Origin of the sequence: Erwinia sp. ErVv1, from assembly GCF_900068895.1 — a bacterium.
GTDB lineage: Bacteria > Pseudomonadota > Gammaproteobacteria > Enterobacterales > Enterobacteriaceae > Erwinia.
In genome coordinates this window covers 1-56,278 of sequence record NZ_CDPK01000016.1, presented here as the reverse complement: position 1 = coordinate 56,278, position 56,278 = coordinate 1, and the positions used below count along the sequence as shown (strand labels likewise).

Sequence of the window (56,278 nt, the reverse complement as noted above, 5' to 3'; positions counted from 1 at the left end):
AGTGGAACAGCTTTAGCATCGGCCTGGCCGGAACCGAGTTAGCTAAAACCACAGAACTAACACATTTACATAAACCAGCGCGTTATTTCATCGAGACGGTAAAGGAGGGGCTTTTTTAGGCCCTCTGGTAACTACTTTGAATTATACCAATCAAAAAATTTAAAAACATAGTCATAAAAAGATCTGGCGCCAATTATTATAAATATCCAGGATAGTAAATCCCGGGGGTGCGAAATCAGGCTGCTTTCACTAAGGTTGGTCTTACTTGAAATCAGGCCCAGAGTTAATATCCATAAGGCAGTTATTAAATTGTATCTTAGGCGTGGAGATCGAAGGCGGGCACTCCTTTTTGATACAGTATCATCCTTATTTACCACGTACATTGCGCTCCATAATTAGGTCCACCGTTTCTACCCCCGCCTTTGCTATTATTACCGTTGTATGGGCTATTATTACAGGAACCCAGTCCGGCTGTAATTCCACCTAAGGTTGCCATCCCAGTCACTCCTGCTGGGCCTGCAGCGATACCTGAAAGAGATCCGAGGATTGCACCTATGCCAATGTTATTTGCACAACTATCAGGTGCTCCACCACGACTCTTATTCCTGTTTGGTCTGATACCTTCATAATTAGAGTTGGCATTAGCACCTGAAATCATGAGGCACTCATCCTATACCAACAGGCGGATAGTCATTACAATACTCCTTCATATGTTTTTGATGAGCATCAATGCTCATCAAAAACATTACTTGCCCGAGGTTATTTTGTCAAAAAAATAATTGCGTATGCTGTCCCAGAAAAACATTGTAAATCAGATGGATGAAAAAACTTGTGGTTAAATTAATAAAAATAGAATTTATACTAGTCGTTGTTAACTGATGCGTTCAACACATGGGGAACTATCAGCATCATTGCGCTGCTGAACTGTTTCCCGGTGATTAGCCTGGTATGATGTTAATTATATGTTCATCAGCGTCATACTATCAGGCGCCACTAACAGGCTCCACTCAAAAAGTGGGCGTACAGGCGCTGGAAGAGTTTGTTTGGGCATGTGACAGCCGGTATCCGCATATAATGGCACCGGAGTGACAATCTGTTCATCACTTACAAGTCATGAACAGATTGTTATCCCCAGACCGGAGGCCGGGTTTAATTAAACTCCTGGCGTATTTTCACTCCATCCTGGTCTAGTGCAGCGGCACCGGGACGAATATGTGGATCGGGATAACCACTTATTTTGATTGGATTACCTGGCATCCGAATTCCGCCAGCTTCGACCAGCATATTTCTGGCCTGTGTTTGAGGTAACTCCATGGCCTCGGATACGCTCAGCAAGGGGGCAACTGGCACGCCTGCCTGGTGAATACGGCTTAACCAGTAATCAGCAGGTTGGGTGTTCAGAACGCTTTCAAGCTTCATTTTCAGTTGAGCTTGATTTTGCACTCGCATCACATTACTGGCAAAACGCGGATCCGCTGGCAGAGCCTCAAGATCCAACGCCTTGCATAAAGCCTGGAATAAGCTGTCATTACCGCAGCAAATCGTGACGGGTTTATCCTGAGTATTGAATACATCAAAAGGTGCCATATAAGGGTGACGATTACCTAACCGCTCCGGTGATTTTCCTGTCGCAATATATGCCATCAAACCGTGCTCGAGGAATGACAACGTGGAATCAAACATCGCGATATCAACATGCGCTCCCCGGCCATTTTTTTCTCGTCCATAAAGCGCGCTGGCAATGCCGCAAAACATATAGACGCCTGCACACAGGTCCGACAGGGATGTTCCTACTCTCACGGGCGGGCCATCGGCAAAACCGGTTTCCATCATAATTCCGCTCATTGCCTGAATGATAGTGTCATAAGCGGGAGCATTTCTCATCGGACCGGTATGCCCAAAACCTGATGATGAGGCGTAAATCAGCCGGGGATTTATTTTTTGCAATGCCTCCCAGGAAAAGCCCAGCTTTTCCATGGTTCCTGGACGGAAGTTTTCGGCAAGGACATCTGCCTTTTGTAGCATATTGATAAATATTGCGCGGTCTTTATCCTCTTTTAAATTAAGTACAACACTCTCCTTGCCACGGTTTACAAAACTATAATAGAGGGATTGACCGTCAACATAAGGACCGTAAGTTCGGGTATCATCACCGTGGCCAGGCTGCTCAACTTTAATCACGCGAGCGCCTAAGTCACACAGGATCTGTGTGCCAAATGGACCGTTCAAAACATGTGTCAGGTCAATAATTAACAGGCCATCAAAAGGCCCTTTAGAAATTGATTCATTCATAATAATGATCTCTTACAGTAAATGCCGGAGCGGCGAATTGCCCGGCATTATCGGAAGGTATTCTATACAGATGCTATTATTATCATCTTTCAAAAATCATGGGTCAGGCAACAAGACGACTGATATAAATCCACATGGGCGCTGTGACAATGAACCCCAACACGCTAACAGCCAGCGATGCGGTCCCTGTGCGGGTATATATATTAAAGCGGCTGGCAATAATAATACCCGAGAATGCAGGCGGTAATGCGCCAGCCAGCACCATCATCTGCAATTGTTGCGCATCAACGTGGACCAGCCACCCAACCAATAGCATCAACAGCGGCATTAAAATCAGTTTTAGCAAGGTGTTGTAAACAATCTCCAGGCTGAATTCGAATTTATGTGCAGCCAGCGTCAAACCCGCCGCAAATACGGCTACGCCAGAATTCGTTTGTGCTATCAAGTTAAAGCAAGGCTCCCACGCATTGGGTATTTTGATACCGAGCAAGACTAATGCTGTAGCCAGTACGGGGGCCCATACCACGGGTTCTTTAAATGCCGAAACAAGAGCACTTTTTCCGCTACTCCCCTTATCGTCGTCTCTTGCAGAGGGATTAAGCAAATAGAGTCCAATAGGAATAGTAATAGCGTTAACGATAATCGAGATAATCGCGACGACCAGGCCCGTTTTTACGGAGTCACCATAAATCGGATCAAGTACTGCAAATCCGAGAAAACCAATGGTAGGAGAACCGGCAATGAGTGCGCAGACAGCCGCTTCTGCACGGGTACGTTTAAAAAAGGTATAGCAGCCGAACCATGAGAAAAAAAAGCAGCCGAGTACAACAATAAACGCGACGATTGTCATCCGGGTATCGGCAAATATCATATCCCTGTCAGCACGCGCAATAGAGACAAATAAGGCAGCGGGCAAGGCGAAATTAAGCACTAATTTATTTAGCGCGCGCGCCTGTTCTTCAGAAAACGTATGGCGCTTACCACTGGCATAACCTAATAGCATCACCACAATGATGGGTAATAAATCACTCAAAAAAAAGCTAAACATGACGATATCCGTAATGTTGCACCACTTTAACAGCGAGAAGTGGTGCGGTAATGAAAAGGCTGAAAAAAGTTTTACTGGATTTGCTTAGGATTAAGCTGGGTAATATGTCCGCTCTCCGTACCCGCCGCAGGATCAATGACTACATTAATGATCGTAGGTTGGCCTGAATTAAGGCTGGTCGTTATGGCCTCCTGAAGTTCAGGCGCCGTCGTAACGTGGTGACCCATTCCACCAAAAGCTTCAGCAATTCTTTCATAACGCGCATGGTGCAGGAGATCCGTCGGAGAAGGGTCCATGCCGCCGCTGAGGTTCACGCCGTCGCCGCGATAAATGCCGCCGTTATTGAAAATGACCACGGTTACCGGCAGCTTATAGCGACAAATCGTTTCAATCTCCATACCACTGAAACCAAATGCGCTGTCTCCCTCAATCGCCAGTACGGGTTTACCAGATGTGACCGCAGCGCCAATAGCGTAGCCCAGTCCAACGCCCATCACACCCCAGGTACCACAGTCAAGACGCCTGCGGGGCTTATACATATTGATGATATTACGAGCATTATCAAGGGTATTTGCCCCCTCGTTCACAACATAGATATCGCGGTTTTCATCAAGCACATCTCGTATGGCACGCAATGCATTGAAATAGTTTAACTGCGGCGTTTCGGTGTAGAGCTTGTCGTGCATTTTTGCCACGTTCTGCTGCCGGTGCTGGTCCAGTGATTCAATCCAGTCACGGGGAGCAACGAAAGGATGTTCCAGAACTTTGCTGACAAATGCCTGCATGCTGGATGCAATATCGCCGACCACCGGGGCCGCAATGGGGCGGTTGCTGTCTATCTCCTGGGGATCAATTTCTAACTGAATATACTGTGTATCCTGAGCCCAGCCTTTTTTACCATGCGATAACAGCCAGTTAAGGCGGGCGCCCACTAACATCACCACATCCGCGTTCGCCAGTACGAAAGATCTGGCGGTGGCAGCCGACTGCGGGTGCGTATCTTCCAGCAATCCTTTTGCCATCGACATGGGTAAAAAAGGAATCTGAGTCGTCTCAATAAAGTCGCGAATAGGCCCATCGGCCTGCGAATATGCTGCGCCTTTACCGAGGATGATCAATGGGCGCTTTGCGCTCGCCAGTAAACTAAGCGCACGATTTACCGAAGAGGGGCAGGGGGGGTATTGCGGCGCAGCATTTTCAACAGCGAAAATCGATTTTGCTGCGGCATCTTTCTCCAGTGGCGCTGCAAGAACCTCGGCGGTTAAATCCAGATAAACGCCGCCCGGACGTCCAGAGACAGCGGCACGGATGGCGCGCGCCAGTGCAATGCCTAAATCTTCGGGCCGGTTAACGCGATAAGACGCTTTAGCATAAGGCTTCGCCGCGTTCATCTGGTCCAGCTCTTCGTAGTCGCCCTGCTGGAGGTCGACGATTGCACGATTGCTTGAACCGCTGATTTGAATCATTGGAAAACCATTTACCGTCGCATGCGCCAGGGCTGTCAAACCATTCAGGAAACCGGGGGCTGACACGGTGAGGCAGATACCCGGTTTTTGAGTGATAAAACCGCTAATCGCAGCGGCATATCCCGCGGACTGTTCATGACGAAAACCAATATAACGGATGCCTTCCGCTTGTGCATGACGGGCCAAATCGGTTACTGGAATGCCGGCGACGCCGTAAATAGTATGGATATTATTTTTCTTCAGTGCTTCGACGATGATATGCATACCATCTGTCAAGCGGGCTTGCTCAGACATATAAACCTCAATGTTTTAACTGGCAGGAGGAGCCTGAGGGCTCCCCGCAATATCAAATGGCTTTATGGGTACGCATAACGTTAATTTCTTCTTCGCTATAACCCAGTTCTTTAAGAATATCGTCTGTATGCTGGCCTAATAATGGTGCAGCTTTAATATCCGGCGTAAATCCAGAGAACTTCATCGGGCAACCCACGGTAAGATATTTACCGCGCTGAGGCTGTTCAACTTCCACAACACTTCCGCTTTCACGCAAAGAGGTATCACGTGCAATTTCTTTCATGCTTAATACTGGAGCGCAGGGCACATCGTACTGGCTTAAATATGCCACGGCTTCATGCTTGTCCATATTTGACAGGTGTTTTTCAATTTCAGCGAAGATATCAAATATATGAGGTTGGCGTGCAGCTGCGGTGCTATAAGCCGCATCATTAATCCATTCAGGTTTATTAACCGCTTTACAGGTGTTTTCCCAGTTCTGTTCCTGTATGGTGAAATAGATATAGGCGTTTGGATCGGTTTCCCACCCTTTACATTTCAGGATCCAGCCAGGCTGGCCGCCACCGCCTGCATTGCCACCACGAGGCACTGCATCGCCGAATTGACCATTCGGGTATTGAGGGTACTCTTCAAGGTAACCGACTTTTTCAAGACGCTGCTGATCGCGCAATTTGACACGGCACAGGTTCAGAACTGCATCCTGCATAGACATGGTAACACGCTGGCCACGGCCCGTTTTTTCCCGGTGTAGCAACGCGGCCAGCAATCCAATCAGCAGATGCATCCCGGTATTGCTGTCTCCTAATGCTGCTGAGCTGACTAACGGCGGGCCGTCCCAAAAACCTGTGGTTGACGCTGCGCCACCTGCGGCCTGAGCGACGTTTTCATACGCTTTAACATTTACGTATGGCGAGCAGTCATTAAAACCCTTAATCGAACCGAAAATTAATCGGGGATTAATTTCCTGAATATACTCCCATGTGAAGCCCATATGATCCATCGCACCCGGATGAAAGTTTTCCACCAGAACATCTGCTTCTCGAATAAGTTTTTCCATCACCTCTTTGCCTTCCGGCGTTTTAGTGTTTAATTCAATGGAACGCTTATTACTGTTGAGCATAGTGAAATAAAGAGCATCGATATCGGGGATATCGCGCAGCTGGTGGCGGGTAACATCCCCAACGCCCGGTCTTTCAATTTTTATAACATCAGCACCAAACCATGCCAGCATTTGCGTACAGGATGGCCCTGATTGAACACCCGTAAAGTCTAAAACTTTTATTCCAGTTAGTGGATGTGACATGTAAACATTACCTTAAATTATAAATATGAATACCCTGAGAGACATAAAGCATTTCACGGCCAGCGATATCCTGATTAAAGAATATTGACAGAAGTTATTTTATTTCAATGCTGGCCCATGGTTAACTTATATCACGCAGTCATCATTTTTAGCGGAAAATAAGTATACTTCCAATGTTAACTTTAAAGTATGAGAGGAAAGATTTATTGTCGTAGTCTTCATCCTACATCTGTAGGATTTAGGAGCCATACTGGTCAGTTATTAATTTAAGTTTTATGGTTTTAAGTGACAGGGGAGTGTCGTTACGTGCTAAACGTTGTCCTTTTCCCTTTCTAAGCTTATTTTATTAACTCTATTTTATTTCTGATGTCTGCGGACTCTCAGCGGGTAATAAACAAATGAATGCGAATTTTGCGCAATGATTCTATATCTGATAGGTCCACTGCTATGATCACGGTAAAAGCAGGCCCAAAAAAGCGAAAAAGACAAGACACGCCGTCGCCGTAAGCCATAAAAAGGTAAAGAGCTTCATCCATGAATGAATTTTTAACCGATTATCATCAAAAAAAGAATAAGCAGGATTAGTGTGATCTAAAAAATACATTTTCTTTTTCTGGCTTAATTTTATAAAGAATCGAATTACCGGGAACGCTCCAAAAAAACCGACCATATGGTAGAAAGAATATGGAGCAGGGAAGTCGTATTTATTCGTATAGGATGAGACTAACTTATAATAATCCTGTCTTTTTACTACATAGATCAAAAACGAAAGGAATATTAAACCACTGCCTGCCAGTCCAAAAAATAACGCTGCGTGTGCTAACATTTGATTATTTATCATAATATTCTATTACTTTATTGATGATTGTTTCTGCGCCCGTGCTTCCCATATACCCACCAATCACCGAACCTACGGCTGCGCATGCAACACCTCCAACTCCGACAGTGGTTATACCTATACCTGTACATACACCCATCATAGCTGCACCGCCATAAACCCCTCGGTCATGAGCCTACCCGCGTAATGTGGACAGGCTCCTAAGCGAGGTTCTGGTTTTCAAACTGTTCCTTACTGAGTCCACTACATGCATTGTGGCGTCGCCAGCGATTGTAATCGCACTCTGTATAATTAAATACCGCCGTGCGCATGATTTACCGACGGGTAAACCTTTCTCCGTGAATGCATGCCACTTTCAGCGAGTGAAAGAAGCTTTCCACACAGGCATTGTCGTAACAGTTGCCTCTTGCGCTTATGCTACCCCGCAGATTATGCCGTTTCAGTAGCGCCTGATAATCCTCTGAGCAGTATTGTCCACCCCGGTCTGTATGAACAATGGCATTTTCCGGATGTATTCGTCGCCACAACGCCATCTCTAGTCCCTCACGGGCCAGTTGTGCCGTCATGCGCGATGACATTGACCAGCCGATAACAGCACGCGACCCGTAACATATGGCACATGGCTTTGATACTGAATTCAACCTGGTGATTGTCAATGAAGACATAGTTCATTTCAGGCGCTTCGCTAATTATCTCGCGGCTTTAGGAGGATGGCCAACTCCCCGGCCTGTTCCGCCAGTTGCCGTTTGAGCCGGGCAATTATCTCTGGATTCAGACGGATCATTTCGTAAGGGTTACAGATACAAAAAAGCCCGCAGGGCTTACGCCTTGCGGGCTTTCAGGACTTCATCGAATGGGTCTGGTCGCTGGCGGAATCTGAATTTTATCCGCAACTTTATGTTTTCAAGTGATTGTTATGAGTTCAACTTTGATTGGTATACCTAAGCGTATACCAATGCCATTACGTCTTTGGCTTTACGATTGGTGATAAGTTAAGAATTTATGAAACTAAATGCACAGGTTATCTTCAAAAAAAAAGATTTTACAAAAAAGTGTTCACCCTGTTCACCTTTGATTTTTATTATGAATAATCATTAGGTTACCTGGTGATCACTTAGACGAGTACTCTTCACCACTCTTCACCCGGGGTGAACACCATTCACCTTCAGACGTAGAAGTATGATGGCAATGTTTGGATTTTCGTCCACTACGGAAGATGGCCGGTTTCATTGCTTGGCTGAAAGGAACCTATCGCCTACGTTGCAAGTCGGCTTTGAGCAAGCAGCGGAAGTAGATAGGAACTATTAAATCTCGCGCCTTCCAGTGAAAGGTGATAACAGAAGTTATGACATCTAACCCTCAAAATTTCCATCAAGATAGTTAGTGGTGTCAGGCTTATAAATTTTTCTTGATATTCACTCAAATGATGATCTAATATGGAATGAATTGAAAAAAAATAATGTAATGAAAATGTCATATCTACCTCAGTGGCTTGTTGATGCATCAACAATTATGACTATTGTCGGCTTTTTAATTACTATTATAGGTTTTATTTTCACCTACATAATATTTAATCAGACAAAAGAAATTAAATTAAAGTTTTTATCAAAAGCGAGGCTCCCTCAACTTAGCGAAGATTTGTCAAAAAGTTCATCGGAAATACTGAGGCATTTGAGGCAAAAAGATATACATCTTGAACTACTTACTTCTGAGTTTTTGAAGTGCGCAGGGCTAATTGAAAACATTTTACTCAAGCTGGATAGCTCCAACAATACAAAAGCTAAATCATTACTTTCAAAGCTTAAATATAGGAAGCTGTTGATAGGGCCATATCGTTATATCCAGATAACTGATGTGAAAGAAGCTTGGAAAATATATGGTGAATTAGGCGGATTAACTACGTCTCTAACACAAATGATTAAAGATTCACATTGGGACTAAAAAATGACCGACGATAAGGTTTCATCGCTTATTACTAAAATAATTCAAAGAACAGTTTTAGGTAAGATTGAGTGGGAGGTTTTAGAACCACCTAAATATTTTGAAGATGGCACCGAAGATATTATTCCTTTGCTTTATGCTGCTTGGTATAAGGAAAAAAACCTCGCTGTATTCTTAAGGAGGTTTAAGTATTACACAGATGAAGATGAGTACCATTGGGATGAAAAAACTTGTTTTGCTTTTCTAAACTCATCTAGGAACAAGATAATTTGGGAAGTCAGCGACCGAAGGCCAATACTTAATGACCTTTTTGCAACTGTAAGTGAAAAGGCAGCTGGTATAGACAGCATTCTTGATCAGTTGCTTGACGATTGAGTGAAAATTAATTTTCTGAGGGTTTTGCGGTGAAGTAAAACTCTCCTTTTATGAAGTGTGGATTATTATGTTAGATCAATTTTTTTTAAAGGCAGCCATAATAGGCTGTCTTCTTATATTAATGTTTTTAACTATTTATAATTTTACTGTTGGCAACTAGCGTCCAGCCTGATCAGGTGATGTGTCCAATAAGAGCGGGAAGTAGACATAGTTGTCCACGAGTAGGGCTGTATTATCACAACTATCAATTCATTAGCTGAATAGTAGCCTTTACAACAGGGGCAGATCAGTTAATCCAACAAAGGAATGCCAAATGATTGATGTAAAAATTGGTATCGCTGCTGTAGCTGCACTAAGTGGTGTCTTTGCACTAAGAACAGCGTTCAAATCGCATAGGCAATTAAGTGTTGATATCGGTCAACTTCAAAAGTATGGCAGAGCTAAAGCCAACATCATCCTGAATAGCGCAACATTACAACAAAAAAAAAGTGCTAAGCAAGAGTATCAAAACAGGTATCTTCCCCTTGGCCATCCTAACCGTAATACAACATATAAGGCCTTTGCTACAATAAAAATCAATCATGCAGATAATTTGTTTAGTTTGAAACCTCAGATCGATGTCATTTTAAGTAACTCTTCTGTGTTTCTAAACAAGCATAGGCGAGCAAGATTGATTGCGCTTAAAAATCTGCTTAGTGATTGTGAAACGTCATATAAGGCACACAATAATAAGTTTGCTTTAGCCCGCTGCTATGATGTGCGTGAAAAATTACAGAATTTATGAAATAAATGTTTATGAATGCGGACAATACTCACAGCAGATAACCCGCTCCCTGGTAATAAAAAAATTGTTGTTAGCAACATCCGCTCCTGGCACAAACCGGCCGAAGCCGGTTTGATCTTTTCGTATGATTTATGCATCGAGGCGCGGCAGCCAGTCGGCCTCGCAGTCTTCGCTCAGTTCAAGACTGGTCTGGATGCCGTTCTTAGTTTTGCGCTTCAGCAATTCAATTTCGTACTCCTTCAGCGTCTGCGGTACCGCCTGGCCGAACGCCGTCAGGCTCATGGGGTGCTGATGCCCCCTGGCCTCCATAAACGACAGGTAGGCGTGATAGAGGTAGCGTCTGGGGTTCACCGGCCGGATATTGGCATTGCCGATAAACAGCCCGGTTGGCGTGCTCAGCGGCGTCAGGTAGCCGCAGAAATCGACCAGCGGGTCGGCGCTGCGCTTGATTTCCAGCGCCTCCTCCGACGACTGCTGCGCCTGCAACAGCTCGCGGGAGTCGTCAGGACGTGTGAAGCGCTGCATCAGGTGGCGCACGATAACCGCCAGCTCACCGGCAATCTTCTCCAGCAGCTTTGGATCACGTTCGTTCGCCGGTATCACGTCCGGGAACGGCAGGATAACCCGGCGACGCGACACGCCGCCGCTGCGGTCGCTGAAGCGCATCGGGTTATTGTTCACCGCTAGTATCACCGCCGGGATGTGGGTTGAGTAAGCGTCGCGGTACTTCGGGTCAATCGCCACGGCGTCGCCGCCGGTAATGGCTTTAATGCCCGCACCGTCGCCGCTCCATTTTTCCTGGTCCGGCAGGATAATCAGCGAATAGCCCACCACGGCGGCTCGCTCGCGGGACGACTCCAGCGTGTCGATGGTCGCCGCCGTGGTGTTGTCCTCTCCGGCCAGCAGGCGGGCAATGGACGCCATCACGCTTTTCCCGCTGCCGCCGGGGCCGGTCACCTCAAGGAACAGCTGCCAGTCATAGCGGTTTGCCAGCACCATAAATAACGCCGCGAGGATGCGCTCCTGCTTCGCCTCATTGCGTCCGGCCGCCCGCGTCAGCCACTGCCAGAAGTATGGCGCATCGTCCGCCAGATTCTCGCCCGCCTTCGGAGTGGTGTAGTCGACGCTGTTGATGGTTCTGAGCCAGTTCTCTTTTTTATGCGGGCCAAAGGTGCCGGTCGCGGTATCAAACACGCCGTTGCGAAAGCCAATCAGCCGGCGGGCCGGTGCGCCCATCTGCGGCACCATCAGCTTGAGCGTGTCCACAATGCCGCCGATACCGGTTGCCGAGAACGGCGCGCGCACCTTCTGAAACAGCGCGGCAATCTCGCGGCTGAGCACGCGGTACGGCAGCACCTGCCACGCGCCGCCCTCATACCGGCACAGGTCCTCCCCCACGACCGGCACGGCCAGCGTGTTGAGGTAGTGCGCGGCCAGCAGCTCTGCCTTCTGACTGGCGCTCATGGCCTTCAGGTCGGCCTCGCTGACCGACTCAAAGGGGCTGAGCGCTTTCGGCTGCGTGAACGCGGTCAGCATCGCCTGAGTGGTCATTTCCCCTTCAGTCTGAAATACGTCGTTCCAGTCGCCGGTGACGGGCGGCAATGCGGGCCTGCCGTTGCAGCGCTTCGCGGCGGCTTCGGCGCGCAGCTGCCCGGTGCCGTTCTCGTCGTTATCGGCGGCAATCAGTATCATCGCGTCAGGGTGTTCCGCATGCAGACGCTCAGCCAGCGCGGGCAGGTTGTTGGCGCTCAGGGCAACGTAAACCGACTGGCCGGTAAGCCGGTGCACGGTCAGGCCGGTGGCGTATCCCTCCGTCAGCCAGAGGATATCGCCGGGTTCGCCCAGGCGGAGGAAGGCCTCCTTCACCTGCCCGCCCGCCAGCGTGCGTTTGGTGCCGTCAGCGTTAATCAGCTGGGCGTTAACCGTTTCGCCGGAAATGCCGGTCAGCGGCACCAGCAGGTCGCCGGGCTGATAGGTGGTGTCGCTGATGCGCTTTGCGGTGGTCAGCGTAAGGGCGCTGACGTCAGCCAGCCCCTTGCCGCTCAGGTAGGCGTTCCCGGCCTGCGCTTTCGCACCGGCAATAAGCCGTGCGGCCTCTTTTGCGGCGTTAAGGCGCGCATGCGCCTTCTCTTCATTGGTTTTATCTGTGGATGTCTGAACCAGCTTAACCGGCAGCGTACCCATCAGCCCGGCCACCCGGCAGGCGGCCTCCTTTATGTTAACGTCCAGCGCCTTTCCAACCAGCGCCAGCCCGTCGCCCCCACCACAGCGGTTACAGACCCACGTGCCGCGCCCGGCCTTGTTGTCAAAGCGGAAGCGGTCTTTGCCGCCGCAGACGGGGCACGGCGTGTGCTGACCGGCGGCGTTAATGCTGATGCCCAGCGCGGGTAGCAGCTGAGGCCAGTGACCGGCGGCGGCGCGCGCGGTGTCGGTGACGATATGTTTCATGCGGCCTCCTTAATGCAGCGTGGTTTTGGACGCGGCCAGGCGGCCACACAGCAGTTCATCCATCATGGTTTCACCCATGCGCGTGAGTCGCGGCGCGGCGACCAGCACGTCGGGCTGTACCATTTCGCTGAGCATGGTGCAGGCCATGTCCATGCCGTTCTCCGGGCCGTACTTCCGCACGTAATAGCCTTCCAGCTCCAGCGCGATGGTCATCTGCACCTCGTCAAGCGAGGCGGAAACGCTGAGGCCGTAGTGTTCACAGGCGCTCAGGTAGCCCTGGGCAACGGCGCGGCGGTAAACGGCGGTGCGAACCTCAACGGGCAGGCAGGATTGATTAGTTGTCACGGGCGGAGACCTCCATATCGGTGAGCATGACGGATTCACAGGTGTTGACCACTTTACCCAGCTGGTCGGTAAGCAGCGCCACCACGGACGCCAGCGCATTGCCATCGGGGCCGCCGTGGCGGTTGCCGGAGCATTCAATAATTTCCAGCATATCGAGCACGGTCACGCCGACGCTGTGGGCATGCTGAAGGCGCAGAAAATCGGCGTGGGGAATGGGATAGCTTGCGTGTTGGTTATGACGGGCTGACAGGGTATTCATGCGGCCACCTCACAGAGCGGCAGGCGACCGGCAAAGGAAAGCACGTAATCGCGGGCCAGCAGGCGGCGGGCGGCGTATTCGGTTTCGGCGGTGGTGCGCAGCATGCAGGGACGGGCGGCGGTATCGGCACGGCGAACGGCGGCAAATAAAAAGGTGAACTGCATGCGTGCAGAAATGAGGGTTGCGGCCATAGTGGCAGACTCCTTGAAGTAGCGGTTTCTGCTACCACCAGAGTTCCTACACTCGGGGGTGGTAGCCCAGACGGGGGTAGGAATACCGGCCTTCAAGGACACCGGCCAGCCCGAGGGCTGCCCCGCCTGAGCCACCATTGTCTTAAAGGCACAACGGCACAAGAACCGCTGCGCTAAAAAATGGCGCACTGAGGCAACGACGTAAAAAAACACGCATGGCGCGTGTCGTGTCGCCTTGAAGTAACTCGGGTTCCTACGCCCGGCTGCCGATTTTGCGGCAGCGGGGAAACTGTATACCGGCGGCTCGCCAGAAAAAAGCCTTTTTTCACACATCGGGCCTTTTTCCTCAGCAATCGGTCAGGACGTGATCGGATTGCGGCGGATTTGATCGGAAGTTCTCGCTTTGCGCGCCTTCACTTCCCTTTGCAGGCTTCGGCTTTTCGGCGAACACGGAAATATGGCCGTGACGGCCGCTGTTAAACGCGGGCAGCGTGGCGGTTTTGCCACCGGCGGCGGAAAGCAGGCTTTCGGCCACGTACACGGCCTCTTCCTGGCTGAGCGGGAAGCTGCGGGTGCCAAGGTTGAGCTTAATCATGCCGCACCTCCGGCACGCTGCGCGATGCGGGCCTGCATCCAGTCGTCAATCTCTGACGCCAGCCAGGCAACGTTCTTGCCGCCGAGAGAAATCTGTGACGGAAACTGCTCCCGGCAAATCAGGTCATAAATGGTGGAGCGTGACAGCCCGCAGATGCTGATAACTTCCGGCAGGCGCATAAAGCGGTCGCGGGGGTATTGCTGGTTATTAATCAACGGCGTGGCCGGAGCGGAAGATGTGGCGGTGGAAAGCATGGTGTTACCTCATTCTGTATCCGGGCGGCGCTGGCCGGTTCCGGTCGTGGTGTGCTGGTAACCCCCTATTGTGAGAATATTTTTGCCCGTGTAAACAAGCCCCTGTCGTGTGATAAATGAACAAAAATGCGCTCTGTTCTACCCTGTTGCACAGTATGAGTCAATATAGGTCAATATAGGGCAGTTGAATAAATCCACCTATTAATTTCGTTTTATTAAAAGGTAAAAACATTCAAATAGGCTCGCCAGAAAAAGGCTGTTTAAAAAATCGGGTGAACAGTGGTGAACACCCGGTGAACAGTTAAACCTGAAGTGTTCACCCCTTTAGTTACTGTATTTATTATCTTTTTTCTTAAGGTGAAGAGTAGTGAACAGTTTTATATAAAACTAAAAGCTCAGTGGGGGTATCAGGCCAATATGTAGCCGTGTTTGCTGAGCGACAGGCAGGCAGCAATGAAATGATTTGTCCGGTGGTGAACGACAGAATAGCGACAACCTTTACAGAGAGAGAAAAGCTATGAGCACCCCGGAAAATAGCGGCACCCTCGCAGCCTTTGAGCAGGCCCGAACCGCACACCTTGAGAAGATGAAAGAGTACAACGCTATCTGTGCCGACATCACCCGCTGCACGAAAGAGCGTGAAGCGGCCATTGAGGCAGGAAAGGAAGCGGAAACGAACTGGCGCATGCGCTTTCGCACCCTGCGCGGCAACCTGACCGCCGAGCTGAAGGCGGAACACAGCCAGCGCATTGCCAGCCGTGAACTGGCCGACGAGTTTACCGGGCTGATAGAAGAGCTGGAGATTGATAAGCAGCTGACGATGATTGGCGGTTGTCATACCGGCCTGTCGTACATCAATTCACACCGGGAAGCCTTTAATGAGTTTGCCGATGCAACATGGCAGTCGGCGCTGCGCAACGTCAGTCCGTCGCTTCTGTGGGCCATCCGCCTGCGCCTTCAGCGTGAGAAGGTCAATCCCCGTGACGACGACACGCGCAGCGATATGCAGGTCGTGGCGGAGCTGATTGGTAATGCGCTGACCCGTGCGGCGGCGGCACTGCCTGAGAAGGTGCTGACGGAAGCGCCGGTGCTGGAAAATATCGGCCTGTGGCGCCCGGCGCTGACCGGCGTCGATATGAAGCTGTATCAGAGTCCGGCGGGCAGGCAAAAACTGACCGAAACGCTGAAGGAAAAACGCGAACGCCTGAAAGAGGGCAATGCCAAATGATGCACTGTCCGCACTGCAAAAGCCCGGCGCATGTTAAATCAAGCCGCTATATGTCCGAACAGGTTAAGGAACGCTATCACCAGTGCACTAATCTCGACTGCTCCTGCTCGTTCAAGACCAGCGAGAGCATCACGAAGGTTATCACCTCGCCTCCGCAGCCCGAACCGGCCCCCGCAGTCACCCCGGAGCCGGTTAAAGAACGCCAGACTATCGGGCGCTACGGTTCATCCTTTCGCACCCTCCATTAACCACCACGGCCGCTTAAACAGCGGCTTTTTTGTATCCACTCTTCGTCCTTTCAGCGCCCTTTTTCTGGCCAGCCGGTTTGTAAAGAGCGATGCACGCATAGAGTGCATGGATTTGCATGCAGAATGCGGCACTACAGATAGTCCTTCAGCCCACGCCCTGCGCGGCTTAGCCCGGTTCATGCAACTGCATAAAAAACGATGCATAAAGCGGGCAGGCGAGGCGGGGGGAGCATTGCGCGCGAGCCAAAGCTTTGGAGATAAGTTAATCAGAAATGAGAGCTTTACATTAGGTTAATTATTTTGAAGTATGTGTCATAACGAAGCCAAAAGAGGAATGAGGAATGGATATTCATATCATTGATTTTATTAAGTATGCAATAAATTCAGGGGGGCGAGAGAGAAGTCTGTTGTTGTGGCTATTAATTAACTATCGTGATGGCCCAAAAAAAATCAACCAGATGTTACAGCAAAAAATCACTAGAAAAGAGTCCATATTAAGTGATCGTTACAATTACTGGCTGAGGATTTACGGCAAGTTTGAAGAAGGCATGAGTGATTCAATGGCTCTCAAAAAAGAAGAGGCGAACATTAGTACGCTTCAAGTTAATAACTTTAGAGGGTTTAATGCACTATCATCAGAAGATAAAGGTGCACTTATAAAATTCCACCCCAAATTAAATATATTTTTTGCTCCTAATGGCGGGGGGAAAACTAGCCTATGCGAGGCGATTGAGTATGCTTGCACGGGAACAGTTAAAGAAGCAGAAAGACGAAAGACATCTTTAAGTAAATATATAAAAAGAAATGGTAAGCTTATACTGGATGCCAAAGCTGATAATGGAAAAGTAATAGCGGCATCAAATGAAAATATTTTTTGCTTCATCGACAGGAATAGACTTCAAGAATTCTCATTGTTAGGTTCTAACGATACTCGTTTCGCTCAAAGAGATGTGTTGGCCTCTTTAGTCGGATTGGAACAACTAGATGGTTTTCTCGATAAGCTCGTACAGCCTCAAAGTTTCGATGTTGAGAAGTTCAAGAGGTTTAATAACATATCAAAAGAAAATGACTTAAAAAGGGATGCCGAATTATCGAAGGTAAGGCATAAGCAATATGATGAGAGAATGAAAGGGGAAATCACAGATATACTTAATGTATTGGAGGCAGGAGCGCTACCCAGAAGATATGCCAGTTCTTTAACAAAAGATTTCATAGATAAATTCGAAAAAAGAAGCGTTTTTTATAAAGAGAAAAAAGAAAAGTATTCCAAGGGAAAACTATCTTATGTCATTAAAGAGCTTGAGATAGTGAGTTTCTTCTCACACTTTAATAAGATATTATACTTTTCAGGAAAAATAAATGAAAACTACTCTGCTTTAAAAGATGAAGTTGATTACCTTGAGCTATTCAGAATGGCAGAGGGAGTATTAGAAAAGAAAGTTTTCAATGAATGCCCATTATGTCGAACAACTCTTGATAAAGTTAACGTAAATCCATTGATCAACGCTAGAAGTTGCCTAAATAAACTTAAAAGTATAGCTTTTCTTCAAAAAAGAAAGGAAAAAGTAAGTGTAATAATATCTAGATATGTTGACTCAATAAAAGAACAAGTGGAGTTATACAAACAGTCCCCTGTTCAAGACGAGAATATAATAAACGACGAAGAATTAAGTATATTAGCCAAAACAAATCATCTTGATAATGTTTCCATAAAGGAGACAATGTCATTAATTGAAGGAAAATTATCTCTTTCATCTAAGATATTCAAGTTCAATGAGCGTTGTAATGTCCATAACAAAGCCGTAGTAGAATCTGATAATGTATTAAAAAGAATTGAAGGGAATCTGGTTGAGCTTAAAAGAAAGAAAGATAGAATATCCGAACATATGGATAATATTCGGGGGTTAAGAAAGTCAATGAAAAATGAATCTATATTAATTGTAGATAGATACAATCAATTACCTTCTGTCATGAGGCATGCCCTAAGTGAACATGAATATAATTTGTTCTTGGATAATCTAAAAAGTGATTATGCCAAACTATATTCAGATGCTTTCAGATTTAAAAAAGATAGGGAACAATCTATAATATCAGGTCTTAATGACGACGTTATTTATTATTACAATGCGATCAACTTTCATGAAGATGAGTCGGAATTAATTCAGAAAGTAGATTTTAACTACGAAGAGTCGCTCAAGCAGTACAGGATTAAACTAACCATTCAAGACGTCCTTCAAGATGCGTTTGTTTGTTTATCGGAAGGTCATCTGAAAGTACTTGGCTTATCAATACTATTAGCTTTAGCTAAGAAGAAAAAACTGAGTTTTATTATTTTTGATGATGTCGTAAATGCTATAGATACTGAACATAGAAGTAATATAGTTAATACTTTCCTTAATGATAATTACATTAAAGGCACTCAACTTGTAATCACGACCCATGACAGATTTTTCTGGGAGATGCTCAGCAATAGATGTAAATATAATAAATTAGATTTCAAAAGTTTTGTATTAGGTTGTGATAAAGGGTCCGTATATGTCCTCGATAAAAAAGTTTCATTTGAAGATAAAATTGAAGAAAGTCTAAAGTTTTATGATGTGAGGCAAGCCTTAATCTATTGTAGGATTTGGTTTGAATCTTTAGCTGCAAAACATTGCGTTGACCTCTCGCTTGGGATTACTGGTAATTTTTCATCTAGAAATTATCAGGATCCAAATTACATTAAAATCACATTGGAAAGTATGTATGTTGCACTTGTTAGAAGCTTAAACGGGAGGGATGAGCAGATAAATATAATAAAGAAAAATCTATTAAATTGGAGTGTGCAAAATCAAGAGCATCATGCTTTTAACGAAAATAGCTATAATATTGTTCATTCCAAAACAAGCCATGAAGTTAAGATGATATATGATGCAATTGTTAGGTTCGAATCTCAATTGAATCCATCCTCAAGGCTTTTAAAGATAAATGAACGTTTGCATTTAATTTGTGAACAAGTTGCGAGGTGTGAAGCTTTGATAACCAATGATAGAGTTCCAGTCATAGTTAAGGATGGCAATAAAGAGAGGCGCGACGAATTAAATGATGAGATGAGGGGGTTAATAAAGTTAAGAGAATTCATAGTTAATGAAATCTTTTGTTAAAGATACGGCCTGCATGGCAGGCCATAATTTCAAAAGGCACAACTATATACAAAACTTCCCCACCAATCTGTCATTTCTATTTTTTGCTTCATATAATTTGCGCGGTTATATGCTCTGCGAACTTCATTCTTATCAGAGTGAGCCAACGCTGACTCAATGACATCTGCATTAAACCCTGCTTCGTTTAAAGCTGTACTTGCGATAGAGCGAAGACCGTGAGCCACTAATTTACCAGCGTACCCAATCCTTTTTATAGCAGCATTTGCAGTTTGACTATTCATTGGTTGCTTAGGATCATTCCTGCTTGGGAAAACGTGTTCCCGATGTGCGCTTATTGGCATCATAATTTCTAGAATTTCTATTGCTTGAGGTGATAAGGGCACAACATGTTCACGCTTAGCCTTCATCCTTTCAGCTGGAATAGTCCAAAGTTTTGCGTCAAGATCGATCTCTACCCATCGAGCGCCAGAAGCCTCCGAAGGGCGCACAAGAGTCAGGAGCTGCCATTCAATCAAGCAGCGAGTGGGAACGGACAGATTCGACATCACCAGCGAACGCATAAGCTTCGGCAATTCCTCCGGTCGCAATGTTGGCATATTCTGCTTCTTAGGCTTTTCAAACGCCATCCCCACACCCGAGGCAGGATTAGCATCAATCAGCCCAGTATTAACCGCGTAAATCATAATCTCATTAATACGCTGTACCAAGCGCCGAACCGTTTCCAGAGCACCCCGGGCCTTAATCGGCTCCAATGCTTCTACCAGCTTTCGGGCTTTGATTTCCTGCACAGGTATCTCGCCGATGGAAGGGAAAACATCTTTCTCAAGAGAACGCCAGATATCCTTAGCGTAATCCGCCGTAATGCTGGCTTGTTTCAAAGCAAACCAGTTAGCTGCCACGGTTGAGAAAATACTGTCTAACGCTATCTGTTGCTGTTCTGTGACCTGCTCGGCCTGCGTCTGAGGGTCAATGCCGTTAGCGAGTAAGGAGAGGTAATCAGCGCGCAGGCGTCTGGCATCTGCCAGCGACAGGGCAGGGAAGGCACCGAGTCCCATCATGGTGCGCTGCTTTGTCGCTGGCCTTTGATAGCGGAAACGCCAAAGCTTCTTTCCTGTGGTTTTCACCACCATAAAAAGTCCGTCGCCATCATGCAGCGTCACATCTTTATCAATGGCTTTAGAACGAAGAACTTCTGTGTTGGTGAGAGGGCGCGTAGTCCTTGCCATACCGGGGTTTCCTGCGTGAATTGGTATACGTTATTGGCATACATCTTACCGTATACCTATACGTATACCAATTATCACCGGATTTGGCTGGATCTCTACGGACTGCTACAGACGTAAAAAAGCCCGCAAGGCTGGTTCCAAGCGGGCTTTCAGGACTTACCCGGACGTATCCGGTACATAATGTGGTGGAGCTGGCGGGAGTTGAACCCGCGTCCAGAATTACTACACCGTCGGCACTACATGCTTAGTCCAGTCTTTACATTCGCCGGTTAGCTGCGAACGGACACGCTACTAACAAACTAGCCTGATTGGATTTAATGCTTCAGCCCCAGGCAGGACATCCACACGATCTCTTTTGGGTTTGACCTCTCTTGATCCCCGTCCTAAGAGCGGAGGCTAGGGAGAGAGGGCTCTGAGCAGGTTATTAAGCTGCTAGTGCGTAGTTTTCGTCGTTTGCAACTATTTTTTTGCGGCTTTTAACGAGGCAAACCGCCCCTCGGCATGCTCCTAGGGCTTCGCAAATCCTGTCGAATCCAGAATCAGCCCCAAGTACTGTATAGCAGTATAACAGAAAACGCCTGCCAGGCAAAGGCTTAACGGTTGGCGTGTTTCATGATACGTGCTTTGTCGGTTTTCCATTCGCGATCTTTAATATCGTCGCGCTTGTCGTGCTCTCGCTTACCTTTGGCTACGCCGATTTTCAGTTTGGCCCAGGCATTTTTCCAGTAGAGCGACAGTGCCACGATGGTATAGCCATCGCGGTTGGCTCTCTCGAACAGGGTCGCCAGCTCGCGCTCTTTCAACAGTAGCTTACGGGTGCGGGTAGGATCGCAGACCACGTGCGAAGAGGCACCAATCAGTGCCTGGAAGGTGGCGCCGAACAGGTAGGCTTCTCCATCGCGCAGCATAATGTAGCTTTCGCTAATATTGGCCTTACCGGCACGGAGTGATTTAACTTCCCATCCCTGTAGCGAAAGCCCCGCTTCGAACTCATCCTCAATGGAGTATTCATGGCGGGCCCGCTTGTTCATGGCAATGGTAGCAGAACCGGGTTTATGTGCTTTTTTCTTTGTCATAGTGCTACTTAGTGTACATGAAGCGGTTAATGATGGCATCCCCTGTAACAACAGGCGCGGAGAAAAGCGTTATTTTAGCAGAACGCTGGCGGCTGAGAATTTTTGTTTGATCCCCGGCGATGGTATTATTCGAATGTTGAAGATTAACAGGAAACGTTATGTCCCAGATTAGTCGTTCCGCGCTGGTCCCCTTCAGTGCTGAGCAAATGTTCCGGCTGGTAAACGATGTTGATGCCTATCCGGAATTTCTACCAGGCTGTACCGGCAGTCGCGTACTTGATGCCAGTCAACAGCAGATGACGGCATCGGTGGACGTTTCCAAGGCCGGGATCAGTAAAACCTTTGTCACGCGCAACACGCTAACAGAGAACCAGAGCATTCATATGCAGCTGGTCGACGGCCCGTTTCGCAAGCTTACCGGCGGCTGGCAGTTTACTTCGCTCAGCGAAGATGCCTGTAAAGTGGAGCTGAATCTGGAGTTTGAATTCTCCAATATGCTGGTAGAGATGGCATTTGGTCGGATATTTAAAGAGCTGGCCAGCAGCATGGTGCAGGCGTTTACCAAACGCGCGAAAGAGGTCTACAGTGGCTGATATCCTGGTTGAAGTGGTTTACGCGCTGCCCGATAAGCAATATCTCTACCAGGTAAGCGTAGAGGAGGGTAGCACCGTCGAGCAGGCCATTCGCGCCTCTGGCATTCTTGAGGTGCGCAGCGATATCGATCCCGCCAGCAATAAACTGGGGATTTACAGCCGCCCGGTCAAACCGGGTGACGAAATTCACTCGGGCGATCGCGTCGAAATTTATCGTCCACTGCTGGCGGACCCGAAAGAGCTGCGCCGTCAGCGGGCAGAGCGGGCAGCAAAAAAATAAGGCGCTATAAGCGCCTTACTATTTCTGCCGGGATGTCATGCCGTGAAGGGTATCTCAACGGCAATCACGATCAGGCTTTTTTGCCAGACAGCGTCGGTTTGTTATCAATGTTCGTCAGCGTACCGTTGGCATCAAAGGTCAGCGTCAGCGTCTGCTGAGTGACCGGCTGATGACCCGGCTCCTGACGGAACACGTAGTACCAGACGTTGCTGCCAAACGGATCGTGCATCATCGGCGTGCCCAGCGTGTAAGCTACCTGCTGTTGCGTCATGCCAGTGTGAATTTTCGAAACGTCATTCGCAACCAGGTAGTTACCCTGGTTGATATCTGGCCGGTAAACCACTCGTTCCAGAGTGGAGCATCCAGCAGTCATCATCAGAAGAACCACCGCCGCAGCAGTCAGCGTTTTACAGCGCATAAGTATCTTTATTCCTTTTCGGGCCAATACCTTGGGCATCTGGCTATTTTATTTGCCTGTCCGCATCCGACCGTCTTTGCCGCACCTGTTCATCATACTCATGTAGATGAAGCGCGGCTGACCGGATGCAGCCTGGCTGTAACAATAACGCCAGATGTCCCGTGCATCAATCACCAGCATCTGGCTGTATCGGTTTATCACTACGATTACAGCGTAAGAAGCCGATGATAATAAACCTTTTCGCAGTTTAAAACCTCTGCGAACCAGGGGTATGACCACAGCGGCGAAAAAAAGTGCGGCAATCAGGCTGCTAAAAGCTCTTTTGCGTTAGCCAGCGTATTCCGGGTTACTTCGCTTCCGCCCAGCAAACGCGCCAGCTCCTGCAGACGCGCGCGCTTGTCCAGCGGCTGCATATGCGTTTCGGTCATTGCACCATCGGTCTCTTTGCTGACGTAGAAATGCTGATTGCCACAGCCCGCCACCTGCGGCAGGTGGGTCACGCACATAACCTGCGTTGATTCACCCAGCTGGCGCAGCATTTTACCGACTACCGCCGCGGTAGGGCCGCTGATACCCACGTCCACCTCATCGAAAATGAGCGCCGGTGTATCCATCTTACGGGCAGTAATCACCTGAATCGCCAGCGCAATACGTGAAAGCTCACCGCCAGAGGCTACTTTAGACAGCGGCTGTAGCGGCTGGCCCGGGTTCGTGGTGACGCGGAAATCAACGCGATCCGCGCCTTCTGCCGTCAGATGCTCCGCTGTAAACTGAACGTCGATGCTAAGCTGGCCGTGGGGCATGGACAAGGCATGCATGCTCTCACTAATAAGGTCGCTAAGCTCCTGAGCGAAGTGCGCCCGGCAAAGGTGCAGGCGCTCTGCGCAGGCCATCGCGGCCTGATGATGGACGGTGACCGCCTGCACCAGCTCCGCCTGATCGCTCTCCTGCTGATCCAGCAGGGTTTGTTCTTCAAGCAGCTGCTGATGAAACGCGGCCAGCTCTTCGGGCGCGATATGATGTTTACGCGCCAGCGCGATCTGACGCGACAGGCGCTGCTCAAGCTCTTGCAGGCGGTTAGGATCCAGGTCCAGCCTTTCGCAGTAGTGGCGGAGTTCATCACTGGCTTCGCTGATTTGGATGGCGGCCTCGTCCAGCAGATTGGCTACGCCGCTTAGCCTGTCATCCATGCCGATCAGTTCGCCGATCAGCTGCTGGGCGGTATAAAGCTGGTTTTGCAGCGTGGTACTTTCGCCATCGGCCAGCAGCATCAGCGCCTGCTGACCGGTGGAGATCAGTTGCCCACTGTTCGCCAGGCGTTTGTACTCTTCGTCAATATTTTCATATTCACCGGCAACGGGGGCAAATTCATTCAGCTCTTTTAGCTGGTACTGCAACAGTTCACGGCGCGACTCCCGCTCCTGCGAAAGCTGCTGATGATGCGCCAGCGTACGGCAGCTTTGATGCCACTGGCGATAGCTGCTGCTCATCTCCTGCATCAGCCCATTTTCGCCGCTGTAGGCATCCAGCAGGGTCTTCTGATGATCGGGTTTTAACAGGAGCTGATGAGCATGCTGTCCGTGGATCTGAATCAGATGCTGGCCCAGATCGCGTAGCTGTGAGAGGGGAACGGCGGTGCCGTTGATAAAGCCGCGTGAGCGGCCATCGCTGCTGATAACCCGGCGCAGCAGGCACTCGCTCCCCTCGTCCAGCTGGTTTTCAGCCAGCCAGCGCAGGGCAGAGGGGGTATCCTTCAGCGAAAAGCGGGCGCAGATGTCGGCCCGCGTGGCACCCTGACGCACCATATCTGCTTCAGCCCGGCCGCCAAGGCAAAGACCCAGCGCATCAATGGCGATGGATTTACCTGCGCCGGTCTCGCCGGTGATAGCGGTCATACCGCGCTGAAAATCGATTTCCAGTTCACGAACAATCGCAAAGTTACTGATGGTCAGTTGTGCCAGCATAGTTAGCGTTCCTGTATGAAAACACAGATATGGTTTTTCATACAGTATATACTGGTTTTTTAACCAGTAAAGAGCTGGCGTCGGTTTTTAAAACAATTTTTTTGACCAGCCCAGCTTGGAACTTAGCGTATTGAAATAATTATAGTTTTGAGGATGAATCAGATTGAGGTGATCCTCATTTCTGCGGATCAGCACGTCCTCGCCCTCCTGAATCGGCAGCGCAATCTGGCTGTCACAGCTGACTTCAAGATCGCTTCGTCGATCCGAAAAGCGCAGGCGGATGGTGCTACTGCTGTTAATCACCAGCGGGCGCGCAGAGAGCGTGTGCGGGAACATCGGTACAATCGCGATGGCATCCAGCGACGGCGTTAGAATCGGCCCACCGGCGGAGAGCGAATAAGCGGTAGACCCGGTAGGCGTGGAGATTATCAGGCCGTCGGAGCGTTGCGAAAACGCAAAGGTTTCGTCGATGTAGACTTCAAACTCAATCATATGGGCGACCTTGCCGGGGTGCAACACCACTTCGTTGATCGCCGTACCAATGCGCGGTTCGCGCCCCTGACGACACACCTGAGCCTCCAGCAGAAAGCGGCTTTCGGTGATGTAGTTGCCCTCCAGCACGTCGGCCAGCTGTTGCTGCGCGTTGTCCGGGTCGAGGTCGGTCAAAAAACCCAGATTACCGCGGTTAATACCGATCACTTTGATATCGTAGCGGGCAAGGACGCGAGCGGCACCCAGCATATTTCCATCGCCGCCCACCACGACCGCCAGGTCAGCATTCTGACCGATCTCCGCCATGGTCCCCGTTTGCACATTCGCCAGGTTCAGCTCGCGGGCAATTTGCTCCTCAATAATCACCGCATAGCCTTTTGCCGTCAGCCAGCGATAGAGCATTTCATGCGTGGTCAGCGCGGTAGGATGGCGCGGATGGCCGACAATACCAATGCAGTGGAAAGGGGTGTTCATGATGCTGGCGTTCCTCATGAGGTAAACTACCTCAGACAATGTGACGGGTTCCCTTGAAACCGCAATTCTGATCCCCATAATAAGCGAACCAGCGAGAAGAATGTGCATAAACGCGGAGAAATTCATGAGTAGTAAAGAACAGAACACACCAAACGAGCAAGTCTCAGACGAAATTGAGATGGAGCAGGCACCACAGCAGGAAGACGGGGCGGCAGAAGGCGTGGATCCCCGTGATGAACGCATTGCCGAACTGGAAGCCCAGCTGGCGCAGGCCCAGGGCGGCGTTCGCGAGGCTCAGGTTCGCGCACAGGCAGAGATTGAAAATATCCGTCGCCGCGTAGAGCTGGACGTCGAAAAAGCGCATAAATTCGCGCTTGAGAAATTTGCCAACGAGCTGCTTCCGGTTATCGACAGCCTTGAACGTGCGCTGGAAGTCTCCGACAAAGAGAATCCTGAACTGACTGCGATGGTTGAAGGGATCGATCTGACGCTGAAGTCTCTGCTGGGTGCCGTACGTAAGTTCGGCGTGGAAGTGGTAGGCGAAGTTAACGTGCCGTTCAATCCTGAAATCCATCAGGCGATGTCGATGATTGAATCGGAAGAAGTGGCGCCTAACCACGTGCTGATGGTGATGCAGCGTGGCTACACGCTGAATGGTCGTCTTCTACGTCCGGCAATGGTTGCGGTGGCAAAAGCCAAAGCGTAACCCCTGCGAAAAAGCCCTCTGAGGGAACGTGTCGGTCTGATCCGTCCGCGCTTCCTTCAGGGGGCTTTTTTTATCTGCCTATTCCGGCAGATGCGGCGTCCAGTCGATGGGACTTTCGCCGTGCTGTTCCAGCCACTGGTTGGCTTTAGAAAAATGCCCGCTGCCAAAGAATCCCCGGTGCGCGGAGAGGGGGGAGGGGTGTGGCGCCTGCAGCACGTGGTGACGCTGCCGATCAATAATGCTGCCTTTCTTCTGCGCGTGCGATCCCCAAAGCAAGAACACTACGTCCTGGCGATGCGCATTAATCAGAGATATCACCTTATCAGTAAAGGTTTCCCAGCCAAAGCGGGCGTGAGAGTGCGCCTGACCTGCCTCAACGGTTAACACCGTATTGAGCAGCAGAACCCCCTGACGCGCCCAGCTTTCGAGAAAACCGTGACCGGGACGCTCAAAGCCAGGGATATCCGTGACCAGCTCTTTATACATATTCACCAGCGAAGGCGGGACCGCCACGCCGGGCAGCACGGAAAAGGCCAGTCCATGAGCCTGATTAGGGCCGTGATAAGGGTCCTGCCCAAGGATCACCACCTTAACATCGCCCAGTTCCGTCAGGCGAAAAGCGTTAAATACGTCTTTTTGCGGAGGGTAAACCACTTTCCCCGCTGCGCGTTCACTGGCGACTTTACGCAGCGTCTCAATGAAATAGGGCTGCTCTTTTTCCTGCGACAGTACGTCGTGCCAGGTCAGTTCATTGACCATTTCTCGCCTCCTTTAGTGTCTCTGTCGTCTAGCTTAACGCGTATCCGCACCGCGGCAAAATTAAAATAATTTTGATAATTTACAAAAAAATATTAAATTCCGCCGGAGGCAAAGTTGCGATAAATCATTAGCTTGAGCATAAGCAGACATCTCAGCTACCGGCTTTATTGATATTGGTCAACATTGCGCCGACAGGAGACTGATATACAGAATGATGGAAGCTGAAATTACTCCTTTAACAACGCGCTGATGTCTGTCAGCGCCGCACTGCCTGGGAGGCAAATCATGATTACTGGAATTCAGATCACCAAAGCAAGCAACGCCACGCTGGTTAACTCATTCTGGCTGCTGGACAGCGACAAAGATGAAGCGCGCTGCGTCTGCGCCAAAGCGGGCTACAGCGAAGATCAGATTGTCCCGGTCACCGACCTGGGTAAAATTGAGTACCGTGAAATCCCGCTTGAAGTTAAGCCTGAAGTCCGCGTAGAGGGCGGTCAGCATCTGAACGTTAACGTCCTTCGCCGTGAAACGCTGGAAGATGCGGTGAAGCATCCTGAAAAGTATCCGCAGCTTACGATTCGTGTATCAGGCTACGCCGTTCGCTTTAACTCGCTGACGCCTGAGCAGCAGCGTGATGTGATTACCCGTACCTTTACTGAAAGTCTGTAACGTCTCCGTAACGGGTAATAAAAAACCGCCTCAGTGAGGCGGTTTTCTTTTTTGCGCTTTATTCTGCGCTGTCGCCATTCACCGTACTGCCTGGCTTACGACGCTTACCAATATTTTTCGCATCGCGATGGCGTTTTTTCACCCGTGGCTTCGTCTCTCCAGCTTACTAAATCAGAAATAATATCTCCACATATAAAAAATGGATTTTTTATGAAATAAAAACGAGAGTTACTTAACAAAAAAACACCCTAAAAAGGCTATAAACTTAATTCGATATTACTTAAATCTAAAAAAGTATCTTTAAATGAGAGAGTTACTCTGTAATGAAAGTTTTTCTGTGGGGGGTGCTAAAGGAGGGAACCTGAATGAAATGATTCAGATGGAAATAGCCAGATATGAGCTTGCAAAGTTTTATGGTTGCAACCCGAAAGATTTAAGTAAAGAATTTATCAAAGGTGCTATTACTGGTGCAGCAGGCGGAATGCTCGGTGGTGCAGTGGTTGTGCCAGTTATAGGAGCGGTTCCCGGTTGGGCAATCGGCGCTATTGCCGGTGGTTCTGTAGCCGGGTTTGCATACGGTGTGACATGCGGGTGGTAATATGGGGTTATTAAAACCCTTCCTGTGGTCAGTTTTATTTTGGCTGATAAGCATGCATGGCGTTTATACGAACAGGCCAACTCATTTATTTGCTAAAGCAATAGTGGTTGCTGTAATAGCAGTATTGTTTAGCTATATTTTGTACAGGCTTTATAATCGAAAATAATTACAGCCCGCTGCATAGGCGGGCATTGTTATCTTTGTTGATTTTTCTTAAAACAAACCTGCTGTTAAACTTCTGTCATTATTGCGACAGATACAGATTAGTCTGGTATTTTCGGAAATCCTTAAAGAGTACAAAGATATCAGTGAGTCGTGCATCGCAATCCCTGAGCACCGATTACAATAATGAAAAATACCATAGAAACTAAAAAGCCTGAGTCCGGTAGAGTAACGAACCCAGGCACTGATGGCCGCATGATAAACCGTGCAACGTTATGAAGTCAGTCCAAAGTGAGGCGGTTTTCTTTTTTGCGCTTTATTCTGCGCTGTCGCCATTCACCGTACCGCTTGGCTTACGACGCTTACCAATATTTTTCGCATCGCGATGGCGTTTTTTCACCCGCGGCTTCGTCTCTTCGCTCTCTTTTTTCTCTTTGCGTTTCGCCATCACCTTCTTCGACGGCTTACCGCTGAGTTTCTCGCTCGGCGGTCGGGTCGTTGGGCGGAGTTCATCAATGGTGCGCGCTTTCAGCGGTTCGTTAATGTAACGGCTAACCTTTCCGAGCAGGAGATTGTCATGTGCCTCAACCAGCGAGATCGCCGTGCCTTTCTTACCTGCGCGGCCCGTGCGGCCAATACGGTGCAGATAGATGTCAGCGGTATGCGGCATATCGAAGTTAAATACGTGGCTGACATCGTCAATATCAATGCCGCGAGCGGCGATGTCCGTCGCCACCATGACGTTAACGCGCCCGTCCACGACGCGTTTGATCGCTTCGTTACGTTTGTACTGCTCAAGCTCACCCTCAAGGTAGCTGGTATTGATACCGGCTTCGCGCAGCCAGCCGCACAGCTCGTGCACGCGCTCGCGCTTGCGTACAAAGACCACGGAGCGGGTAACGTCGGTCTGCTTAAGCAGGTGGATCAGCAGCGCCGTTTTATGCTTGATATCATCGGCACGGTAGTACCACTGCAGAATTTTCTTGCGTTCGCGACGGGCGGGATCGGCCTCAATCTCAACCGGCTCGTTAAGCAGGCGGTCGGAGAAGTCCTTGATCGCATCGCCTTCCAGCGTGGCAGAAAAAAGCAGGGTGTGCTTGCGCCAGCGGGTTTCGGCAGAAATGGTTTCGATATCCTGCGCAAAGCCCATATCCAGCATGCGGTCGGCTTCGTCGAGGATCAGCGTTTCCACCGCACGGCAGTCAAAGTTTTCTTCTTTGATGTATTGCAGCAGGCGACCGGTGGTAGCAACCACCACATCCTGGTTTTCGCTGAACACTTCGGCATGGTTCATATAGGCCACGCCGCCGGTGATGGTGGCAATATCCAGGTGCGTATATTTAGCCAGCTCGCGGGCCTGATCGGCCACCTGCATCGCCAGCTCACGCGTTGGCGTCACCACCAGAATACGCGGGGGACCGGATTGCTTACGGGGAAAATCGAGCAAATGCTGTAGAGCAGGCAGCAAATATGCCGCTGTTTTGCCTGTACCTGTTGGTGCCGAACCCAGAACGTCGCGACCCTCCAGTGCAGGCGGGATCGCAGCGGCCTGGATAGCCGTAGGGCGCGTAAAGCCCTTGTCCTGCAAGGCTCTCAGCAGGCTTTCATCAAGTTCGAGTTCGGAAAAAGTGGTTACAGTCATGTTCTACCTCAGTTTGGGGCGCTGATTATAGACAGATTGGCCGCAATCTTCATCTGTTTGTGTGGCCTTTATGACTTTTCCTTACATCTGCTTTGTCCTATGCTAGCGCCGTTTCCACTTCAGGTCAGTCAAATGTCTCAGCATAAAGCGGTTTTGCGCGCCAATGGATTTACCTTTAAACAATTTTTCGTCGCTCACGATCGTTGCGCAATGAAAGTGGGCACGGATGGCGTGCTTCTGGGTGCCTGGGCCCCGGTTGCAGGCGCGCAGAGGGTACTGGATATCGGTACCGGCAGCGGCCTGATCGCGCTGATGCTGGCACAGCGAACCGGGCAGGGGACGATTATCGATGCGGTTGAACTGGACGAGCAGGCCGCCGGGCAGGCGCAGGAAAATGCGCAGGCCTCACCCTGGGCCGATCGCATTCATATCTGGCAGGATGATATCCGGCGGTGGGCGCAGCAGTGCGAGCATCGCTACAGTCTGATTGTCAGCAATCCACCCTATTTTGTGCCCGGCGTTGACTGTGCCACGCCTGAACGGACAGCCGCCCGCTATACCACCGGTCTTACCCATGATGTACTGCTGGCGTGTGCGGAAACCTTAGTGGCGGAAGAGGGCTTTTTTTGCGTGATCCTGCCCGCGGCCGCAGGCCAGGCGCTGGCCGATTTGGCGCAGCAGCGCGGCTGGCATTTGCGCTTTCGTACCGATATCTCCGATAACGATAATCGCCCGCCCAATCGCGTTATGCTGGCGCTATCGCCCCGCGAGGGCGAGCAGTTGATCGATCGTATGACCATTCGCGGGCCAGACCAGCGCTATTCTGACGCGCACTGTAGCCTGACCCGGGATTTTTACCTTTACCGCTGATCGGGCGTCAGAATGGTAGGGGCGGCCACCGCCAGCGGGTGAGGATAATCCAGCTGGTAATGTAGCCCGCGGCTCTCTTTCCGCGCCATCGCACAGCGCACCATCAGTTCAGCAACCTGTACCAGATTACGCAGTTCAAGCAGGTCACTGGAGACGCGGAAGAGAGCGTAATACTCATCAATTTCCTGCTGAAGCATGCTGATGCGGCGCAGTGCACGCTCCAGGCGCCGGGTGGTGCGAACAATACCCATATAATCCCACATCAACAGCCGCAGCTCATGCCAGTTATGCTGAATAACCACGCGCTCGTCCGCGTCGTCAACGCGACTTTCATCCCAGACTGGCAGATCCCCGACGGGTGGCACGGCTTGTAAATGCTGGTTTATCTCTTCCGCGGCCGACCAGCCGTAGACGAGGCACTCCAGCAGCGAGTTGGAAGCCAGCCGGTTTGCCCCGTGTAGGCCCGTATAGCTGACCTCGCCAATGGCATACAGGCCATCAACGTCCGTGCGTCCATGCCGATCAACCATCACACCGCCACAGGTATAGTGTGCGGCCGGCACAATCGGCACGGCATCACGGGTCAAATCGATGCCCAGCGTGCTGAGCTTCTCAGTAATAGTCGGAAAATGCGCACGAATAAAATCCGCCGGTTTATGGCTGATATCCAGAAACATACAGTCTGCACCCAGCCGCTTCATTTCGTGGTCGATGGCGCGCGCCACGATATCACGCGGGGCCAGCTCGGCGCGCGGATCGAAATCGGGCATAAAGCGCGTTCCATCCGGGCGCTTCAGCACCGCGCCTTCGCCTCGTAATGCTTCACTTAACAGAAAATTTCTTGCCTGAGGATGGAACAGGCAGGTTGGATGAAACTGATTGAATTCAAGATTGGCCACCCGACAGCCCGCCCGCCACGCGATGGCAATACCGTCGCCGGAGGCAACATCCGGGTTAGTCGTATACTGATAGACCCTTGCAGCCCCGCCCGTCGCCAGCACTACGGTGCGGGCGCGCCAGGTTTCAACGTGTTCCCGGTTGCGGTTCCAGATCCAGGCACCCACGATGCGGCGTTTGCCGGGCAGACCAATCCGATCGGACGCGATCAAATCCACGGCATTACAGCGCTCAATAAGCCGGATATTAGGGTGGCGAAGTGCCTGACTCACCAGCGTGTTTTCTACCGATCGCCCTGTGGCATCCGCGCTGTGCAGAATACGGCGGTGGCTGTGACCACCCTCACGCGTCAGGTGATACCGGGCAGTGGGGCTGAGCGGACTCTCTTTATCAAAAGGTACACCGTTATCGATCAGCCACTGAACGCAGTGCCGCGCATTGCTGGCGACAAAAGTGACCGTTTCGCGGTCGCAGAGTCCGCCCCCGGCGATCAGCGTATCCTCGACATGGGAGGCAATACTGTCTGTTTCGTCGAACACTGCCGCTATCCCGCCCTGAGCATAGAGGGTGGACCCCTCGTGAATGCTCTCCTTGCTCAGAACGATAACCTGATGCGTTCGCGCCAGACGCAGCGCCAGTGCCAGCCCGGCGGCACCGCTGCCGATGATTAATACGTCACTGCTGTATTCAGGGGAAGTTGTCATGATGTTTAATATACTAAACAGGCTGTTTGCTGAGCATATCATCGAGTTTCGCTGAAAAAAAAGCCTTTTTGGCACAACACCTGTTCAAAGGGGGGAGGATAAGGGGCCCAGGACGTTGAAAAACGATGTCATTTGGCTATGCAGCCCGTAGGACGACGTTAATATTGCGAACAGCGGCGGATTGCCGAGATTTTAAGGTGAAAAAGGGAGCCTGTTGGGGTACTCTGCGGCGTTAACAGGACTTTGCATCACCAGGCGTAGAAGTAGAGAAAACAGTAGCTGCTTGAACCGGATAGAAATCATAAAAATGCGTACCGGCTCTCTTCTTCGCACAGCGTCATCACACATATAACAGCGTATGGAACTTAACTCATGATCATCACTCTAAGCGGATGCTTGCTCAAAAAATATGAGTTGTTGCGGGTAGTTCGTCAATGCGTTGGAAAAGATTGGGGGAGACATTACCTCAGATGAGCGAGCAGTTAGCAGATCACGTTCTCGTTGAGCGCGTGCAGAAAGGCGATCAGAAGTCATTTAACCTCCTGGTGGTTCGCTACCAGCACAAAGTGGCCAGTCTGGTTTCCCGTTATGTACCCTCGGGAGACGTACCTGACGTTGTTCAGGAATCGTTTATAAAAGCGTATCGCGCGCTGGATTCATTCCGGGGCGACAGCGCATTTTATACCTGGCTTTATAGAATTGCCGTTAACACGGCTAAAAATTACCTGGTTGCTCAGGGGCGTCGTCCACCGGCAAGTGATGTGGATGCAATTGATGCGGAAAACTTTGAAAGTGCAGGCGCACTGAAAGAAATTTCGAACCCTGAGAACTTAATGTTGTCGGAAGAACTGAAGCAGGTAGTTTTTCGTACCATTGAGACACTTCCCGAAGACCTGCGTATGGCAATTACGTTAAGGGAACTGGATGGCCTGAGCTATGAAGAGATAGCCAGCATCATGGAGTGTCCGGTAGGTACGGTGCGGTCCCGGATTTTCCGTGCCCGCGAAGCTATCGACAATAAAATTCAACCGCTTATCCAACGCTAGAAATAGCGGATACAGGAAGGTATAAGGCATGCAGAAAGAACAACTTTCCGCTTTAATGGACGGGGAAACTTTGGATAACGAAGTTTTGTCAGCCTTGTCTAACGACGCCACGCTCCAGAAAAACTGGGAAAGCTATCACCTGATTCGCGATACCCTGCGTGGCGATCTTGCGCCGGTGATGCATTTTGATATCGCCGACCGTGTCGCAGCGGCCATCGAACGTGAGCCGCGCAACAAAACGACGCCGCTTATTCCTGAAGCGCAGCCCAAACCGGAGCGCTACGAGAATATGCCGTTCTGGCACAAAGTGCGCCCCTGGGCGGCACAGATTACTCAGGTTGGTGTGGCTGCCTGTGTTTCACTGGCGGTTATTGTGGGTGTGCAGCATTACAACCAGCCACAGAATGGTCAGACGGGATCGGATGCACCGGTGTTCAACACCCTGCCGATGATGGGTCAGGCCTCGCCGGTAAGCCTGGGTGTACCCTCTGAGAGCGCTGAGATGAGCAGCGCCCCACAGCGCGTACAGGATCAGCGTCGCCGCGTTAACGCGATGCTCCAGGATTATGAACTGCAGCGCCGTCTGCATTCCGGCCAGGCTCAGTTTGAACAAAACCCTGCGCAGCAGGCCGCCGTTCAGGTTCCTGGTAACCAGTCGTTAGGAATTCAGCAGCAGTAATGAAGCAACTTTGGTGCGCCGTCAGCCTTATGGCTGGCAGCCTGATGTACTCCTCAGTCGCCCCGGCGGAAACCACCTCCGGGGCGCTTCTGCAACAAATGGAGCAGGCCAGCCAGTCTCTTAATTACGAACTCGCCTACATCAACGTTTCCAGGCTCGGGATTGAATCCCTGCGCTACCGTCATGCTGTGCTCAACGATAAAGTCTACGCTCAGCTATTACAGATGGATGGCCCCCGGCGCGAAGTTATCCAGCGCGGCAAAGAAGTTAGCTACTTCGAGCCAGGTCTTGAACCCTTCACGCTAACCAGCGACCATATTGTTGATTCCCTTCCCTCACTGGTGTTTGCCGATTTTCAGCAGGTTGCTGAGAATTACGATTTTGTGCCAGTAGGGCGTGCACGCATTGCCGATCAGCTGTGCGAAGTCGTCCGCATCGTGGCGCGAGACGGAACCCGCTACAGCTATATCGTCTGGCTGGACAGCGAAACCAAGCTGCCCCTGCGTATCGATCTCCTTGACCATGATGGTGAAACGCTTGAGCAATATCGTGTTGTCAGCTTCGCGGTGGACGATGGGGTGCGCAGAATGATGCAGGGGCTGGAAAAAGCCAACATGCCCCCTTCGTTCTCAATGCCGGTGGGTGAGAAAGTGACGTTTAACTGGAAGCCCGGCTGGATCCCTGCCGGAATGAAAGAGCTGACGGAAAGCCGTCGACGCATTCCGGCGCTGAATAAGCTGGTGGATTCGCGGCTCTATTCAGACGGCCTGTTCACCTTCTCCATCAACGTGAGCGCGGCCGATAAAAATAGCGTTCCGCAGCTATTGCGCACAGGTCGCCGTACGGTGCAGACTGAAATACGCGATAATACTGAAATTACCCTTGTGGGTGAACTTCCCCCCTCAACGGCTAAGCGTATTACTGACGGCATTGTTTTAGGAGCAGCGCGATGATGAGAGAATGGGCCACGGTCGTTTCGTGGAAGGACGGCATAGCCACGCTTCATTCGGAAATGAAAACCTCCTGTAGTAGCTGTTCAGCCCGCAAGGGCTGCGGAAGCCAGGTACTGAATAAGCTGGGGCCAAAAAATGCGCATGTGATGACGGTTGCAAGCAGCGAGCCGCTTATTGCTGGTCAGCGTATTGAGCTGGGTATTGCTGAAAAAAGCCTGCTGAGCTCAGCCCTGCTGGTCTATATGACGCCGCTGGTCGGCTTGTTCCTGGTGGCCGGCCTGTTTCAAATGCTGTTTCACAGCGATTTGGCCGCAGCGTCGGGCGCACTGCTGGGCGGAACAGGCGGTTTTATTATCGCCAAAGGGATCTCGGTTTATTTGGGTAAATCGGCCTCCTTCCAGCCCGTCATTTTGAGCATCGCATTACCACCCGATGCCCTGCGTGTTGAAACCTAATCCTGCCCCGGTTCATCTTTCACTGGCTCCCTTCAGGGGAAGCCGGTATCGGCTTATCCCCCGTTATCCGATCTCTGCTCCTTTCGTTAACCGCCCGCACAGTCAGACGGTCAATGAAATGCAGCGCTGTCATGCGTACGCCAGTCAGAAGGCAATGCATTAACAGGCAGGGTATATAATTTGATGAACCGCTATGTATGTGAATTCTTTCGTGGCGGGGGCTAACAGTGTAAGATGCGTGCTCATTGATGGCGGGTACATTGCGTGAAGTGTCCAGTGTTATGTTCACCGCAAGAACTAAACCGAACGTTTAAGCGAAAATATTCATATAAATGAAGCATATAAGAAACTTTTCTATCATCGCTCATATCGACCATGGCAAATCCACGCTATCCGATCGTTTAATTCAGATTTGTGGCGGCCTGACCGAACGTGAAATGGCGGCGCAGGTTCTGGATTCTATGGATTTAGAGCGCGAACGCGGCATTACCATCAAGGCGCAGAGCGTAACGCTCGACTATCACGCGCTGGACGGTGAAACTTACCAGCTCAATTTTATCGACACGCCGGGCCACGTGGACTTCTCTTATGAAGTTTCCCGCTCGCTGGCAGCCTGTGAAGGCGCTCTGCTGGTGGTTGACGCCGGGCAGGGTGTGGAAGCACAGACCCTGGCCAACTGCTACACGGCGATGGAAATGGATCTGGAAGTTGTACCGGTACTGAACAAGATCGATCTGCCCGCGGCCGATCCCGATCGCGTCTCGCAGGAAATCGAAGACATCGTGGGGATTGATGCCACCGATGCCGTTCGCTGCTCTGCGAAAACCGGCGTGGGCGTGCCCGACGTGCTGGAACGCCTGGTGCGAGACATTCCGCCACCGGAAGGCGACCCGGATGGGCCGTTACAGGCGCTGATTATCGACTCATGGTTCGATAACTATCTGGGCGTGGTATCGCTGATCCGCGTTAAAAACGGCACCCTGCGCAAGGGTGAAAAAGTAAAAGTCATGAGTACCGGGCAGAGCTACAACGCTGACCGCCTGGGTATTTTTACGCCAAAACGCGTCGATCGCGACGTGCTGAAGTGTGGTGAAGTTGGCTGGCTGGTCTGCGCCATTAAGGACATCCTGGGCGCTCCGGTGGGCGATACGCTGACGCTGGCACGTAATCCCGCCGATAAGTCGCTACCGGGCTTTAAGAAAGTGAAGCCGCAGGTTTACGCCGGGCTGTTTCCCATCAGCTCAGACGACTACGAAGCCTTCCGTGATGCGCTGGGCAAGCTGAGCCTCAATGACGCGTCGTTGTTCTACGAGCCAGAAAGTTCGACGGCACTGGGTTTCGGATTCCGCTGTGGTTTCCTTGGCCTGCTGCATATGGAGATCATTCAGGAGCGTCTGGAGCGTGAATACGATCTCGATCTGATTACTACCGCACCAACCGTCGTGTACGAAGTGATCACCACGTCGGGTGAGACGGTTCATGTAGACAGCCCATCCAAGCTGCCGCCGCTGAATAATATTGAAGAGCTGCGCGAGCCGATTGCGGAATGTCATATGCTGATGCCACAGGAATACCTTGGCAACGTGATTACTCTCTGTATTGAGAAACGCGGCGTACAGACCAATATGGTCTACCACGGTAATCAGGTCGCGCTGACCTATGACATTCCCATGGCGGAAGTGGTGCTCGACTTCTTCGATCGTCTCAAGTCGACGTCGCGCGGTTACGCCTCACTGGATTATAACTTCAAGCGCTTCCAGGCCTCCGACATGGTACGCGTAGACGTGCTGATTAACAGCGAGCGCGTTGATGCGCTGGCGCTGATCACCCACCGTGATAATGCTCCATACCGTGGACGTGACCTGGTGGAGAAAATGAAGGAGCTTATCCCGCGCCAGCAGTTTGATATTGCTATTCAGGCGGCGATTGGTAACCACATTATTGCCCGCTCTACCGTGAAGCAGCTGCGTAAAAACGTCCTGGCTAAATGCTACGGCGGGGATGTGAGCCGTAAGAAAAAGCTGCTGCAAAAACAGAAAGACGGTAAGAAACGCATGAAGCAGGTCGGTAACGTTGAGCTGCCTCAGGAAGCGTTCCTTGCCATTCTCCATGTCGGTAAAGACAGCAAATAGAGCCTGTGGGCTTTGAGGGAAGTGGAATGGCAAATATGTTCGCCCTGATTCTGGCGATTGCAACCTTACTCACCGGCATTGTCTGGTGTATTGATAAGTTTAAGTGGGCACCGGCCCGCCGGGCAAAGCTGGCACAGTCAGGCGCTGCCACGGGCACGCCGGAGCAGATTAAAGCGGCGAAGCAGCCTGGCTGGGTGGAAACCACTGCATCGGTATTTCCGGTGCTGCTGCTGGTGTTCGTGGTGCGTTCATTCATTTACGAACCCTTCCAGATCCCCTCCGGTTCGATGATGCCAACGCTTTTGATCGGGGACTTTATTCTGGTTGAAAAATTCGCTTACGGTATCAAAGACCCGATTACGCAAACTACGCTGATCCCGACCGGGCATCCGAAACGCGGCGATATCGCGGTGTTTAAATACCCCAAGGATCCGAGCCTGGACTATATCAAACGCGTAGTGGGGCTACCTGGCGATCGGGTCAGTTACGATCCGCAGAGCAAAACGGTGAGCATTAATCCGGCCTGCGCAGGCCAGTCCTGTGAAAAAGCGCTGCCGGTGACCTACTCCAACGTTGAGCCGAGCGATTTTATTCAGACCTTCAGCGGCTTTGACGGCAATGAAGTGGGCAATGGTTTTTATCAGATGCCGCAGGGCGAATCCATGCGCGGCGGACTGCGCCTGGCTACCCGCAATGAAACGCTGGGCGACGTCACGCACGCTATTTTGCTGGTCACCCAGGCACCAGGTCAGGCAAGCTCGTACTATCAGCAGCCGGGTCAGCCACAGTCGACGTGGGTGGTACCGCAGGGTATGTATTTCATGATGGGCGACAACCGCGATAACAGCGCAGACAGCCGCTACTGGGGCTTTGTTCCCGAGCGCAATCTGGTTGGTAAAGCGACCACCATCTGGATGAGCTTTAAGAAGCAGGAAGGTGAATGGCCTACTGGCGTTCGCCTGAGCCGCATTGGCGGTATTCACTGATGCCTACCTTTGGGTAGCATTACTTAGGCGGGTGAGTGCCTGTTGGCATTCACCCTGCACACGAAACAGTCCCGTGTTGGCGCGTCCAGCCCTGTTCCGTGTGCAGAATAATTGACGCATTCAGATACTGGTAACACATGAATCCCATCGTAATTAACAGGCTCCAGCGTAAGTTGGGCTACACTTTTACCCATCAGGAACTGTTACAGCAGGCACTCACGCACCGTAGCGCCAGCAGTAAACATAACGAAAGACTGGAGTTTCTGGGCGACTCAATCCTTAGCTATGTGATTGCTAATGCGCTCTATCAGCGTTTTCCACGCGTTGATGAAGGGGACATGAGCCGCATGCGCGCCACGCTGGTGCGCGGCAACACGCTGGCTGAAATGGCCCGTGAGTTTGATCTCGGTGAATGCCTCCGTCTCGGTCCCGGTGAATTGAAAAGCGGTGGCTACCGCCGTGAATCAATTCTGGCCGATACCGTAGAGGCGTTAATCGGCGGTGTTTTTCTGGACAGCGATATCCAGTCCGTTGAGAAACTGATCCTCAGCTGGTATGCCAGCCGTCTGGATGAGATAAGCCCGGGTGACAAACAGAAAGATCCCAAAACGCGTCTGCAGGAGTATCTGCAGGGTCGCCATCTGCCGCTGCCCTCCTATCTGGTGGTGCAGGTGCGTGGCGAAGCGCATGACCAGGAATTTACTATTCACTGCCAGGTAAGCGGCATGGCGGAACCGGTTGTAGGAACCGGATCCAGCCGTCGCAAAGCTGAGCAGGCAGCGGCCGAACAGGCCCTGATTAAGCTAGGACTTGAATGAGCGAACAAACCACCCATTGCGGCTTTATTGCTATCGTAGGCCGCCCAAACGTCGGGAAATCCACTTTACTGAACCAGCTTCTGGGGCAGAAGATTTCTATTACCTCGCGTAAGCCGCAAACCACGCGTCACCGCATTATGGGGATCCACACCGAAGACGGCTATCAGGCCATCTATGTGGATACACCCGGCCTGCATATGGAAGAGAAGCGGGCGATCAACCGTCTGATGAACCGTGCGGCAAGCAGCTCAATCGGTGACGTCGAACTGGTTATCTTTGTTGTGGAAGGGACGCGCTGGACGGCTGACGATGAAATGGTGGTCAACAAGCTGAAAGATGGCAAAGTGCCGGTTCTGCTTGCCATCAACAAAGTTGACAACATTACTGACAAAAGCATCCTGCTGCCGCACATGCAGTTTCTCAGTCAGCAGATGAACTTTATGGACGTGGTGCCGATCTCCGCTGAAAGCGGTAAAAATGTCGACACCATTGCCAGTATTGTGCGTAAGCGCCTGCCGGAAGCTATCCATCACTTCCCGGAAGACTACATCACTGACCGTTCGCAGCGCTTTATGGCCTCCGAAATGATCCGTGAAAAGCTGATGCGCTTTCTGGGCGCGGAGCTGCCCTATTCGGTGACGGTTGAAATCGAACAGTTCGTGACCAATGCGCGGGGCGGCTATGATATCCACGGTCTGATTCTGGTTGAACGTGAAGGCCAGAAGAAAATGGTTATTGGCAACAAAGGCGCCAAAATCAAAACGATTGGTATTGAAGCCCGTAAGGATATGGAAGAGATGTTCGAGGTGAAGGTCCATCTTGAACTGTGGGTTAAAGTGAAGTCGGGCTGGGCGGATGACGAACGTGCTCTACGCAGCCTGGGCTACACTGACGATCTCTGATCCTGATGGAAGGCTGGCAGCGCGCGTTTGTACTGCATGGACGCCCATGGAGCGAAACCAGCCTGATGCTCGACCTCTTTTCTGAAAATTACGGACGCATCCGCGTTGTTGCCAAAGGCGCACGCGGAAAGCGCTCCAGCCTGAAAGGCGCGCTGCAACCTTTCACTCCACTGCTGGTGCGGTGGGGGGGACGCGGAGAGGTAAAAACGCTGCGCGGGGCTGAACCTATCTCTCTGGCTTTACCCCTGTCTGGCATTACCCTTTACTGCGGCCTCTACGTTAATGAACTGCTCTCACGCGTACTGGAGCAGGAAACCGCCTTCACCGAGCTTTTTTTCGACTATCTCTACTGCCTGCAGGCGCTGGCAGCAGCCAGTGGCTCACCTGAACCCGCGCTGCGCCGGTTCGAGCTGGCAATGCTGGGCCACCTGGGCTACGGCGTCGACTTTCTGCACTGCGCCGGGAGTGGCGAAGAGGTGGCTGAGGGCATGACCTACAGCTACCGTGAAGAGAAAGGCTTTATTGCCAGCCTGGTGATAAACCATAATACCTTTACCGGACGTCAGCTGCGGGCGCTTTACGAGCGAACCTTTCCCGATGCGGATACGCTGCGCGCCGCCAAGCGCTTTACGCGCATTGCGCTAAAGCCTTATCTTGGGGGAAAGCCGCTGAAAAGCCAGGAGCTTTTCCGTCAGTTTATTCCCAAAAAGCGCGCCGACCCGCTTACTGATGCTGAATAAGCACGCGCTTATACCGGCAGGCGCAATGAACAATTTACTCTGCAAATACTGTGAAAAATTGAGGTCCGCTATGGCTGAATTATTGTTAGGCGTTAATATCGATCACGTTGCAACTGTGCGTAATGCGCGCGGTACTCACTACCCGGATCCGGTGCAGGCGGCTTTTGTTTCTGAACAGGCGGGGGCGGATGGCATCACCGTACATCTGCGGGAAGACCGTCGTCATATCACCGATCGTGACGTGCGCATCCTGCGGCAAACTATTCAGACGCGCATGAATCTTGAAATGGCCGTTACCGACGAGATGATCGATATTGCCTGCGAAATCAAGCCGCATTTCTGCTGTCTGGTGCCTGAAAAGCGTGAGGAAGTCACCACCGAGGGCGGTCTGGACGTGGCCGGTCAGCTGGAAAAGATCACCGTTGCCGTCTCGCGCCTGAAAGAAGCGGGGATCCTGGTATCGCTGTTTATCGATCCCGATCATCAGCAAATTGATGCCGCTATGGCTACCGGGGCACCCTTTATCGAAATTCATACCGGTGCCTATGCTGAAGCCAGTGAGGGACGGCTGCGTGATGCGGAATTCAAACGCATTAAAGATGCGGCGGTCTATGCTGACGGCAAAGGGCTGAAAGTGAATGCCGGGCATGGGCTGACTTACCACAACGTTCAGCCGATTGCCGCGCTGCCACAGATGCACGAGCTTAATATCGGTCACGCCATCATTGGTCGGGCGGTGATGAGCGGGCTGGCGGAAGCGGTTAAAGAGATGAAAAATCTGCTGCGGGAAGCGCGTCGCTAATGGCGATTCTTGGCCTTGGCAGCGATATTGTGGAAATTGCCCGTATTGAAGGGGTAATTTCCCGTTCCGGCGACCGGCTGGCGAAGCGGGTGCTGAGTGAAAATGAATGGCAGCAGTATCTGGCCCATCAGCAGCCGGTGCGATTTCTTGCCAAACGCTTCGCGGTGAAAGAAGCGGCAGCCAAAGCCTTTGGCACCGGCATTCGCGGCGGCCTGGCGTTTAATCAGTTTGAAGTTTATAACGATGAGCTGGGAAAGCCGGGCCTGCGCTTTTTTCAGCAGGCGGCTGACGTGGCGAAGAGGCTGGGCGTGGTTCATGTTCATGTCACGCTGGCTGATGAGCGTCATTACGCCTGCGCCACGGTAATTATTGAGAATTAAGCAGGCAGGATCCTGTCTGCACAATCCCTCGATCAGCTGGCGTGATGCAGCACCACAAATTTTTCCCACAGCCGTTCGCGGCTTTCGATACGGTCCGGGTCGGTCACAACGGTGTTGTCGATCGGGCAGACCTGCTGGCAGGTTGGGGTATCGTAATGCCCTATGCACTCGGTACAGCGATCGGCATCAATCTGGTAAATCGCATCGCCCATGGAGATGGCCTGATTAGGGCATTCAGGCTCGCACATGTCGCAGTTAATACAGTGCCGGGTAATTAGCAAAGCCATATAACGTTCATTTCCATAACCCGTTTCACGGGCAATCGTTTGACTGACGGCAATAATTTACCATATTGCCAGCTCGGCAGGCGAGTGCTGACTGACCCGACCCTGACTAAGGTCAGGTAATCAGGGATACCAGAGCGATGATTTTGCAATACCCGCCACGTACTGCATTTTTGTCACATCCTGCACGGCAATACGAATGGGGGCATGATCTTCATTCACCGGTAAAAGGTGGAAAAAACCATCTCGTTTGAACAGAAACGTTTTGACCATCACTTCGCCATTATTCGTCACTACCAGCACCTCGTCACCGGGATGAAAATTCTGGTTAGGTTCGACGATAACAAACTCACCCTCCTTAATACGCGGCATCATTGAATCACCCACGCACTTAAGCGCGTAAACGTCATGATCGCTGGAGGGCCAGCGTAGAAAACCATCTCCGTTCCCGACCGGATACTGCATATCGCTCCAGTAGCCGCCATGTCCCAGCTGAGTATTCCCCAGTACCGGCACTTTTTGCAGCGCAAATGAGTGAAGGTCGCCTTCAATCTGAATCAGGTTACTGCTTTGTACCGATCTCAGGTCGCGTTCGATAAGATCAACGGGGGATACCTGAAAGTAATCTGCCAGGTATTTCAGCGTCGTATACTTGGGATCCTTGACCTCACCGGTCAGCAACCGATGCAGCGTTGACTGCTGTAAATTTACTCTTTTTGACAGCTCAGTTACGCTTATAATCCCGCTTTCATCCATTAAGTGTTTGATATTTCGGTTAAGAATATCGAGATCAAAAATCATCGTGTTATCTCTCGTTAAATTTTCCTGTTGGGTAATGCATTTTTGCATTAAAATTGCTTTTCTAATCGTTTGTGGGTTGATGACTAATGCATTTTAGTATAGATTGCCAACATTGTCACCATCGATAAGCCGGATTAAAGCATGTCTGGCGAGCCTGCGGTCAGTTCGGGCGTACGTTCGGACCCTTAGGGGCAACGCGTCGTAACAGAACAGATGTCAGGAAGGTGGAGGGCAGAAGGCAGGGGAAATATCACCCGGGACAGGATTACGTAAGAGGGGGGTTATATGCGAGATATACAAAAGGTACTGGAAAGATGGGGTGGATGGGCTGCGGCAGAGGGCACACAGCTGGACTGGTCACCTGTAGCGGCAGGTTTTAAAAGCCTGTTACCGACAGAGAGTAAGTCCCGTCTGTCCTGCTGTGATAATGACGGGATGATTATTGACTCCGCCATTGCCACATTAAAAAGGGTGGGGCGCGATGAAGAGGTTGATCTGGTTGTTCTACACTATATGTATAATGTGTCGAAATCGGGTATTGCCCGTAAGCTGAAATGTTCTGAAGGGAAAATCCGTAACCAGTTGATGATAGCCGAGACGTTTATTGATGCCTGCATTATTATGACGGACGCGAAACTCGAAATGGACGCATGGGTTTAAAATTTTCAATAATAAGTCTTTTCGTAACGAATTATCCCTGATAATCTGATAAAAATTGAAATTAACTGATTAAATCTGAGCGATTTCACTGGATGAACCACAGTTATTTCCTTTAGCCCTTAAGGGGTTTAGTTTGTAATGAAATCCTGTTCTTTGAGCCCACGGGTTGTGGGAGTGTTTTACGGGCGATGATTTATTAATATTTGAAAAAAATCATACTAAGTGCTTTTCGTAACGAAATTAACGAGGTACTGTATTAGCATGCAAGTAAAGATGCTGTCGCTGTAAAAAAACCTGCCTTCATGGCAGGTTTTTTTATGGGTAAAACAAAATGTTATTTGATTCGTTATGTAATCAACTGCGTATTTTTTTTTGGTTGAGAAATAAAAAATAAAAGCTTTTCGTAACGAAATTCATCCTCTACTATAGCATCATGAAATAAATAAGCCGGTGATGATTGGTTGGGTTATTAAGTGAGTTCCATGCGGATAGCATGTGCTGTATATAAATGATGTTTATGATGTGCATCTAATTAAATTCAAAAAAATCCCAGTAAAGCTTTTCGTAACGAATTCTACACTGTAGTGTGAAAGCATACAGATTGAATAAGAACAGATGCGACTGGCGGATTTCCCGGTGCAAGAGACATTGCTGTAAGGCGTGTTACTTCACCCTCGATTAATAACTCCTTTTATCAATATTTATTTAATAACAGGAGGGTAATTGCTTTGATAACACTACTCAGCAATCTGACTCGTTAAGTCAGGTGTCAATATCCCTCCAACGGAAAGGAATATACGGGTTAGATTGCCTCAATAATTCATCAAGGCGGATAATTCCGCCGATGAGGATGAGCGACAATACGATGAACAATTTAACGTCTGGCGCCGCCTATGGTGCAGCGATAGGGACAATGGCGAATGGATTCCTTAATTGCTTCAGCCCGGATGAATGGAGCGCAATCGGCGTGCTGGCAGGCATATTAGTAGCACTTTTTACCTTCGTTATTAACTGGTATTACCGGCGAAAAATGACGATAGCTCAAATAAAAGCGCTGCAAAGATGCACTCATGTCTTAACGGAGATCGACGAGTAAATTTATGGCGTTATCACCTAAATTGAAAAAAAGGCTTATCGCCGCGGCTGGCAGCGGGGCCTTTATTATCGCCACGCATCTTTTGCAGGGTGAGGAGGGTCTTGAAGGGCGGGTATATCGCCCCTACCGCGATGTTGCCGGGATCTGGACGGTATGCGATGGTCACACCGGCAGTGGCATCGTTCCAGGTAAAATTTATACAGACCAGCAGTGCGATAGCCTGCTCAGGGACGATCTTAAGCCCATTGAGCAGGCGGTGGACGGTCTGGTAAAGGTGCCGCTTAACGAATATCAGCGCGCAGCACTGTATAGTTTTACCTTCAATGTGGGTATTACGGCCTTCCGGCAATCGACTCTGCTCAGGGAACTAAATGCAGGTCACTATCAAGACGCCTGCGATCAAATGCGGCGCTGGGTCTATGCTGGCGGGAAAAAATGGCGAGGGCTGATCAATCGTCGTGAAACCGAGCGCTCTGTATGTTTACTGGAAGATGGAAATGAACTGGCTGAGCGTTAAGTTAGGAATAATGATGGCGGGTTTACTGGTTGTTTTTATTCTGGCAAAAACCGCAATATTTTATCGAAGCGAATATCATCATGCGCTTAAACGCGTGGATGAAAAACAAACGCTTATTAAGGATATGCAGCAGCGTGAAAAGAAAGTTAGTCAGATCGATAAGGAGTATTCTAACAAGCTGCAACAGGCTCTGGAAAATGTCAGTCAGCTTGAGCATTCTCTCTCTGCTGGCCGCAGGTTGCAGTTCGCCGCCACCTGCAATCGCAGTAATTCCACCCCCGGCGTGGATGATGCAACCCGCGCCAGACCTGATAACACCGCTGAACGGGATTATTTCACTCTCCGGCGAAGAATCGAAATCGCCAGAGCGCAAATAAGCGGGCTCCAGGCTTATATCCGTTCGCAGTGCCTGAATGAACATTAAATAGCTGCGCTTAATACCGCATGTAGCACCTTTAGGCAGATCGATTGCGTTAACTGATGCGTAAAAGCGACCATTTTTTAACTAAAATGGCGGCCCTTTCTGCGCAAAATTAAGAACTGATAAATCATGATGGAGGTGAATTGAGTAATAACTCAACGACTGAATCAGGGTGGCTGACGCCCCTGAATAGTGAGGCTGTTTACGATGATGCATTGGTTGAACAATTGCAGCAATGGGTAAGCGGTATTACCGGCTTGCCAGCGGCCAGCGTTATTGCTGCCGGGCCAGTAAAGACATCCTCTGCATTTACGGCTGAAGAAAATGGCTGCGCCATCGCGGTGAGTACTCTTTCTTCCACGGGTGCGCCGGTAATACAAAATCAACAGGAGGGGAATGCTGAATTATGGCGCTTTGAGCTTATTGAATGCGATATCACCTTTTATGGTCCTGAAGGGCAGCGTTATGCCACTCGATTACGGGATGGCTTAACAATATCGCAAAATATCGATGAGCTTGATCGCTTTGATATCAGTGCAGAGAACTGTGGCGATATAACGTCGTCTTTTGAAACTACGGACAATATCTCGCGGCGGATTAATCAGCTACGGGTGCGTCTGAATCGTAAAACTGTCCGTTTATACGGCATTAAATCACTGGTGGAAACACCTTTTAATCTGATTGGAGAATAAAGTATGTCACAAGGATTACCTTTATCCAGCATTGTGAACGTTGACGTTATTATGTCGCCTGCCGCGGCAACGGGCCGCAACTTTGGCTCTATGCTGATTTTGGGCAGTTCAACGGTTATCCCCGTTTCCGAACGCCTGCGCCTCTATTCCTCTGCGGAAGATATCGGCACGGACTTTGGGATTGCTTCTGCTGAGTATCAGGCAGCCTCAGTCTATTTTGCTCAGTCGCCGAAACCTCAGCAGCTCTATATTGGCCGCTGGGCGAAAACGCTGGCGACCGGCGAAGCGGGCGAGGCTGAAACCCTCCCTCAGGCGGTGAACGCACTGCTGCAGTATACCGAATGGTATGGTCTGGCGATNACGGGGCCGCTGGGCGAAAACGCTGGCGACCGGCGAAGCGGGCGAGGCTGAAACCCTCCCTCAGGCGGTGAACGCACTGCTGCAGTATACCGAATGGTATGGTCTGGCGATTGCCGCCTCCGGCGATGATGCCGTAACCGATAGCGACCTGCTGGCCGTTGCCGCCGCCATTGAGTCATCCAGCCAGAGCCGGGTCTTTGCCGTCACCACTGATAATGCAGAAACGCTTGATGCGACCTCACAGAGCGATCTGGCGGCGAAGCTGAAAGTGGCGGGCTATGGCCGCACCTTCGTTCAGTACTCCACCAGCAGCCAGTATGCCGCTATCTCGGCGTTCGCCAGGGCGTTCACCGTCAACTTTAGCGGCAGCAACACTACGCTGACCCTTAAGTTCAAAACCGAGCCGGGCGTGGGCTACGAAAAACTGACCAGCAATCAGGCGGCGGCGCTGACGGCGAAACATGCCAACGTCTACGTTCTCTATGCCAATGATACCGCCATTTTGCAGCAGGGCGTCATGGCGAACGGCGACTTCTTTGATGAGCGCCACGGGCTGGACTGGTTGCAGAACTCGGTGCAAACCAACCTTTTCAACCTGCTTTACACCTCAACCAGCAAGATCCCACAGACCGAAGCGGGGATCACCCGACTGATGACTAACGTCGAAGCCTCCATGGCACAGGCGGCAACCAACGGTCTGGTCGCGCCGGGTGTCTGGAGCGGTGGCGACATCGGCCAGCTCAGCTCGGGCGATACGCTGACCAAAGGGTATTACGTTTATGCCCAGCCTCTGGCATCCCAGGCGCAGGCCGATCGGGAAGCCCGTAAAGCGCCGCTGATTCAGGTGGCATGCAAACTGGCGGGTGCTGTGCACTACGCCGACGTTCAAATTAATGTAGTTCGCTAAGGAGATATCACAATGGCAGCATATTCTTTTATGGATGTAACGGCGTCTTTTGTCGGTCCAGGCGTAGTCTTCGACGTGGGCAGCGGTTCTGCTCACTCAGACGAGGGTATTACCGTCGCCATGGCGGGTAATAAAAACACCATGACCCTGGGTATTGATGGCGAAGGGATGAACTCCCTGCTGCCCGGTAAAAGCGGCACCATCACCATCAACCTGCTCCAGACGTCACCGGTCAATAAAAAACTGTCTCTTGCCTACAATGCGCAGAGTGAGTCCTCTGCCACCTGGGGGAATAACGTTATTGTCATTCGCAATAACGCCTCAGGCGACGTGATTACCGCGCGCGGCGTGGCGTTCAACAAACTTCCCGATATGAAATTCACCAAAGAGGGCGGCACGCTGAGCTGGGTATTTGACTGCATCAAGATTGATCAGGTGATGGGAGTGTATTGATTTATGGAATTCGATATTAAAGATATTCCGTACCGTACAGCCCGGCTGGGCGTATTTGAACAGCTGAAAGTCTCCCGTAAATTACTCCCGGTTCTGGCCGGGATAGCCTCGGACATTGACGGCATCAAAAGCGTTGCGGCCAGGGGTAATCTTAGCCAGGCGCTGGAAACGGCGCTGCCTAAGATCGCTAATGCGCTCTCTGATATGAGCGACGACGACGTTAACGCCATTCTGCATCCCTGCCTGGCGGTCGTTTCCCGCCAGCAGGGTAAAGGATGGGTGCCGGTGTTTACCCAGGGCACGCTGATGTTCGACGACCTGGATCTTATGACGATGCTGAAGCTGGTTGCGCGCGTGGTGGAGGAGTCGCTGGGAAATTTTTTGCCAGAACGCCCCGCCAGCGAGACTGCGCCGTCGTAAGTGGCTTAACGCTGGAAACCCTTCCAGACGATGAAGATTTTCTGATGCGCCCGGTGGAAGCCGGGTATATCAGCTACGCCGCCCTCAAGGATGGCACGGTCGACCTGGCGGACATTGCCCGCATGAACGACTGGCTGGATCTGAAGGCGGATAACGAAAACCGCATTATTCGATGGAAACAGGCTAATGAGTGATGAAGGCGTAGCGGGCTTACCGGCTGTGCTGGAAGAATATCAGCGGAAAGAAAGCAGCGGGGCGGGGGCCTTCGCGACGAAGGCACTTGATCAACTACTGGCCGGGCTTAACAAGCTTGAGGAGAGCAAGGCGTTAAATCAGGTCGTGTCCTTTATGGACCATGCGACAGCGATATTACCGCAGTTCGGCGCGGCATTGGGGACGATTAGCGACGTGGTGGCCCGTACCACCGGGCATATCGCCACGGCCGTAAACTATGTCATTCAGGTTTCCGGGCGTTTTGAGCAACTGGGCTGGCGTGCGCAACAGGCCGGTATGAGCGCCGCCGATACCCAGGGGCTTGACTACGCCGGTGCGCAAACCGGCGTGGGGGGCGATGCCCTGCTTAAGGCCGTTACGGCGCTTGCCGATCGGGTGAAAAGTTCGCCCGAGTCGGAGGCGCTGCTTAACCGGCTCGGCGTTACCACGCGGGATGATAAGGGCCAGCTCAGTTCGGCAGGCCAGATTTTTAACGGCGCCAGCAGTAAGCTGGCGGCCCTTCCACAGGCGCAGGCGGCGGACTTTGCCAGCAGGCTGAATATCAATCCGCAGATCGCTACGGCCATGCGCCAGGGGCTGGGGGAGTTTAGCGCGGAATATGCCCGCATCGTGGACACTCTCGGCGTCAATATGAGCCAGGTGACCGCCAGCGGTCATCATATGATGACGGCCCAGCGGCGCATCAGTCAGGTCGGCGACCTGGTTCAGGCTAAAAGCGGCAGTCGGCTGATGGACGGCCTGGCAGACTCCTTTGACCGCTTAAGCGGCAGGCTGCTGGAGAATGCGCCTGATATTGAGCGCACGCTGGGTAAGGTGGTGGATATCCTGCTCAGCGTGGCGGAAGTGGGGGAGCGCGTTGTCGTGCGGCTGGTTCAGGGCGCAAACGATCTGACGGGCTGGTGGGACGGACTGGATAACGGCACAAAGCAGCTGATAACCATTTTGGGTGAAGTGACGGTTGCCTGGATGCTGTTAAACAGCGCATTTCTGCTCTCACCGATCGGCATCATCGCCGGGCTGGGCGTGGCGATCCTCGCGTTATACGACGACTACAAAACCTGGCAGGAAGGAGGCAAGTCCCTTATCGACTGGGATACGTGGGCGCCTGGTATTGCTGCCGCGAAAACGGCGATTGGCTGGCTGGTAGATAAGTTCAATAAGCTGAATCAGGGCACCCTTGACTGGAAAGAGGGGCTGCAAACCCTGTCGGACTTCCTGACGGGGAACTGGTCGCCCGATATGATCGCGGCCGTGGAAAAGGTAAAGGCCTTTCTTAACCGCTTCTTTACGGAGATGGGCAAAGAGCTGGCCGAAGGGCCATTTGTATCTTTTCTGCATAAGGTGCATTTTTTCTCTGATAAGGACATTGAGGATATGAAGCATTCCTTTACCGGGCTCTTTTCACCGGATGGAACTGACGAAAAGAGCCCAAAGAGCGGAGTGCAAAGTGCCTTATCCGGGCCGGCGAAGGCCCTGAATGCTCAGCTGCTGATGCTGCATGCGGCCAGTATTCAGGCTACGGACGGACGACAGGCCTCAGTCAGTGAGGTGAACAGCGTTAACCAGGATAAGGTGGTGAATCTCCAGCAGGAGACGCATATCAACGTCAGCGGTTCGGCCGATCCCGTTGCCACCGCCTGGCAGGTTAAGCAGCATCAGCACGATGTTAACGCTTATTTCGTTGAGCAAGCTTCTGCGAGGCCAACATAATGGATCTTTTCTCAACACTTTTTACCCTACAGCGTCGGCAGATTGGCGTGCTGATCCCGGATGTGGTGACCGCTGAAACCCATACCGATACGTTAACGACCGCCAGCCACCCGGTTGAGCGGGGAGCAAAAATCTACGACCATGCCTGGCAAAATCCCGCCCAGCTGGATATGACGATTGGGTGCGCGGGCGGCGGCTCGCTGCTGGACTTATGGGATACCCGTTCGCTCGCGTCCGGCCTGAGTCTGGGGCAGAGCCCGAAAGAGGTGTATCAAAAATTACGCGATGCGCAGCAAAATCGGGAGCTGCTGGACGTGGTGACCGGCAAGCGCTTATATCGCAATATGCTGATCACCTCGATAACCGTGTCGGGCAGCAGGGACAATGAAAATGCATTGATTGCCACTTTAAAGCTGACTGAAGTGCTGGTCAGCGAAACGCAGCTGAGCTACAGCGCCGGGAAAGACAATATGCAGCAGGGCGTGGCCACCGCCGAGGTGCATAACAGCGGTAAGAAAGTCACCCGGCCATGGAGCGGCACGTCGGCTATAAGGGGGGCAGCGTGAATATCAATGAAATTCCGTTATCTGCGGATAATCAGCGATTCGATATCTCCATCAACAATATCAGTTATCGCATCGGCCTGCTGTGGCGCGATCCCTGCTGGATTCTGGATCTTCAGGATATTAACGGCAGCGATATTATCACCGGTCTGCCGCTGGTGGCTGATGTTAACCTGCTGGAGCAGCACGGCTATCTCAACCTGGATTTCGGGCTGGCGGTTTTCTGTGACGATCCCACGGCAGGATCGCCCGGGCAGTTTGATCTCGGTACTAAGAGTCATCTTTGCGTCCTGACGGAGTCACTATGAGCGTCAACTGGAACCGCTATCTTGAGCTGGTCCTGACGGATAAGGACCAGCAAAATTACGTCTTAGGCGATTTGAAAATCACCTTTACCATCACCACCGACGTCAGTAAACCCGGTAGTGAGGCGACCATCGCCCTTTACAATCTGGCGGAGGGGACCCGCAATAAAATTCTGAAAGGAGAGTTTACCCGAATCAAAGTGGTGGCGGGTTATCAGGGGATCGCGCCGGCGGTTCAAAGCAGCGAGGTAGGCGTTGCTGTGCCAGTTTCGCAGGAGGAGACGGGCCAGAGTCGGGGACTGAACTATGGTGAGATCTTTAGCGGCGAGATCCGCTATGCCACCACTCAGCAGGAATCGACACCCGATTATGCGATGATCGTGCATGCCGTCGATGGACACCGGGCGGCCTTAACCACCACCCTGAAAAGTACGCTGGCGGCAGGTTATCGGCCTGGGGATGTTTATTCGCTTACCCTGCGCAACTTCGACCCGGCAGGCGTAACGTCAGGCGCAACCGGCACCCTGCCTGACACGCGCTTCCCGCGCGGACGGGTGTTTTATCAGACGGCCGCGCAGACGATGGATAACGTGGCTGCGCAGTGCCACTCAAGCTGGCAGTTTGTTGATGGAAAGCTGCAAATGGTACCGGAGGAGAGCTACCTTTCGTCCTCGGTGGTACTTAACTATCAGTCCGGCCTGATTGGCGTGCCTTCGGTAAACATTGATAACGGGATAACGGTGAAATGTCTGATCAACCCCAATATCCGTCTTCACGGCACCGTTGAGATTAATCGAAGCATGTTAACTCAGGATGATGCTGCATCTTCGTCACAGGGCACGGCGGCAGCCGGAGCAAATGACACCCAGAAGGGTGCGGACAGTAAAAGCCATGCGGGCGATCTCTCATCCGAGGGGGTTTATATCGTCAAATCCATTACTTACGACGGCGACACCCGTGGTACCAACTGGTATATGACCCTGCTGTGCATTGCCCGGGAAAACCAGACGCTGATTAACCTCACCCCGCAAAAAGCAACCTAACATTCGCGCCAGCCTCTGCGGCGCCCGTTTTTTATCAGCCCGCCGCGTGCGGGTTTTTTAATGGAGTTTTTATGCCAGTTCCAATTCAGTCAGTGATTGGCGGGGAATATCAGGCGTATAAAGCCTTATCCAACTCGGTATCCTCCGCACTGCGCGTCTCTCTGCCCGGCATCATTCACTCATTCGACCCTGTTGCGGTGACCTGCGAGGTGCAGCCCGCGATTAAAGGGACGGTGCGCGACGGCAAAGGCGGCAGCAAATCGGTAGAGCTGCCCATGCTGGTGGATGTACCGGTCATTTTTCCACGCGGCGGCGGCTGTACCATTACCTTTCCGGTCAAAGCGGGCGATGAGTGCCTGCTTCTCTTCAGCGACCGCTGCATTGACTTCTGGTGGCAAAGCGGCGGCGTTCAGGAGCCGGTCGACCCGCGCCAGCACGATCTTTCCGACGCGTTCGCGCTGGTCGGCCCGCAGTCGCAGGCGCAAAAAATCGCTGATATCAGTACCGATTCCCTGCAAATTCGCACCGACGAAGGCAGCGCCTTTATCGCCCTGGCGCAGAGCGGGGCGGTGACTATTAACACGTCGCTGTTAACGATTAACGGCAACGTCAGCGTTAATGGTGAGGTCACCACCAAAGGCAACGTCAGCGTCGACGGCGGGATCACCTCCACCGGAGATCAGATTGCGCAGGGCATTAGCCAGGCGACACACGTTCACGGCGGTATTCAGGGTGGCAACAGCGTCACTAAGGTGCCGCAATGAAATATCGGCGTGAAGACAAGGACGGTGACTACACCTTCGGCAAAGGGGACAACACTTTTCTGACGGACAGCCCGGAGGCCGTCGCCCAGGCGATCAAAACCCGGCTGATGCTGTGGTACGGGCAGTGGTTCCTTGATACCACCGAGGGAACGCCGTGGATGAATCTGCTCTCCAACAGGCCAAACGACGCTGCGGTCGAGCTGGCGCTGCGCCAGCGCATCCTGGAAACCGAGGGGGTGCTGGAAATCCTCTCATTTGAAATGAGCTTTACCGCCACAACGCGGCGGGCGGTCGTTACGGCGACGGTCAGCACCCGGTACGGCACCACGACAGTCACAAGCGAGGAATAATGGCACTTAATCTTTCAACGCTGGGGTTATCGGCAACGATAACGGCCCAGGGGATCGCTGCGCCCGGCTATCAGGCGATCCTCAGCACCCTGACCGGTTATTTTCAGCAGATTTACGGCAGCGATGCGTACCTTGAGCCGGACAGCAAGGATGGGCAGATGCTGGCGATAGTCGCGCTGGCTATTCATGATACCAATAATGCGGTTATCCACTGCTACAACGCTTTCTCGCCCTCTACCGCGATGGGCGATGCACTGAGTCGAAACGTAAAAATCAACGGCATCACCCGCCAGGGGGCTACCTCTTCCGTGGTGGATGTCACCCTGACCGGTATTCCCGGCACCACTATCAGTAATGGCTCGGTCAGGGACAGCAACGGCGTTATCTGGAACCTGCCCGACAGCGTCACCATAGGCACCGCGTCAACGGCGACTGTAACGGCGACCTGCGCCAGTGCGGGCGCCGTGGTAGCGCTGCCGGGAACGGTCAACGGCATCAATACGCCGACCCGGGGCTGGACATCCGTAACCAATATTCCGGCGGCGACGCCCGGTACGGCGGCGGAAACGGACAGCGAGCTGCGCCTTCGGCAGACGCAGAGCGTAGCGCTGGCCTCGCTCACGCCTTTTGATGCACTGGATGCCGCTATCGCCAGCGTACCGGGGGTAACCAACCACCGGCTCTATGAAAACGATACCGGGACGGCTGACGCTCACGGTATTCCGGCGCACGCCATTGCGGCGATTGTTGACGGCGGCGATGTGACCGCTATTGCGCAGGTGCTACGCGGGAAGAAAGGGCAGGGAACGGCGACCTGGGGCTCGTCAACGCTGGTGGTTAGCGATAAGTATGGCAACCCACATAGCATCAGTTTTTCCCGCCCCTCTGACGTCCCGGTGCACGTGGCCATCGTTATCAGAGCTTTCACCGGCTATACCACGCAAATCGGTGAGGATATGAAAACCGCGATTGCCGCTTACATCAACGGCCTTGCGATCGGTGAGGATGTGTTGCTGAGCCGCCTCTATTCACCTGCAAACCTGGCAGACACCAGCGGTGGGGCGCACGGCTATTACGACATCACCCAGCTACAGATTGGCAGATCGGCTGCCAGCATGGCGGTCGCTAACATTGCGGTGGCCTATAACGAATCCGCCTCGGTCAGCAGGGAGAATATTACGATTGAGGTAACGGTATGAGTCAATATACCGATCTGATCGCTAATTATCATCGTGATAAGCCCCTGTTCACCGGGCATATCGATCTCTCAACCCAGCCCTTCATTGATGCGCTGGGCACCACACAACGTTTGATTACCGCTTTTGACATTGATGACGCGACCGGCAGCCAGCTGGATATTCTGGGGGAATGGATTGGTCGTACCCGAATCGTGGCCAAACCTATTGCGGGTATCTATTTCTCCTGGGATACCGAGGTGGTGGGCTATGACCAGGGCGTATGGCAGGGCCCGTACGATCCGGATGCCGGCTTTACCCGCCTGAGTGATGACGTGTACCGCTCGATTCTGAAAGCAAAGATCGCCATCAACCGCTGGGACGGTACCAACGATTCGCTGCCGTCCATTCTGGATGCGGCTTTGGTGGGTACCGGTTTATCAATGCAAATCGTCGACAATCAGGATATGACCGTTTCTATCGAGGTTTTTCCTGACACGACAATCTCTGAGGTCTCACTTGAACTACTGGCTGCCATCCGCCAGGGCTACCTGACGGTTAAGGCGGCAGGGGTTTACGCCGGTGAGATCCTGACACCGTCCGTAGGCAATCAGTTTTTCGGTTTTGACCTCGACAACCACTATATCGCCGGATTTGATGAAGGCGCATGGGGAGTAAATCTTTAATGGCTACAAATAACTTTAAACCTTTTGCAACGGCTTCCGGCGCCAACGTCGTCAGCCAGAGCGACTACGAGCAGCTGCAATCGCTGGCTACCGGGTTCCAGTCCGGCAAAGCCTCTTCGGCGCAGATCAATAAAGCGCTGCGGCAGAGCACCACGATGGCCGCCGTTCTGGCACAGTTTATTGCCGATAAAAGCGGTAAGGACGTGCTGGATGATGGCACCGTCGCAACCCTCGTCACCAATCTGCTGGCGGCGCTAAAAGCCAATAACGCCGAAGGGTTTCTCCAAACCGCAAATAGCTTTTTGGAGATCAAAAACGCAGGCCCAGCGGCGGTGGCTGCGGCTCTTGGAAACCTTGGTTTA

General features: G+C 51.4%; 60 protein-coding genes, 1 other RNA gene and 4 pseudogenes. 42 read left to right on the top strand and 23 right to left on the bottom strand.

The window, feature by feature from the left end; all coding sequences use genetic code 11:
• Window positions 1-1,149: 1,149 nt before the first annotated feature.
• From yfdE to A1830_RS22320, 6 genes and pseudogenes are all read right to left on the bottom strand, one after another.
• Window positions 1,150-2,292, bottom strand: a complete 1,143-nt coding sequence (yfdE, locus tag A1830_RS18355) for a CoA:oxalate CoA-transferase (RefSeq protein WP_067709599.1) — start codon at window positions 2,290-2,292, stop codon at window positions 1,150-1,152.
• A gap of 103 nt (window positions 2,293-2,395) precedes the next feature.
• Window positions 2,396-3,340, bottom strand: a complete 945-nt coding sequence (gene yfdV, locus A1830_RS18350) for a transporter YfdV (protein ID WP_067709597.1) — start codon at window positions 3,338-3,340, stop codon at window positions 2,396-2,398.
• A 71-nt stretch (window positions 3,341-3,411) separates the two neighbouring features.
• Window positions 3,412-5,100, bottom strand: a complete 1,689-nt coding sequence (gene oxc / locus A1830_RS18345; RefSeq protein ID WP_067709594.1) for an oxalyl-CoA decarboxylase — start codon at window positions 5,098-5,100, stop codon at window positions 3,412-3,414.
• A gap of 52 nt (window positions 5,101-5,152) precedes the next feature.
• Window positions 5,153-6,403, bottom strand: coding sequence for a formyl-CoA transferase (gene frc / locus A1830_RS18340; protein WP_067709592.1), 1,251 nt, complete (start codon window positions 6,401-6,403; stop codon window positions 5,153-5,155).
• A gap of 451 nt (window positions 6,404-6,854) precedes the next feature.
• Entirely contained in the window at window positions 6,855-7,244 is a 390-nt protein-coding gene (locus A1830_RS18335) for a hypothetical protein (RefSeq protein WP_067709590.1), read from the bottom strand.
• Window positions 7,245-7,441: 197 nt separating this feature from the next.
• Window positions 7,442-7,843: pseudogene (locus A1830_RS22320) on the bottom strand (IS3 family transposase); the annotation flags it as partial.
• Window positions 7,844-8,687: 844 nt separating this feature from the next.
• On the opposite strand from A1830_RS22320, the gene A1830_RS18330 reads away from it, so the two are divergent.
• The 3 genes from A1830_RS18330 to A1830_RS18320 all read left to right on the top strand — a co-directional run bounded on the left by A1830_RS18330 (window position 8,688) and on the right by A1830_RS18320 (window position 10,341).
• Window positions 8,688-9,182 (top strand): hypothetical protein, encoded by a 495-nt coding sequence (locus A1830_RS18330; protein ID WP_156485036.1) that lies wholly within the window; start codon window positions 8,688-8,690, stop codon window positions 9,180-9,182.
• Window positions 9,183-9,185: 3 nt separating this feature from the next.
• Window positions 9,186-9,557 carry a hypothetical protein gene (locus A1830_RS18325; RefSeq protein WP_067709586.1) on the top strand — a complete coding sequence of 124 codons (372 nt, stop codon included), beginning with the start codon at window positions 9,186-9,188 and terminating at the stop codon, window positions 9,555-9,557.
• 313 nt (window positions 9,558-9,870) lie between these two features.
• Entirely contained in the window at window positions 9,871-10,341 is a 471-nt protein-coding gene (locus A1830_RS18320) for a hypothetical protein (protein ID WP_067709584.1), read from the top strand.
• 129 nt (window positions 10,342-10,470) lie between these two features.
• On the opposite strand, the gene A1830_RS18315 is transcribed toward A1830_RS18320, so the two are convergent.
• From A1830_RS18315 to A1830_RS18290, 6 genes are read right to left on the bottom strand one after another with little or no spacing between them, the layout of a single operon-like run.
• Window positions 10,471-12,789, bottom strand: a complete 2,319-nt coding sequence (locus tag A1830_RS18315) for a primase-helicase zinc-binding domain-containing protein (RefSeq protein WP_067709583.1) — start codon at window positions 12,787-12,789, stop codon at window positions 10,471-10,473.
• Between the two features lie 9 nt (window positions 12,790-12,798).
• Window positions 12,799-13,134, bottom strand: a complete 336-nt coding sequence (locus tag A1830_RS18310; protein ID WP_067709581.1) for a DUF5375 family protein — start codon at window positions 13,132-13,134, stop codon at window positions 12,799-12,801.
• Entirely contained in the window at window positions 13,124-13,393 is a 270-nt protein-coding gene (locus A1830_RS18305) for a hypothetical protein (RefSeq protein ID WP_067709579.1), read from the bottom strand. Before A1830_RS18305 ends, A1830_RS18310 begins: the two co-directional genes overlap by 11 nt.
• The gene (locus A1830_RS21790; protein WP_073981054.1) at window positions 13,390-13,917 is read right to left on the bottom strand and encodes a host cell division inhibitor Icd-like protein; all 528 of its coding nucleotides are present in this window, start codon (window positions 13,915-13,917) and stop codon (window positions 13,390-13,392) included. The genes A1830_RS18305 and A1830_RS21790 overlap by 4 nt, the downstream gene beginning before the upstream one ends.
• Window positions 13,918-13,930: 13 nt before the next feature.
• On the bottom strand, window positions 13,931-14,179 hold the full coding sequence (locus tag A1830_RS18295; protein WP_067709575.1) for a hypothetical protein: 249 nt from the start codon (window positions 14,177-14,179) through the stop codon (window positions 13,931-13,933).
• A complete protein-coding gene (locus A1830_RS18290; protein WP_067709573.1) occupies window positions 14,176-14,433 on the bottom strand; it encodes a helix-turn-helix transcriptional regulator in 258 nt (85 codons plus the stop codon). Before A1830_RS18290 ends, A1830_RS18295 begins: the two co-directional genes overlap by 4 nt.
• A gap of 517 nt (window positions 14,434-14,950) precedes the next feature.
• Between A1830_RS18290 and A1830_RS18285 the strand changes: the two genes are divergently transcribed.
• The 3 genes from A1830_RS18285 (at window position 14,951) to A1830_RS18275 (ending at window position 19,052) form a co-directional block, all read left to right on the top strand.
• Entirely contained in the window at window positions 14,951-15,661 is a 711-nt protein-coding gene (locus A1830_RS18285) for a hypothetical protein (protein ID WP_067709571.1), read from the top strand.
• Window positions 15,658-15,909, top strand: a complete 252-nt coding sequence (locus A1830_RS18280) for an ogr/Delta-like zinc finger family protein (RefSeq protein WP_067709568.1) — start codon at window positions 15,658-15,660, stop codon at window positions 15,907-15,909. Before A1830_RS18285 ends, A1830_RS18280 begins: the two co-directional genes overlap by 4 nt.
• Window positions 15,910-16,250: 341 nt before the next feature.
• A complete protein-coding gene (locus A1830_RS18275; RefSeq protein WP_067709566.1) occupies window positions 16,251-19,052 on the top strand; it encodes an AAA family ATPase in 2,802 nt (933 codons plus the stop codon).
• 29 nt (window positions 19,053-19,081) lie between these two features.
• On the opposite strand, the gene A1830_RS18270 is transcribed toward A1830_RS18275, so the two are convergent.
• The 3 genes from A1830_RS18270 to smpB form a co-directional block, all read right to left on the bottom strand.
• Complete coding sequence (locus A1830_RS18270; protein ID WP_067709564.1) at window positions 19,082-20,278, bottom strand: integrase domain-containing protein; 1,197 nt, start codon at window positions 20,276-20,278, stop codon at window positions 19,082-19,084.
• Window positions 20,279-20,461: 183 nt separating this feature from the next.
• Window positions 20,462-20,825, bottom strand: a transfer-messenger RNA (tmRNA) gene (gene ssrA / locus A1830_RS18265).
• Window positions 20,826-20,871: 46 nt separating this feature from the next.
• The gene (smpB, locus tag A1830_RS18260; RefSeq protein WP_067709562.1) at window positions 20,872-21,354 is read right to left on the bottom strand and encodes an SsrA-binding protein SmpB; all 483 of its coding nucleotides are present in this window, start codon (window positions 21,352-21,354) and stop codon (window positions 20,872-20,874) included.
• Window positions 21,355-21,512: 158 nt separating this feature from the next.
• Between smpB and A1830_RS18255 the strand changes: the two genes are divergently transcribed.
• Together A1830_RS18255 and A1830_RS18250 are read left to right on the top strand one after the other, a co-directional pair.
• Entirely contained in the window at window positions 21,513-21,947 is a 435-nt protein-coding gene (locus tag A1830_RS18255; RefSeq protein WP_067709560.1) for a type II toxin-antitoxin system RatA family toxin, read from the top strand.
• Window positions 21,940-22,227: an RnfH family protein gene (locus A1830_RS18250; protein ID WP_067709557.1), complete on the top strand. Its 288-nt coding sequence runs from the start codon at window positions 21,940-21,942 to the stop codon at window positions 22,225-22,227. The genes A1830_RS18255 and A1830_RS18250 overlap by 8 nt, the downstream gene beginning before the upstream one ends.
• A gap of 70 nt (window positions 22,228-22,297) precedes the next feature.
• Here the strand turns inward: A1830_RS18250 and bamE are convergent, their stop codons facing one another.
• From bamE to nadK, 3 genes are all read right to left on the bottom strand, one after another.
• The gene (bamE, locus tag A1830_RS18245; RefSeq protein ID WP_067709555.1) at window positions 22,298-22,645 is read right to left on the bottom strand and encodes an outer membrane protein assembly factor BamE; all 348 of its coding nucleotides are present in this window, start codon (window positions 22,643-22,645) and stop codon (window positions 22,298-22,300) included.
• A gap of 302 nt (window positions 22,646-22,947) precedes the next feature.
• Window positions 22,948-24,609 (bottom strand): DNA repair protein RecN, encoded by a 1,662-nt coding sequence (recN, locus tag A1830_RS18240; RefSeq protein ID WP_067709552.1) that lies wholly within the window; start codon window positions 24,607-24,609, stop codon window positions 22,948-22,950.
• A gap of 87 nt (window positions 24,610-24,696) precedes the next feature.
• The gene (nadK, locus tag A1830_RS18235) at window positions 24,697-25,575 is read right to left on the bottom strand and encodes an NAD(+) kinase (RefSeq protein ID WP_067709666.1); all 879 of its coding nucleotides are present in this window, start codon (window positions 25,573-25,575) and stop codon (window positions 24,697-24,699) included.
• Window positions 25,576-25,699: 124 nt separating this feature from the next.
• On the opposite strand from nadK, the gene grpE reads away from it, so the two are divergent.
• Window positions 25,700-26,281 carry a nucleotide exchange factor GrpE gene (grpE, locus tag A1830_RS18230; RefSeq protein WP_067709550.1) on the top strand — a complete coding sequence of 194 codons (582 nt, stop codon included), beginning with the start codon at window positions 25,700-25,702 and terminating at the stop codon, window positions 26,279-26,281.
• A gap of 78 nt (window positions 26,282-26,359) precedes the next feature.
• Here the strand turns inward: grpE and ung are convergent, their stop codons facing one another.
• Window positions 26,360-27,040 carry a uracil-DNA glycosylase gene (gene ung, locus A1830_RS18225; RefSeq protein ID WP_067709548.1) on the bottom strand — a complete coding sequence of 227 codons (681 nt, stop codon included), beginning with the start codon at window positions 27,038-27,040 and terminating at the stop codon, window positions 26,360-26,362.
• Window positions 27,041-27,325: 285 nt separating this feature from the next.
• Here ung and grcA point away from each other — a divergent pair, with 285 nt between their 5' ends.
• Both grcA and A1830_RS18215 read left to right on the top strand, forming a co-directional pair.
• Window positions 27,326-27,709 (top strand): autonomous glycyl radical cofactor GrcA, encoded by a 384-nt coding sequence (gene grcA / locus A1830_RS18220; RefSeq protein ID WP_067709546.1) that lies wholly within the window; start codon window positions 27,326-27,328, stop codon window positions 27,707-27,709.
• Between the two features lie 304 nt (window positions 27,710-28,013).
• The gene (locus A1830_RS18215) at window positions 28,014-28,307 is read left to right on the top strand and encodes a hypothetical protein (RefSeq protein ID WP_156485035.1); all 294 of its coding nucleotides are present in this window, start codon (window positions 28,014-28,016) and stop codon (window positions 28,305-28,307) included.
• Window positions 28,308-28,785: 478 nt separating this feature from the next.
• Here A1830_RS18215 and srmB read toward each other — a convergent pair whose 3' ends face one another.
• On the bottom strand, window positions 28,786-30,111 hold the full coding sequence (srmB, locus tag A1830_RS18210; RefSeq protein WP_067709541.1) for an ATP-dependent RNA helicase SrmB: 1,326 nt from the start codon (window positions 30,109-30,111) through the stop codon (window positions 28,786-28,788).
• A 132-nt stretch (window positions 30,112-30,243) separates the two neighbouring features.
• On the opposite strand from srmB, the gene A1830_RS18205 reads away from it, so the two are divergent.
• A complete protein-coding gene (locus A1830_RS18205) occupies window positions 30,244-30,981 on the top strand; it encodes a tRNA(1)(Val) (adenine(37)-N(6))-methyltransferase TrmN (protein WP_067709540.1) in 738 nt (245 codons plus the stop codon).
• Here A1830_RS18205 and nadB read toward each other — a convergent pair.
• Window positions 30,972-32,582, bottom strand: a complete 1,611-nt coding sequence (gene nadB, locus A1830_RS18200; protein WP_067709538.1) for an L-aspartate oxidase — start codon at window positions 32,580-32,582, stop codon at window positions 30,972-30,974. The genes A1830_RS18205 and nadB overlap by 10 nt on opposite strands.
• A 470-nt stretch (window positions 32,583-33,052) precedes the next feature.
• Between nadB and rpoE the strand changes: the two genes are divergently transcribed.
• The 11 genes from rpoE to acpS all read left to right on the top strand — a co-directional run bounded on the left by rpoE (window position 33,053) and on the right by acpS (window position 42,475).
• A complete protein-coding gene (gene rpoE, locus A1830_RS18195; RefSeq protein ID WP_067709536.1) occupies window positions 33,053-33,628 on the top strand; it encodes an RNA polymerase sigma factor RpoE in 576 nt (191 codons plus the stop codon).
• Between the two features lie 28 nt (window positions 33,629-33,656).
• Window positions 33,657-34,307, top strand: a complete 651-nt coding sequence (gene rseA / locus A1830_RS18190; RefSeq protein ID WP_067709534.1) for an anti-sigma-E factor RseA — start codon at window positions 33,657-33,659, stop codon at window positions 34,305-34,307.
• Window positions 34,307-35,260, top strand: a complete 954-nt coding sequence (gene rseB, locus A1830_RS18185; RefSeq protein WP_067709532.1) for a sigma-E factor regulatory protein RseB — start codon at window positions 34,307-34,309, stop codon at window positions 35,258-35,260. Before rseA ends, rseB begins: the two co-directional genes overlap by 1 nt.
• The gene (gene rseC, locus A1830_RS18180; RefSeq protein ID WP_067709530.1) at window positions 35,257-35,715 is read left to right on the top strand and encodes a SoxR-reducing system protein RseC; all 459 of its coding nucleotides are present in this window, start codon (window positions 35,257-35,259) and stop codon (window positions 35,713-35,715) included. The genes rseB and rseC overlap by 4 nt, the downstream gene beginning before the upstream one ends.
• A 332-nt stretch (window positions 35,716-36,047) precedes the next feature.
• Entirely contained in the window at window positions 36,048-37,847 is a 1,800-nt protein-coding gene (gene lepA / locus A1830_RS18175) for a translation elongation factor 4 (protein ID WP_067709528.1), read from the top strand.
• 26 nt (window positions 37,848-37,873) lie between these two features.
• Window positions 37,874-38,833, top strand: coding sequence for a signal peptidase I (gene lepB, locus A1830_RS18170; protein ID WP_067709526.1), 960 nt, complete (start codon window positions 37,874-37,876; stop codon window positions 38,831-38,833).
• A gap of 137 nt (window positions 38,834-38,970) precedes the next feature.
• Entirely contained in the window at window positions 38,971-39,651 is a 681-nt protein-coding gene (gene rnc, locus A1830_RS18165; RefSeq protein ID WP_067709524.1) for a ribonuclease III, read from the top strand.
• Window positions 39,648-40,553, top strand: a complete 906-nt coding sequence (era, locus tag A1830_RS18160; RefSeq protein WP_067709521.1) for a GTPase Era — start codon at window positions 39,648-39,650, stop codon at window positions 40,551-40,553. Before rnc ends, era begins: the two co-directional genes overlap by 4 nt.
• Before the next feature lie 5 nt (window positions 40,554-40,558).
• Complete coding sequence (gene recO, locus A1830_RS18155; protein ID WP_067709518.1) at window positions 40,559-41,293, top strand: DNA repair protein RecO; 735 nt, start codon at window positions 40,559-40,561, stop codon at window positions 41,291-41,293.
• Window positions 41,294-41,363: 70 nt separating this feature from the next.
• Window positions 41,364-42,095, top strand: coding sequence for a pyridoxine 5'-phosphate synthase (pdxJ, locus tag A1830_RS18150; protein ID WP_067709516.1), 732 nt, complete (start codon window positions 41,364-41,366; stop codon window positions 42,093-42,095).
• On the top strand, window positions 42,095-42,475 hold the full coding sequence (gene acpS / locus A1830_RS18145) for a holo-ACP synthase (RefSeq protein WP_067709514.1): 381 nt from the start codon (window positions 42,095-42,097) through the stop codon (window positions 42,473-42,475). Before pdxJ ends, acpS begins: the two co-directional genes overlap by 1 nt.
• 32 nt (window positions 42,476-42,507) lie before the next feature.
• Here the strand turns inward: acpS and A1830_RS18140 are convergent, their stop codons facing one another.
• Window positions 42,508-42,762 carry a YfhL family 4Fe-4S dicluster ferredoxin gene (locus tag A1830_RS18140; protein ID WP_067709512.1) on the bottom strand — a complete coding sequence of 85 codons (255 nt, stop codon included), beginning with the start codon at window positions 42,760-42,762 and terminating at the stop codon, window positions 42,508-42,510.
• Window positions 42,763-42,882: 120 nt separating this feature from the next.
• Window positions 42,883-43,560, bottom strand: a complete 678-nt coding sequence (locus tag A1830_RS18135) for a S24 family peptidase (RefSeq protein WP_067709509.1) — start codon at window positions 43,558-43,560, stop codon at window positions 42,883-42,885.
• 285 nt (window positions 43,561-43,845) lie between these two features.
• Between A1830_RS18135 and A1830_RS18130 the strand changes: the two genes are divergently transcribed.
• The 19 genes and pseudogenes from A1830_RS18130 to A1830_RS18040 form a co-directional block, all read left to right on the top strand.
• Complete coding sequence (locus A1830_RS18130) at window positions 43,846-44,220, top strand: antiterminator Q family protein (RefSeq protein ID WP_067709507.1); 375 nt, start codon at window positions 43,846-43,848, stop codon at window positions 44,218-44,220.
• Between the two features lie 865 nt (window positions 44,221-45,085).
• Window positions 45,086-45,316: a class II holin family protein gene (locus A1830_RS18125; protein WP_067709664.1), complete on the top strand. Its 231-nt coding sequence runs from the start codon at window positions 45,086-45,088 to the stop codon at window positions 45,314-45,316.
• A gap of 4 nt (window positions 45,317-45,320) precedes the next feature.
• Window positions 45,321-45,833, top strand: a complete 513-nt coding sequence (locus tag A1830_RS18120) for a lysozyme (RefSeq protein WP_067709505.1) — start codon at window positions 45,321-45,323, stop codon at window positions 45,831-45,833.
• Entirely contained in the window at window positions 45,814-46,257 is a 444-nt protein-coding gene (locus A1830_RS24095) for a lysis protein (RefSeq protein WP_369815726.1), read from the top strand. The genes A1830_RS18120 and A1830_RS24095 overlap by 20 nt, the downstream gene beginning before the upstream one ends.
• A gap of 140 nt (window positions 46,258-46,397) precedes the next feature.
• Window positions 46,398-46,946: a phage neck terminator protein gene (locus tag A1830_RS18110; RefSeq protein WP_067709501.1), complete on the top strand. Its 549-nt coding sequence runs from the start codon at window positions 46,398-46,400 to the stop codon at window positions 46,944-46,946.
• Between the two features lie 3 nt (window positions 46,947-46,949).
• Window positions 46,950-47,288, top strand: a pseudogene (locus tag A1830_RS18105) (DUF3383 family protein); the annotation flags it as partial.
• Between the two features lie 97 nt (window positions 47,289-47,385).
• Window positions 47,386-48,213, top strand: a pseudogene (locus A1830_RS18100) (DUF3383 family protein); the annotation flags it as partial.
• Window positions 48,214-48,225: 12 nt separating this feature from the next.
• Window positions 48,226-48,666: a phage structural protein gene (locus A1830_RS18095; RefSeq protein ID WP_067709499.1), complete on the top strand. Its 441-nt coding sequence runs from the start codon at window positions 48,226-48,228 to the stop codon at window positions 48,664-48,666.
• A gap of 3 nt (window positions 48,667-48,669) precedes the next feature.
• A complete protein-coding gene (locus A1830_RS18090; RefSeq protein ID WP_067709497.1) occupies window positions 48,670-49,086 on the top strand; it encodes a phage tail assembly chaperone in 417 nt (138 codons plus the stop codon).
• Window positions 49,087-49,130: 44 nt separating this feature from the next.
• Complete coding sequence (locus A1830_RS18085; RefSeq protein WP_067709495.1) at window positions 49,131-49,280, top strand: DUF6889 family protein; 150 nt, start codon at window positions 49,131-49,133, stop codon at window positions 49,278-49,280.
• On the top strand, window positions 49,273-51,030 hold the full coding sequence (locus tag A1830_RS18080) for a phage tail tape measure protein (RefSeq protein ID WP_067709493.1): 1,758 nt from the start codon (window positions 49,273-49,275) through the stop codon (window positions 51,028-51,030). Before A1830_RS18085 ends, A1830_RS18080 begins: the two co-directional genes overlap by 8 nt.
• Window positions 51,030-51,596: a phage baseplate protein gene (locus tag A1830_RS18075; protein WP_067709490.1), complete on the top strand. Its 567-nt coding sequence runs from the start codon at window positions 51,030-51,032 to the stop codon at window positions 51,594-51,596. The genes A1830_RS18080 and A1830_RS18075 overlap by 1 nt, the downstream gene beginning before the upstream one ends.
• The gene (locus A1830_RS18070; RefSeq protein WP_067709485.1) at window positions 51,593-51,901 is read left to right on the top strand and encodes a phage baseplate plug family protein; all 309 of its coding nucleotides are present in this window, start codon (window positions 51,593-51,595) and stop codon (window positions 51,899-51,901) included. Before A1830_RS18075 ends, A1830_RS18070 begins: the two co-directional genes overlap by 4 nt.
• Entirely contained in the window at window positions 51,898-52,941 is a 1,044-nt protein-coding gene (locus A1830_RS18065) for a hypothetical protein (protein ID WP_067709483.1), read from the top strand. Before A1830_RS18070 ends, A1830_RS18065 begins: the two co-directional genes overlap by 4 nt.
• Before the next feature lie 71 nt (window positions 52,942-53,012).
• Window positions 53,013-53,705, top strand: a complete 693-nt coding sequence (locus A1830_RS18060) for a Gp138 family membrane-puncturing spike protein (protein ID WP_067709481.1) — start codon at window positions 53,013-53,015, stop codon at window positions 53,703-53,705.
• Window positions 53,702-54,055 carry a contractile injection system sheath initiator gene (locus A1830_RS18055; protein ID WP_067709479.1) on the top strand — a complete coding sequence of 118 codons (354 nt, stop codon included), beginning with the start codon at window positions 53,702-53,704 and terminating at the stop codon, window positions 54,053-54,055. Before A1830_RS18060 ends, A1830_RS18055 begins: the two co-directional genes overlap by 4 nt.
• Window positions 54,055-55,254: a baseplate J/gp47 family protein gene (locus A1830_RS18050; protein ID WP_067709477.1), complete on the top strand. Its 1,200-nt coding sequence runs from the start codon at window positions 54,055-54,057 to the stop codon at window positions 55,252-55,254. Before A1830_RS18055 ends, A1830_RS18050 begins: the two co-directional genes overlap by 1 nt.
• Complete coding sequence (locus A1830_RS18045) at window positions 55,251-55,916, top strand: baseplate wedge 1 family protein (protein WP_067709475.1); 666 nt, start codon at window positions 55,251-55,253, stop codon at window positions 55,914-55,916. The genes A1830_RS18050 and A1830_RS18045 overlap by 4 nt, the downstream gene beginning before the upstream one ends.
• A pseudogene (locus A1830_RS18040) lies at window positions 55,916-56,278 on the top strand (hypothetical protein); the annotation flags it as partial. The gene A1830_RS18045 and the pseudogene A1830_RS18040, both read left to right, overlap by 1 nt.

Coding starts and splice junctions, on each gene's coding strand:
- A1830_RS18125 (WP_067709664.1), top strand. CDS start 45,086: ATGAACAATTTAACGTCTGGCGCCGCCTATGGTGCAGCGATAGGGACA.
- A1830_RS18215 (WP_156485035.1), top strand. CDS start 28,014: ATGAGAGAGTTACTCTGTAATGAAAGTTTTTCTGTGGGGGGTGCTAAA.
- A1830_RS18305 (WP_067709579.1), bottom strand. CDS start 13,393: ATGAATACCCTGTCAGCCCGTCATAACCAACACGCAAGCTATCCCATT.
- lepA (WP_067709528.1), top strand. CDS start 36,048: ATGAAGCATATAAGAAACTTTTCTATCATCGCTCATATCGACCATGGC.
- oxc (WP_067709594.1), bottom strand. CDS start 5,100: ATGTCTGAGCAAGCCCGCTTGACAGATGGTATGCATATCATCGTCGAA.
- A1830_RS18290 (WP_067709573.1), bottom strand. CDS start 14,433: ATGCTTTCCACCGCCACATCTTCCGCTCCGGCCACGCCGTTGATTAAT.
- recO (WP_067709518.1), top strand. CDS start 40,559: ATGGAAGGCTGGCAGCGCGCGTTTGTACTGCATGGACGCCCATGGAGC.
- era (WP_067709521.1), top strand. CDS start 39,648: ATGAGCGAACAAACCACCCATTGCGGCTTTATTGCTATCGTAGGCCGC.
- A1830_RS24095 (WP_369815726.1), top strand. CDS start 45,814: ATGAACTGGCTGAGCGTTAAGTTAGGAATAATGATGGCGGGTTTACTG.
- A1830_RS18080 (WP_067709493.1), top strand. CDS start 49,273: ATGAGTGATGAAGGCGTAGCGGGCTTACCGGCTGTGCTGGAAGAATAT.
- A1830_RS18060 (WP_067709481.1), top strand. CDS start 53,013: ATGCCAGTTCCAATTCAGTCAGTGATTGGCGGGGAATATCAGGCGTAT.
- A1830_RS18255 (WP_067709560.1), top strand. CDS start 21,513: ATGTCCCAGATTAGTCGTTCCGCGCTGGTCCCCTTCAGTGCTGAGCAA.
- A1830_RS18055 (WP_067709479.1), top strand. CDS start 53,702: ATGAAATATCGGCGTGAAGACAAGGACGGTGACTACACCTTCGGCAAA.
- A1830_RS18140 (WP_067709512.1), bottom strand. CDS start 42,762: ATGGCTTTGCTAATTACCCGGCACTGTATTAACTGCGACATGTGCGAG.
- A1830_RS18130 (WP_067709507.1), top strand. CDS start 43,846: ATGCGAGATATACAAAAGGTACTGGAAAGATGGGGTGGATGGGCTGCG.
- A1830_RS18065 (WP_067709483.1), top strand. CDS start 51,898: ATGAGCGTCAACTGGAACCGCTATCTTGAGCTGGTCCTGACGGATAAG.
- A1830_RS18285 (WP_067709571.1), top strand. CDS start 14,951: ATGAGCACCCCGGAAAATAGCGGCACCCTCGCAGCCTTTGAGCAGGCC.
- grcA (WP_067709546.1), top strand. CDS start 27,326: ATGATTACTGGAATTCAGATCACCAAAGCAAGCAACGCCACGCTGGTT.
- yfdV (WP_067709597.1), bottom strand. CDS start 3,340: ATGTTTAGCTTTTTTTTGAGTGATTTATTACCCATCATTGTGGTGATG.
- nadB (WP_067709538.1), bottom strand. CDS start 32,582: ATGACAACTTCCCCTGAATACAGCAGTGACGTATTAATCATCGGCAGC.
- nadK (WP_067709666.1), bottom strand. CDS start 25,575: ATGAACACCCCTTTCCACTGCATTGGTATTGTCGGCCATCCGCGCCAT.
- A1830_RS18095 (WP_067709499.1), top strand. CDS start 48,226: ATGGCAGCATATTCTTTTATGGATGTAACGGCGTCTTTTGTCGGTCCA.
- A1830_RS21790 (WP_073981054.1), bottom strand. CDS start 13,917: ATGTGTGAAAAAAGGCTTTTTTCTGGCGAGCCGCCGGTATACAGTTTC.
- A1830_RS18120 (WP_067709505.1), top strand. CDS start 45,321: ATGGCGTTATCACCTAAATTGAAAAAAAGGCTTATCGCCGCGGCTGGC.
- A1830_RS18335 (WP_067709590.1), bottom strand. CDS start 7,244: ATGATAAATAATCAAATGTTAGCACACGCAGCGTTATTTTTTGGACTG.
- srmB (WP_067709541.1), bottom strand. CDS start 30,111: ATGACTGTAACCACTTTTTCCGAACTCGAACTTGATGAAAGCCTGCTG.
- A1830_RS18135 (WP_067709509.1), bottom strand. CDS start 43,560: ATGATTTTTGATCTCGATATTCTTAACCGAAATATCAAACACTTAATG.
- lepB (WP_067709526.1), top strand. CDS start 37,874: ATGGCAAATATGTTCGCCCTGATTCTGGCGATTGCAACCTTACTCACC.
- A1830_RS18325 (WP_067709586.1), top strand. CDS start 9,186: ATGACCGACGATAAGGTTTCATCGCTTATTACTAAAATAATTCAAAGA.
- bamE (WP_067709555.1), bottom strand. CDS start 22,645: ATGCGCTGTAAAACGCTGACTGCTGCGGCGGTGGTTCTTCTGATGATG.
- A1830_RS18050 (WP_067709477.1), top strand. CDS start 54,055: ATGGCACTTAATCTTTCAACGCTGGGGTTATCGGCAACGATAACGGCC.
- A1830_RS18090 (WP_067709497.1), top strand. CDS start 48,670: ATGGAATTCGATATTAAAGATATTCCGTACCGTACAGCCCGGCTGGGC.
- A1830_RS18315 (WP_067709583.1), bottom strand. CDS start 12,789: ATGAAACATATCGTCACCGACACCGCGCGCGCCGCCGCCGGTCACTGG.
- smpB (WP_067709562.1), bottom strand. CDS start 21,354: ATGACAAAGAAAAAAGCACATAAACCCGGTTCTGCTACCATTGCCATG.
- yfdE (WP_067709599.1), bottom strand. CDS start 2,292: ATGAATGAATCAATTTCTAAAGGGCCTTTTGATGGCCTGTTAATTATT.
- frc (WP_067709592.1), bottom strand. CDS start 6,403: ATGTCACATCCACTAACTGGAATAAAAGTTTTAGACTTTACGGGTGTT.
- pdxJ (WP_067709516.1), top strand. CDS start 41,364: ATGGCTGAATTATTGTTAGGCGTTAATATCGATCACGTTGCAACTGTG.
- rseA (WP_067709534.1), top strand. CDS start 33,657: ATGCAGAAAGAACAACTTTCCGCTTTAATGGACGGGGAAACTTTGGAT.
- A1830_RS18205 (WP_067709540.1), top strand. CDS start 30,244: ATGTCTCAGCATAAAGCGGTTTTGCGCGCCAATGGATTTACCTTTAAA.
- A1830_RS18045 (WP_067709475.1), top strand. CDS start 55,251: ATGAGTCAATATACCGATCTGATCGCTAATTATCATCGTGATAAGCCC.
- A1830_RS18075 (WP_067709490.1), top strand. CDS start 51,030: ATGGATCTTTTCTCAACACTTTTTACCCTACAGCGTCGGCAGATTGGC.
- rseB (WP_067709532.1), top strand. CDS start 34,307: ATGAAGCAACTTTGGTGCGCCGTCAGCCTTATGGCTGGCAGCCTGATG.
- A1830_RS18085 (WP_067709495.1), top strand. CDS start 49,131: ATGCGCCCGGTGGAAGCCGGGTATATCAGCTACGCCGCCCTCAAGGAT.
- A1830_RS18275 (WP_067709566.1), top strand. CDS start 16,251: ATGGATATTCATATCATTGATTTTATTAAGTATGCAATAAATTCAGGG.
- rnc (WP_067709524.1), top strand. CDS start 38,971: ATGAATCCCATCGTAATTAACAGGCTCCAGCGTAAGTTGGGCTACACT.
- rpoE (WP_067709536.1), top strand. CDS start 33,053: ATGAGCGAGCAGTTAGCAGATCACGTTCTCGTTGAGCGCGTGCAGAAA.
- A1830_RS18280 (WP_067709568.1), top strand. CDS start 15,658: ATGATGCACTGTCCGCACTGCAAAAGCCCGGCGCATGTTAAATCAAGC.
- ung (WP_067709548.1), bottom strand. CDS start 27,040: ATGGTCAATGAACTGACCTGGCACGACGTACTGTCGCAGGAAAAAGAG.
- A1830_RS18270 (WP_067709564.1), bottom strand. CDS start 20,278: ATGGCAAGGACTACGCGCCCTCTCACCAACACAGAAGTTCTTCGTTCT.
- acpS (WP_067709514.1), top strand. CDS start 42,095: ATGGCGATTCTTGGCCTTGGCAGCGATATTGTGGAAATTGCCCGTATT.
- A1830_RS18295 (WP_067709575.1), bottom strand. CDS start 14,179: ATGATTAAGCTCAACCTTGGCACCCGCAGCTTCCCGCTCAGCCAGGAA.
- grpE (WP_067709550.1), top strand. CDS start 25,700: ATGAGTAGTAAAGAACAGAACACACCAAACGAGCAAGTCTCAGACGAA.
- recN (WP_067709552.1), bottom strand. CDS start 24,609: ATGCTGGCACAACTGACCATCAGTAACTTTGCGATTGTTCGTGAACTG.
- rseC (WP_067709530.1), top strand. CDS start 35,257: ATGATGAGAGAATGGGCCACGGTCGTTTCGTGGAAGGACGGCATAGCC.
- A1830_RS18320 (WP_067709584.1), top strand. CDS start 9,871: ATGATTGATGTAAAAATTGGTATCGCTGCTGTAGCTGCACTAAGTGGT.